Here is a 56,782-nt window from a genome sequence, read left to right as displayed (position 1 = left end):
TCCCTGGTCTCCAGATTTTATGAGAAGGTCCCCTTTCAGTTTGTCTTTGATGAGCTGCTCCACGATGCTGAGACCAAGGCTGCCCATCTTTACTTTACTGGATTGAAATCCAATGCCGTCATCTGCCACGGTGACGACAGAGGCATATTCTCCCTTTTCAATGGTGATATAGATATTTCCTTCCGAACGTCCCACAAAGGCATACTCCACACAGTTCTGAACCAGTTCGTTCACCACCAGGGCGATGGAGGTGGCCTTTTCAGAGTTGATGGAGACGCTGTCTCCTCTCACTTCCACATTAAGATGAAAATGCATGGAGTTTGAAAAGAGCATGGCTCCTTTCACGATATTCGTGAGAATGTCCTTGATGTCCACATCGTCCACGCCGTTCTGAGCCAGAAGCTCATGGGTCACAGCGATGGACAGCACTCTGCTGATGCTTTCATCAAAGGCTTTTTTGGCGTTCACATCGGTGATTCTTCTGGACTGGATCCGAAGAAGTGAAGCGATGGTCTGAAGGTTGTTTTTCACCCTGTGATGGATCTCCCGGATGGCCACAGATTTTAAAATCAGTTCCTTTTCCTTGTTTTTCACCTCGGTGATGTCCCGCACATGGACCACAAGCCCAACTTCCTGATTGTTCTGCTTCATGATGGAGTACTTGATGTTCAGCGCCAGGCTTCCAATCCTTACTTCATCAATCTCCAGATATTCCTTGTCTCTGATTTCCTTAAGGGTGCTGCTGTCCAGCACCACATTGTCAAAATGCATGCCCACAAGATTGTCCCGGTATCCAAGAGACTCGTACAGCTTCTGCGCCCCTGGATTTGTATAGATGATGTGGCCCTGCTGATCTGCAATGAGAATCGCATCCGCCACATAGTTTGTGATATGATTTGCATTGTTTCTCGAGGCATTCTGAACCATCAGCGCCTGAGCCAGCTGCTCAGCGGTTTCCTGGAGAATCTGCATGTTTCTCTTGTCCGCATAGTCTCTTGTAACGTCCCGCTCCATGATGAGAACCCCTACGACTTTCCCGTCATACCGGATGGCCACCACATTCTGCTTCACAGCAATGTCTTCCTGGGTGATGGCTTTCAGTTCAAAAGTTGGAATGCCGATATCAAGGGTTCGTAAGGCGGCGGGCTCATTTTTCCGGTAGGCCAGCTGTCCCACTACAGTGTCCTGATACATGGAATGCTTCGCATTGGCTTCCGCCACCACGATGGCTGCATCCGGGTTTCTGGTCATGCAGTCGATGAAGATATCTGCATCCACCATCTCTGCGATGAGAGGAAGAAATCCTTCCAGAGCCTCCAGATAGGTGATTTCAGCATCACTGAGCTGTGTATGGGTTTTGCAGAGATTTCTCAGCATGATCGGCCCCTTTCCTACACATGAGAACGAAGAATCATTTCAGAAATCCTGGCCATACTGCATCTTTTTTCCATACTGATGTTCCGAAGATACGCATAAGCTTCTTCTTCCGTAAACCCATTCTTGGCCATCAGCATGCCTTTGGCCCGGTCAATGGATTTTCTCTCCTCCAGCTTCTTTTCCACTTCTTCTGCTTTGCTTCTGTAGTGATGAAGCTCTTCATGTCTTCTTAGTGCAATTTTCACTGCAGGGATCAGCGTCTTTTCTTCTATGGGCTTCACCAGATATCCCATGACCCCCAGATCATTGGCTTTATTGACAAATTCTCCGTCATTATAGGCTGTGAGCATCAGGATGCATCCAGCAAGGCGTTCGCCCATGATGCTTTCTGTGGCCTGCAGACCATCCATGATGGGCATTTTCACATCCATGATCACAAGATCAGGTTTCTGCTTTCTGCAGATTTCAATGGCATCATACCCATCCGCAGCCTGTCCTACAATCTGGTAGCCCGCTTCCGTGAGGATTTCTGCCAGGTCCATTCTGGTGATGGATTCATCTTCTGCAATGACGATTCTCGGTCTCAACTGGATTCCTCCTTCTATGACAAATAATGCTTCAGCTCTTCCAAGCCTTCTCCTGTATGGGCGCTGACGATGAATATCCGTTGGGCGCCTGCTTTTAACAGGGAAGCTTCTGCATAAGCTGTATCAGAATTCAGGTCTTTTTTCGTGACAATGCCTATGACCTCCCTATTGAAGGCCAAGGCGAAATTTGGAGGAAAGAGCGTATGATTCTCTCCCGCACCCATGACCATGGCCACCACATCCGTATCATAGGACGTGATGAGCAGTGCTCTGTAAAGTCTTCTATTTTCCGCAAATTCACCGGGGGTATCCACTATGGTCCCTACGGTTTCGATGGATTGTGTTTTCCTTGCATCTGAGTATCCTTTTTGAAGAACATCGGCTAAGGTGGTTTTTCCACTGTCTGTTCTTCCGATGAGCATCATCCTTTTCAAAATCCGTCCTCCTAAGTTCTTGTGATGGGAGATGGCGTAAATCCCATCACCGTCTCCAGAATGTCCACGATGGCAGAAATGGCTGCCTCCACACTGGACACATCTCCTGTGATAAGAAGAGCGCCACTGAAACGGTCAATGAATCCGACCTCAATGCCGGCGGCTTTGGATGCCACATCTGCAGCGATGATCGACGCTTCTGAAGGGGTGATGGTAAGAATACCGATAGCTCCTGAGGAGTCCTCCACAAGCCCCATCTTCCGGTAGATTTCTTTTCTGGGGTTTGCGATGATGTGTGCTATGGTAATCTGCTTACCCGGTACAAACTCTTGAATGATCCTTGTTTTGTTTTCCACCACAAAGCTACTCCTTCCATAAAAAATGGCTCAGAAAATACATTACGTAATCTCCTGAAGCCCCATTGCTTACCTATGAATCCACGCCGTTGTGGTTTTTTTGTAATCGTTTGCTCATAAAAATCATATCACTATTGTGCTCGTTCATCAATAGGATTTTATTTATTGTGATGCTTTAAACAAAATTTTATGAATTTGTTAGTGTATCAAAGGAATTGGAAAAGAATCTTGTTCAGTTTGATAAATTATCGTGAACTCTACTGTAATTCTTCTTGAAAAGCGCTGCTGAACGAGAGCACCGTTTCCTCATTTCACTTTCATTCCCATTGACTTTCATCTCTTCTGGAGTACGATGGTGTTGAGAAAACATCATAGGAGACTGTCATGAAGTTTTGATAAGGAAGGGATAGAAAATGAAAATCGCACTGGTCATACACTCCAAAACCGGAAATACCCTGTCTGTGGCAGACAAGCTCAAAGAAACGCTCACGAAGCTTAACCATGAAGTTACAATACTTCCCCTTTCCCCACTGAATCCCGATGTTTCAAAAGTGTCAGAGGTAAAGCTCGCATCCATGCCGGAAGTGAAAGGATTCGATGTACTGATCCTTGGCGCTCCAGTTTGGGGGTTTAAACTCTCTCCTGTGATGCAGTACTACATCGCAAACACCGTCATTCCACCTTCCATGGCAGTGTATGTTTTTGTCACCCAGTATTTTCCCATTGCCTTTCTTGGCGGCAACAGCGCCATCAGAGGGTATGAAAAGCATCTCTCGCTAAAGAAACAGAAGGTAAAGAAGGCGTATGTCATTGGCTGGTCTAATCAGAGAAAAAGAGAACAGTCCATTAGATTTTTCCTAAAGGATCTTCCTGCCTTGCTTCCCTAATAGAACAGACAGAAAAAGCCTGAACGCTCCGTTTCCTTTTTGAAACAGATGCGTTCAGGCTTCTTCGTTTTTTTTGCATTGGCGATTGACAGATACTTCTTCAGATACTGCGCTTTCACTGCGTGAACTGTCCGCCTTGCATGCTTCAGCTTGATTTAAAGAAATACTTTTTATAAGATTTTACTCTTTACAGCACCTTCTCAAAGTAGAGAGCGCCAGGCAGCGGATTGTAAATATATGCGGATATTTCTTCAAATCCAACGCTTTTGTAAAGCCTAAGGGCTGGCTTCATGACTGCCAGAGTGTCCAGTCTGATTTTCTCATATCCTCTTCTTCTGGCTTCATTCAGGATTCTTTCCATGAGTATTCTGGAAAGGCCTCGTCCCCGGTACTCTTCTATGACAAAGAGTCTCTTCAGTTCACAGATCTTCTCTTCCAGCGGCTTCAGCGCGCAGCATCCTGCGGCTTTCCCGCCGATCTTAAGAAGCAGAAGGACACCTTCCGGTTCACCATATTTTCCAGGAAGATGGTCCAGCTCTTCCTGAAACCCTTGAAAACACAGGCTGACTCCTGTGGATTTCTCGTACCGAAGAAACAGCTCCTTCACGTCTTCCAGATCCTTACTGGATTCAGGCACCAGCAGTTCCATGAAGCTTTCTTTTTCCATCGCTGATTCGGCTGTTGATTCTCCCATAAAGCCATTCCACCTCACTTTTTTCTATAGTATACCGCATTTGGATGAAACTTCCACAAAAACAGTCTTTCATCAAAAAAATAACGGCCTCTCAAAAGAAGCCGTTATCGGATCTGTTATTTTACAGACAGATTGATGGTGATTCTATTCTCATAAGAAGCTCTGATGGCTGCAATGAGGTCTCCATGTCCATCGTTCAGGCTCATGGTCGCTCCGCTGGTCACATCTTCAAGCATCGCCTTATCTTCTGCTGTAAGGGCATCATACTTTGCTTTGTCTTCTGGCTTGTCGGAACCATCTTTCAGTGGTCTTCCATTGAGGTCTGAAGTATACTTCTCAAACCATGCTTCAATTTCATCCACGGTCTTGCCAATGAAGAGCTCTTCATAAGCGTCCATCTGCTGTTCCCAGGTGCTCATACCCATTTTGTAGTCTGATCCTCTTTCACGCTTGGTCTTCCAGCTTTCGATTTCACTGAAGAAGTTCTCTTCGGTGTCTTCGGTCTTTCCGTCCACCTTCGCGTCATGATTCTCATCATAGTTGTAGCCACCCTGTCCTGGCCATCCACTGAAGTGTGGCATGCCATCGCCGTCATAGTTTGGTGTTGCTACTTCCATCTGATCCACATGCAGAGATACAATCTTTCCGTCCTGATCAAACAGAGTGCTGGCGAATACCTGGTTGAAGCTGTATACCTGCACATCCTGATCGTCTTTTCCTGGACCTACTCTAGGCATGAAGGATACACCGAATCCTCTGGATTCTGCTTCTGTGATTTCAAGACCTTCACGGTTTTCATAAGCCAGCTTGATGGCTTCTACGATATTTCCATGTCCATCGTTGAGGCTCATGGTCGCTCCGCTGGTGACATCTGCAAGCATCGCTTTCTCGTCAGCAGTGAGTGCATCATACTTAGCTTTATCTTCTGGCTTGTCAGAACCATCCTTCAGTGGTCTGCCGTTGAGGTCAGAAGTGTACTTTGTGAACCATTCTTCTACTTCTTCCACGGTTTTTCCAACGAAAAGCTTCTGATAGCTGTCCATCTGCTCTTCCCATGTGCTCATGCCCATTTTGTATTCTGAGCCTCTTTGTCTCTTGGTCATCCACTCAGAAACTTCCTTCAGGAACAGGTCTTCTGTATTGTCGGTAACGCCATCCACTTTTGCATCGTGATTGTCGTCAATGTTGTATCCGGTCTGTCCTGGCCATCCGCTGATGTGTGGCATTCCTGCTCCATCATAGTTTGGAGAGGCGATTTCCACCTGGTCCACCAGAAGATGAAGGATCTTGCCGTCTCCGTCAAAGAGTGCCCCTGCCAGCACCTGATTGATGCTCCAGACCTGCACATCCTTGTCATCTGCTCCAGGTCCTTTTCTTGGCATATTGGCTACGCCAAATCCAAAGAATACATCAGAAGCTTCCACATTTCCTTCTTCTTCCTCTTCTTCTGCCATAGGCCATGGATTTGCTGTAGGATCCAGGGCATTTTTCATGGCATAGATGAGCCCATTACTAGTCCATGTGGCACCAGCAATGACATCCACATCCCAAGAGTTGGCTTCTACAAACTTCGCTGGAAGCTGTTCCAGAGCCGGTGTTCCGATTCCCTGTGTCTCACTTGCACCTTCGGCCACCACTTCTTTGATGGTGTCTCCTTCCATGGTCACCGTGACTTTTACTTCTCCGCCATACCCTTCTCCTGTACCTGTGAGTGTTTTGGTCTCTCCACCTGGTGTTTCCTCAGGTGTTCCTGCTTCTTTTCCCTTGCAGGCAAATAGTCCTAAAGACATGGTCGCTGCAAGCAGCAGTACTAGAATTTTTTTCATGTTTTCCCCTCCTGTAATCTGTCTTCCCTACCCGGTAGGATTGTTTGTTAATTCACTAACATGATAACCGAAAAATAAACCGATTTCAACAAGACAAGGAAACATTATTCAACAGATAGAATAGGTATAGTTAATTTATCAAATTCATAGTTGATTCTGGTAGAATTTATGACAATTTACGAAAAAAAGAAGAGCCCTTCGCCGGAAGAGCCCTCTAAATTACAACCATCAGGTTCTCATAATCACCAATTTTCCCCGAAATCCTCTGGATCCATAATAGGAATCTGCTCCATTATGATAGGTGAACACCGCATCGTATCTCCGGTCACAAAAGAGAGCTCCTCCAAGATTACGGATTTTTTCCGGAGTTTTCACCCAGCTGGACGTTTTTAGATCCACCTTCTCGATCTCCTGAAGTTTTCTATACTCTTCTTCTGTGAGCAGCTTGATCCCCATCTCCTTCGAAAGACCCATGGCGCTGTTTTGAGGTTTGTTCGCTTTTCTCTTTTCCAAAGCTTCCGTATCATAGCAGAGACTTCTTCTCCCCGCTGGACTTTCTTTGGCAAAATCCACAAAGACCACTTCACCAGCTCTGTCATCAAAGGCCATCACATCCGGTTCCCCACCTGTTGCTTCCATCAGAGAAAGCGACTCTATATTAATTTCTCTCCATAGAAGTGCATCCATCACCTCTTCCCACTTCATGTTTCGATGACGGTACATATTGCTTTCAAATCTCTTTTTAAGAATTTCCATCAGTTTTTCTTTTTCATCACTCGTCAGTCTTATTCTTTCAGCCATGTTGATATCCTCCTTCATGATCTATGAAGTCCAGTGGTTCCCCATAACAGATCATCTGATTTTTCCCGGATTCTTTCGCCTGATACAGTGCTTCATCCGCTGCATGAAACATGTCCTCCGTACTTTGAAACTGAAGGGACAAGCTGGAAAAACCAACACTCACCGTTATGTGCGTTTTCTTTTCTCCGGCCTCTATTTCTTCCTTTTCAATGAGATTCAGGAGTTTCAAGCCAAAGCTTTGCGCTTCCTCCGCCGTCTTCTCCAGAATCACCACAAATTCTTCTCCACCGTATCTGGCGGCAAAGCCACCTTTTTCTTCAGAGAATCTCCTGATTGTTTCTGCTGCTTTTTTCAGGCACCTGTCGCCAGTCAGATGTCCATGGGTATCATTGAACTCTTTGAAATTGTCGATATCCAGAATGAGGAGAGCCAAAGGCTTCTTTTCAGCAATACTTTTCTCGAAAATCCGATGAAAGACTTCCCCAAAATACCGTCGGTTGGGTATGCCCGTGAGTGGATCCAGCAATGACTGTAGAAGGAGCTCTCCATTGACTTCCTCCAGTTTCTTCTTCGCTTCTTCCAGGTCTCTGGTTCTATTTTCAACGTCTTCTTTCAGCTGCACGGAAAGGTTCCTGAATTTGCTCACGCTGTATACCGCACCCGCCAGAAGAACAATCATCACCCAGACCATTCCTGTGAGAAGAAGGTTCATATAGTGGTCTTCTGTGACATATCGGATTTTCTTCCCCTGCCAATTGTAAAGAATCTTCTCCATGGACCCGTCCAGATCCATCTGTCTCAATCCATCGTTTATTTTTTCAAGAAGGGCTGTATTCTCTTTCCGCACTGCAATGTGGGAGGTCTCCTCTCTAACAGTGCTGCTTAATATAGAGATTCCGCCAGCTCGGCTTCTCGCCAGTTCATAGGCGCCAATCCATCGGTCCAAAATGATGGCATCCAGTTCTCTTTTTTCAAGGGACAAGAAACCAGACGCCAGATCCTTCATGGCTTTCACCTCCACATTCTCCATCTCTTCAAGAACTGATGAAATATACCCCATAGCTTGTATACCAACGGTTTTACCAGTCAGATCTTCTAGTCCCCGGATCCGTCGGTCTCCATATCGGACAAAGAGAGCAAATTCAGATATGAGAAGCGGAGAGGAAAATCCGTACACTTTTTCCCGATCTTCGGTGCGGTTTATCTGAAGAAGCGCATCTCCGTATCCCGATAAAAAGAGGGTCTGGGCTTCATCCCACTTCATCAGCTCCACCTTGATGGGCATTCCCATTTTCTTGGAGAGCTCTTTGGTGATGTCTGCCACCACCCCCTTACTGGTGCCATCCTCTTCAAAGAGAATCGGCGCCAAGGAATCATTGCCAAGAAAAATAAGGGGCTCTACGGTGGTCTCAAGCTGCGCTTTTCTGTCTTTATAGGAGACGCCTAGAAAAACAGAAATCATCATAAGGAAAACTAGAAAAGCCAAAACCAGTAGTTCTGGAGAGTTCTTTCTGGACATGTTCCACCTCTACATCAACCTACAAAAATAAAAGTAATCACCCAAATACAATAAACAGTAGCTATCGATATTATATTCTACCATTTTTCATCCGCATATGTATGAAAGCTTTGTGAATACCGGATGAGAACCCGAAATTTAATAAACATTGTAAAAAAGCATCCAGCGCATGCCCGATGCTTGCGCTTTCCCTAGGAATCTTTCTATTTAAAATGGTTCTTCAGAACTTTTTCCTACGATGATCTTATAGCCGCTATAAAGAAGATAACAGGATACCAGAAGAGATCCTAAAAAATCCGTCCAGTCTGTTCCTTTATTTCCAGGATAGAAGAGCACCAGAGCCAGAGATCCTGTGATGGCAAGATCCACCAGAAACTTCGCCTGATAGAGTTTTCTCTGGATGAAGAAAATGGCATGAGCCTCTTTCTGATAAAGAACTCCATACCGCAAAGTAAAGATTCCATTGGCAAGGACACCTAAAAGAGCAATGACTAAGCCAGGCACCACATTCCCCTTTTCCTGTCCGAAGGACCAGATAGAAAGAAAAAGAATCACAGGTCCGGACAAGCACATGGATCCGCCCACAAACAGATCTGCAATTTTCTGCAGCTGATCTTTTTCCCTGTCCATGAGGTTCTTTCTAGCCATATAGCGGAAAACCGCATAAGATACCACAAGAGCCAAAAATTCCAGAGTTCTCCTTATAAAGTCAGCCATCTGTGTGGAGGATCTTCCATACAAAAGTGCTGCAGCCAGAATGATCGGTCCTGGCGCACTGAGAATCACCGATAGGAGAAGCGTTCCTTCTCCCTGCTTACTCTTTTTCATCTCATCCTCCCAGAAATACCGTCAACGGAATCATTGTAACAGCCGCTGCAAGGGGGCAAGTCACCGTATCCATGCCATCCATAGAATAGAGCTCCACCACCGCAGTGACCCCTGCAGTGACGAAGGCTAGAGGCCCATAGCCAATGGCAAGATCCGGCTGGTGGCGAAGAAAAACAGTGAAAACAGCTACGAAAGAGAAGACAAACATGGCCAAAAAGCCTTCCAGTGTCTTCTCCCCGCTGAGCCCTCTTCCTCTCAAACGGATTCTTCCGAACTTTTTCCCAAAAAGAGCCGCGGCTGCATCTCCAACGCCCCAAGCCAGCACTGAAGCGAGGACAAGATACTTCCTTTCGAGGATTCCCCAGCAAAGAAGAAGGATAAAAGAAAACATGAAAAACACCAGAAGCAGACTTCTTTTGATTTCACCGTGTCCCCTCTCTGTGAGAAGATCAGAGTATCCAGGAACCCTCTCCAGCACCTGAAGCACTGGATACAGCAAGAGGGCAAAGAACGCCGACGCAAGAGCTGCCACCGAAGGATGTTGAAAAGCTTCAGTAAAGACAAATACCGATCCTAGAAGAATAAAATGAAGAATCTTTCTGAATACTTCCTTAGGCAGTCTGATGATATTCCGTAGTAAAAGCGCTGCGGACGCAGCACAGAGAAAATAAAGAATCAGTACGCCAAATCCAATAAAAAGTTCTTTCATGTAAGATCCTCCTTTCCAAACTATTTCACTCTTTGGAGTGTTATGCGGACTATTTCACTGTTCGTACCAATTCTCATGGGCGGTCCCCAGGTGCCTGCACCAGATGTGACGATATATGCTGGAGCCTCCTCATTTCTCTTGTAAAAACCGTAATCCACGTCAAAGAGAAGCTTTGTGCCTAGCTGGAAAGGGAAGATCTGTCCTTTGTGGGTATGACCTGACAGCACAAGATCCACCTCCTTGCCATACTGCTCCACATGGGAGGGTGTATGGTCCAGCACAATAACCGGCAGACCTTCCGGCAGGGCAGAAAGGACCTCTTTTGTTTCCTGTCTCTCATCCCCGCCAAATCCGCCGATGGGCGAAGGATCCAGTCTTCCCAGGATGACAAAGGAATCCGCAACCACCTGATGCTGTTCCAGGAGCACAGTGATCCCGCTTTCTTCTAAAAACTGAAGCATCTGAGGAAAGGTTTTTCCGCCATCATGGTTCCCCAAAGAGGCATAGATGCCGTAAGTGGGCGCTACTCCCTGAAACAGTTTTATTGCTTTTTGAGGATCTCTCAAAAGCATAAAGTCATCATCAAAAATATCTCCAGAGAGGAGCACCAGGTCCGGCTCTTCTGCTTGGACCTTTTTTATGATTTCCGGCAGCCTTTTCTCGCTGCCCACCGCTCCCAGATGCAGATCGCTCAGAAGAACAATTTTCATCTTTTCTGGAAGACTTTGCGCATAGGAGTCCACTTCATAGGACACCGTCTTGATGTTCCCGGCATGAACCGTGCCATAAACAACAAGCGCCAGTGAAAGGACAGTGATCATCACAGAAGAGGTGCTGAGCAGCTTCATTCCATCGAAATCCCCTTTGATTTTCAGGAGTTTTCCAATTAGAAACACACCGTCTCTCACAAGAAACAGCATCAGAGCATAGGCATAAAACCCCATGAAATAAGCACCCATTGTGCTGAAAATCCGCTTCACCCCATAGGAAACAGGCATCATGCCGAAGACCAAGGAAAATGCCAGTACCGCCATGACCATATACAGAACCCATCTGGACTTTTCCGGCAGCACCCCAGAAAAACCTTCCTGAATCCTTCTGCTAATATAAATTATTGAAATGACATACAGCACCACGAACAGCACTGCACCGATAAAAATACCAACCTTCATACTTTTCACTTCTCTTCCAGGCTCTTCGCGCCTCACTAGATCAATATCTATTATTTTATCATACAGCGCGGTATAAATATCTGTTCCATAGGGTCTTTGTGTGAATCCAGTTTAGATTCACTGTGTGTACCATGAATCCGATGGAATCCCTTATGTTCTCTACTTCATAGAATTTGTATGCTGATATTGAGGAGCGTTCCGTCTTCTGCTAGCGCCTTTGCAAAAGTAACCCTTTCCATTTGTAAAACTGGGAAAGAGAGGACAGAAACCAGTTATACAGCCCTTTTCACTTGAAAAAACAAAAAGATCCAGTATAATATATTGTATAAGATAAAATAACACGCAATGTAATTTGCGGGAATAAATGACAGGAGAACATTAAAATGAACAACGATTTTCTTGCCTCAGTGGCAAAAAGAAGAAGCTATTATGGAATCAAGGATGAGAGTCCCATCTCAGACGAAAGACTGAAAGCCCTCATAGAGGAAGCAGTGAAACATACCCCCTCTGCGATGAACTCTCAAAGCACAAGAGTGGTGGTCCTGACAAAGAATCAGCATGACAAGCTATGGGACCTGACAAAAGATGCGCTGCGGAAAATTGTTCCTTCAGAACAGTTCCAAGCAACCAGCGATAAAATCGATTCTTTCAAGAATGGGTACGGAACCGTCCTCTTTTATGAGGATATGGAGGTCATCACATCCCTGCAGAAACAGTTTGAGCTCTATAAGGACAACTTCCCAGTCTGGTCTCATCAGGCCAGCGGCATCAGCCAGTTCATCGTCTGGAACACACTGGAGACCGAAGGCTTCGGCGCTTCTCTGCAGCACTATACAGAGCTCATAGAAGAAGATGTGAAGAGAGAGTGGCAGATTCCTTCCAGCTGGAAGCTCATCGCCCAGATGCCTTTTGGCACCCCTATGTCAGAACCTTCCGCCAAAGCGTTCCTGCCCCTGGAAGACCGAGTGAAATTTTTCTAACACCAGTACTGAAAACTCTGAGGATAGAACCTCAGAGTTTTTTTATGTTCTCCTAATGATCAGAAAGCCAAAGTGTCCACAAGAAGTCTCCTGAATTTCTCCTGATGGATCTTCAAAAGGACTCTGCAGTTTGTCTCCTTTTTCACCCAAGGTCTTTCATCTTTATAGCTCATGCCTTGTGAATCCCCTTCTCTGGTGTCAATGTGCACCGTTAGATCCTCATAGGTGAAGATCTCTGGATGAGACAGAGCAAGCACTGCGCAAGGGTCATGAAGTGGATGCGCAGTCCCTGGGTAGGTCTTTAACATTTCGGCTGCTGGAACTCCCAGAACGCCAGAGTGATTTCTGATTTCTTCCAGATTTTCCTCCGTAATGGTTGCATCCACCGTCATATGCAGGCCTGAGAGGATCAAAGGGACACCACTTTGAAAGACGATGGAAGCAGCTTCAGGATCCACATAAAAATTGAATTCACTTAAAGGCGTGACATTGCCTCCTTCAAGGCTTCCCCCCATGATGCTGATGACGCGGATCTTTTCTTTCACTTCCGGATATATTTTTAGAAGCAGCGCAATGTTGGTCAGAGGTCCTATGGCAACAATGGCTGTTTTTCTCTCCTCTTCCAGGAGAAGCTTCCGCATGGTGTCTACTGCATTTTGCTGCACTCGGTCTCCCGACAATGAAACGCCAAAAAGACTGGAAGCGCCACCCAGCCCATCGCTCCCATGGACTTCTTCTGCCGAGAACTTTCCTTTCACAAGAGGCTCAGAAGCGCCACTGGCAAGTACAGCGTTTAACTTTAGAACTTTGGCAAAAAGCTCAATATTTTTTGTGGTGGTTTCAATATCCAGGTTTCCAGAGACCGACGTTATGCCCTTCAGCTCAAAACCTTCCGATGCTCTAGCCACCATGAGCGCCATGGCATCATCGATGCCCGGATCACAGTCTATGAGAAGCGGGATTCTTTCTCCTTTTTTTCTGGTTGATGTATACTCAAGATTTTCTGTTCTCAACTGTTTTTTCCATCCTTTGTTATTTTCTTGAAGATTCCTCTTCACTTTCTTGGAAACTTCCTTTTGCCAGATCCCATACTGTGACCATACCGAGGAGTTTTTCTTCAGGTCTGCCGTTTTCTGTCAGGAAAACCACTTCCAGTCTCTTTTCTCCTTTAGAAGTATTCACCAGTCTTTCTTCAAGATCCGCCACAGACTCTTTTCTGGAGGCGAATTGGAAAGTTTCTTTCTCATGGGCTTCTACTGTAAGATAGGATGCCAGATCCTTCAGCCTGAATTCTTTCCGGATATCTACAAATCCCTCCTGTCTCACATACTGAAAGATGGTCTCATCACTGAATACACCAATCATCCTCCCTTCCTCCATCACGGGAACATAGGAGAATCCTTCTCTGGTCATGTTTGTCATCACTTCTCGAACAGGCGCTTCCATGGAAGCCGTATAAAGATTTTTAAAACGTACGGCTATAGTATCCAAGGCTTTAGGAGGATCCATGACTTCTCGAAGGATCCTTTCAAAAAGCTCCACCTGTTTCAGATGAGGCTCAGCAATGATTTCCATATTGTCCCTGCCAAAATCATGGACAATGGCATTTCTCAGCTCCCCAAAGGAATGGAGGATCAGCTTGTGTTTTCTGAACGTGCTGTCTCTTTTGGACAGCTCAATGATTCTCTGATAGTAGGAATTGTATCTGCTGTCCCGGTTCAGTTTCAAGTCCATGAAATGGTCCAGCTCATTATAAGCTCTGATAAAACGGTAGGCGTTGTTGGTTTCTTCTCTCATGCTTTTCTCCTTCTTTCTCTATTACTCTCATTCTACACAAGGCTTGGAGGGAAGTCCATGGACCTTTTACTCCCATGTTTCATTTGACTGCAAAAAAGGAAGCACTGACCGCTTCCCTTCTCACTACTCGGTTATTCTATGATTCTTGCCACAGGATAGAGCCACTTGGCCACATACTCTTCAATGGACCCTCTGTTACAGTGCTCTGAGATCAGAGGGTCTATGGGCATTTTTGCAAGCACATCCAGATGATGCTTTCCAAGGCGATGGACTGGAATACTGTCAACGGCACATCACCCGTTCCTGGGTGCATATCTACAAACATGTAGTCAATATCTCTCCAGAGCACCGGATCTGTCTCCTTCTCCAAAAGAGGTTGTTGGACATGACATCAATGCCTGTTTTTGTGGTTACAGAAAGTACCCAATTTCTGTAACAGGTGCCTTTTCCTTTAAACCAAATGCTTTGAGTATGGAGGGACCCGTGATGTCCGCATCCTGAATTGCGGACTGATAGCCCATTCTGTTCTTGGTGACGGCCAAGAGTGAGGTCACAAGGATTTTTCTACCCCACCCTTGCCACTGACAATGCCGATGACTTTTTTCACACTGCTCATGGCATGAAGTGCTTCTCTAAAGTCCTGTGGGTCTGCTTTCCACTCCCCACAATCCTCAGAACAGCTGCCACAGTTTAAGTTGCAGGTTTTGCTCATAATTTTACCTTCTCTCAATAATAGATGCTTTGAATCCTCTATGAGTATACCTTTTTCCTATGCGAATTAATTGACATATATCAAAAATTGAATTTAATCCTCATCCTAAAATAGTCCAAAACATGTGGCAGCGACCCGAAAACTCCTGAGACATAATCTTATACATTCAAAGATCCCTTGCATTATTGTGGAATGCAAGGGATCTTTGGTGCCTGTTCTGTAATGGGCTTGTCTTCTGTAACTTTGATGCCGAAAAGATCAGTCCAGATTTTCTAACTGCTTCTCCATCTGTTCCAGGATATTATACACCATCGGTGCAACTGCCTCATAGGCATCCTCTTTCTCCGGCAGATCTTTTCCCTCTGCCAAAGTAAACTCCAGGAGAGCATCTTCATTGTCTTTTTCATGAAAAGCTGGGGAAGAAAATCCAGAATCCACAGAAAAGTAAGTCCGGTACTTTTTCATCACTTCCCGGTTCTGACCAGATATCCACAGCTCCAGGCTTCCTTTTCCATGGACAAAAACCAGGGCCAGCTTCAGCTTCTTCTGAAGGAGCATGTCGGTGGCAATGGAAAAATAGGTCATGTCCATGAGCCCTTCATAGAGACCGCCTATCCTGAAGCTCTTATCCCCTTTTAGGAAATCCTGGCGTAAGGATCTCATGTAGAGAATAATCTCTTTGTAGATTTCTTGCACATTGTACGCCTTCAAGACTTCTTTATAGCTTTCTACTCCTTTTGAAAAATCTGACACGGGCCTCTCCTCCATCCTTTTCGAGTGGCTTAATATAGCTCAGATTGATGCGTGATTGCTTTCCAAAAATTTACACTTCCTGAAAGTCTTGACGAACAGCTTTATATCTATATCATCTTCACCATCTCAAACTGGTTTACAGTATTTTCAGCGCCACAGGCTTTTAGAAATTGATCCATGCTTCCTGCCCCTTCTTCTACATTAAGTAGTATCCCATGTGAAGCTTCCGTCTGAAGAAGAAGATCCTGAAGGATGCTGCCCCCGATGCCCTGTCCCCGATGGCTCTTATTCACAGCCAGCTGCGGAATATCACCTGTTAGCTTATCAATGAGCCCGTATCCCACCACCTTCTCCTCCTCCATCACCACGGAGAAGCAGAAGGTCTCTTTCACAGCTTCTATGGACGCGATGGAGTTTTGCCAGGATGGGATAAAATCCCAGAACGCTTTCATCTCTTCAAGGTTTTCTAAGGACAGGCGCTGCACTTCCTGGGTCTTCTGGCACGTTGCCTTGTCCTTTGGAATACGATAGCAAAGAAAACTTCTTGTCACCTGAAACCCCTGCTTCAGATACAGATCATAAGCGGAGGTGTTCTCCTGAAGCACTTCCAGCAGGTACTGCTCCATACCGCTGTTTTTCAAGACAGGTTCCAGCTCCTTCAGGATCCTCGTGGTGATCCCTTGCCTTCGATGGCTTTTCACAACACCGGTACCCATATCATACACGGTCTTCCTCCCTTGAAAACTTCGATGTCCGTTTAAAATAAATCCCACAAGCCTGCCATCAGAAAAAGCACCCAAGGAGAGTTCTGGTGAAAATCCTCTTCTATTCATCATATGATGGAACTTTGAGAAAGGTAGGTCAATTTTTACCTGATAGTCGGAAAAGGCATCCACAAAAGCTTCGTGTATCTCCATCAGCGTCACATGTTTCAATGATCTAAACTCCACAACATCATCTCCCTTTAAGATTCAGATAGTTACAGTATAGCAAACCCTTACCGTACTGAAAGATAAAAAGTAGAGCTTTTTGAATTTCAATACAGTTTTTATCGAATGGGACGCGGTTCCTTCCTTTCATTTTAAGTATAACTACTTTTCTTTCATTATCGAATGTTTCAACCACCCTAGTTCCAATAAAAGAGAAGCGCAAAATATCTATCTTTGATTTTGCGCTTCTTCCTTATGCTTCTTTATAAACTACTTCAAACTCCTCAAAAACCACGGGCAGGTCTTCTGTAAACTCATACCCCAGTTCCTTACCTTCTTCTGTGAAAAACCTTTGGTGGCCCCTCTGCCAGGACGCCAGAGTATCATCCTCTCCCTCCAGCTTGCAGATGTCATAGGTCATTTCACGAAATGGAAGAATCCGTACTTTACTTGTCCGGATCACGCATTTGGGCTCCCCCGCCCAGTTTGTGACAATGCTGAAATCTCCCACTTCCGGAAGCCTCAGATTTTCCTTCTCATAAGCGTAGAGACTGCTGGCCGTGGCTTTTTTCTGATCACAGAGAACCAAACGAAGAAGCTCCTCTGCCCATTTCTCTGTGAGCTCAAAATGAAAACAATCAAAGTATGTATTATCTTGGGGCAAACGCTTTTCAACTAAGAATCGATGCCAAAAATCCTGAATCATCATTTATGATCACTCTCCTTGCTTCTTACTCAAGTTTTCAATTCTCTCCAGTCTTCAAAAAGAAGAGCATCGAGGTAACCAGAGATTGCTAAATCACATATCATTTCGTCTACGGTCTCCTTCAAAGACTCTTCACAAGTAATACAAATATCAGATCCTTCTGTCAAACATGGCCGAAACCACGGACTCTCAGGCCAGCTGCAGCAGCATGCTCATTGGCACCAAAGCTTCAGAAACGTCAGCTCTCCTCTAAAAACTACTATTTCTGTCTTCTTCAGATCTTCACAATCCAGATTTCATGAGAAACGCCTTCAGCCCAGTAATTCTCAAAAGTATACCGAGGTGGACCAAATTTCCTCTTCCAGATTCTCTGGGCTCTTTGATATCCGCTGTCGAGGCAAAACTCCCTGATGTCTCGACTTCTCATTTCTCTTTTTAGCTCTTCCAAGAGCGTTGAGGCTATACCCTGACCTTGATGATCCGGATGGACAAAAGCGGTGCCCATTTCCGGCACTTCTTTCAGTTCCTCCTTTGTCAGCTCTTTAAGGAGGGTGCTCTGCACCCCAAACTCCATGGTGCCTACAATTTTGTTACCAGAAACTGCCACTAAAAAATAGCGGTCCTTACCATCACTTTCAAAATAGGAGGCCAGATACGCCTTTTTTGTGGCCAGCTCCTCTTGAAGGTCATACATCGTCTCATCTATCTGTTCTCTTATATAGGTATCCACGAGAACACCTCTCATAAACTCCTCTATTTGGAAAATCTCTTCTTTCTTTGGTCTTCTTACAGTCACATCTGCTCTCTTCATATTTTATCCTTTCCCTCGGCGTTTCATTACCAGAAACCAATGCATTTTTCTTTCATGTTAAAATGGCACGATGATCTGATGCTTCTTATATGAGTCTGTTTTTACGAAACGGCGCCTGCATGAACCTCCAGGCAGATTTTCTTCCAGTGAGCCAGGTGATTCTTGCGTTATTTTTTCTGTTGGTGAGGATCCTGGGTATGAAAAACTCTGCGACGGTTTCCGGTTTGTCCGCAAGGATGTTGAAAATCCTTTTGAACTCTTTATTCTGTAAAAGCTCTGCAGTGCCCCCATCTGGCATCTTTGTAATGAAATCCGTGAGCATCATACCTGGTGAGAGTCTGCCTGCGATCACTCCCGTACCTTCCAGCTCTTTCGCGAGGCCTTTCATGAAATACGTCAGAGCAGATTTTGTGGTGCCATACAGAATGGTCTTCACCTGGATCATCTTGTTGGAACCCAGGCCTTCCATACTGTAAATGGCCCCATGGCCCTGCAACAGCATTCCCTTGGCTGCAACCTGACTGCCATAGACCATCCCCAGAAGGTTGGTGAGAATCACACTGTCTGTATATTCTTTTCCAGTCTCCCAGGAAAACACATGGGGCGTATTCCGTCCCGCGTTGTTGATCCAGATCTCCACGCTGCCCCATTTCTTCTTGGATTCCTCAAAGAGATTCTCTACACTGTCTTTTTTTGTCACATCGCAGCATACATAGTGGCAGCTCTTTTCAAACTCTTTCAGCTGCTCTTTTACAGAAGGTGCAAGTTCTTCACCACGGCCTGAAAGAGTCACTTGGCACCCCTTCTTCAAAAACGCTATGGCCATGGCCAATCCAATCCCACGGGTACTCCCTGTGATGACAATATTTTGCATCGCTTTCCACTCCAGTTCTTAGATTCGATTGCTATATTAAATATGATTTTAACTGGTACTTTCGACTATGGTGTCCATCCACTACCCCAAGGGACTGACATAAGGATTTCCCTCTGTACGACTTCTGAACTCCTCTTGCGCTTCCCGAAGAATCTCCGGTTTTTCCATGAGATCCACCGCCATCCCTGCCATGATCTTTGCTGCATAGAGCATGCCCTTTTGCCCCAGGGAGCTTCCAGAAGCAGAGGCGGACTGCCAAGTATGGGCATTGACGCCCAGGGGCCAGGCTGCTGTAAAGATTGCACTGAACGGCATGAGCCAGCTGACATCTCCAATATCAGAAGAACCTGAAATGGGGTAGCTCTTGGCTGCCTCTATGGATAAGGTCTCTTTATGGATGTAGCTTCCTTCAGTCTCCATGCCCAGGACTTCCCGGTCCTTTTTCAGCTGCTCTTCTGGCAGCGATATGGAGAGAGCTTTCGCAAGATTTTTTTCTTCTTCGGTATAGGGACTCATCTCCATTTCATGGAAGTTCTGATGGGCCAGCTGAAAAAGTACTTGGTTTGGAAGAATCTCATAGCAGCCTCCCACCTTCTCATACGATAGGGTCGTATCTGTCATAAGAGCAGCACCCTTCTGGCAATTCAGGACGCGGTCTGTAATCTCATTCACATCCCTTCTGTGAGGCGCTCTCACATAATACCAGGAGGAAGCTTCTTTTGGTACGATATTGGGGGCTTCTCCTCCGTTTGTGATGACATAGTGGATCCTTGCAGAGCTTATAACGTGCTCTCTCATGACGTTGACGCCCATGTTGGCAAGCTCCACCGCATCCAGGGCACTTCTGCCCTGCTCCGGTGCCTGTCCTGCATGGGAGGAGATTCCTGTAAAATGAAATTTCAGATTGTTCATGGCAAGAAAACCTTGATACACCGGAAGATTCGCATTCCATGGATGGTACGAAAAAGCAGCGTCACAGCCATCAAATGCATGATACTTCGCCATGAGCACTTTGCCATCCAGAAGCTCTTCCTGGGGACATCCATAAAATCTCACTGTCCCTTCCTTGCCTGTGTCCTCCAGATATTTTTTTACGGCAAGGGCACTGGCGTAGGCGCTGGTTCCAATGAGGTTATGACCGCAGGCGTGTCCTGGTTCAGAAGCGCCCACTGCTTCTTTCACCATGCTTCCCCCTTTCTGAGAGAGCCCTGGCAGAGCATCATACTCCCCAAGAAACCCTACCACCGGGTGTCCTTTTCCATATTCTGCATAAAATGCATACTTCAGTTCTTCTTCTGGAAACTCATGGATACGGAATCCCTGTTCTTTCAGAAGCATTTTAAACTTTTCAGAGGATTGTTTCTCCTTGCCAGAAATCTCTGGATAATTATAGAGGTCCTGCGAAATAGAAAACAGCTCTTCCGCCTTCTCGTCCAAGTACTGAGACAGTTCATTTTTCTTCATTGGTATTCCACCCCTTCTCTTTTCTTTATCTTTAGTCTTTAAACCGCACTTTCCAAACCTCTTTGTTATGTGCTATTGCATCACTTTAGTGCAGATCTCTTATCTATTTTCCTTCCCAGTAGGCTTCCGCTTCTTTCTCCATCTTCATGAGCCTTGTATAATAATCCGGGAACTCATTAAGATGTGCCAAGGCTATTTTTGCGGTGGTAAGGGGGTCGTCATTGGTCACATTGGTGAGATCATCTGCTCTGCCATGTTCCAGCTCCACATCCATGCCTACACGGAACTCCTCCACGTCAAACCTTTTCCAATCGATGCCGAGCCTTTCTCCATACTCCCTTGCTTCTTCTACCGTGAATTTCTTTTTTGCTGACATTTTTCATCCGCTCCTTTTTTGATTTAATATTTATTTACTGAATCAGTGAATCAGTCCCACAATACAGTCTAGGTCAGAGAACAAGTTGTAAAAATAAAAAGAATAAGATCTTTTATTCGTACGAATACTTGATGGTTCCCCAAACAGGATATGCTAGGACTTCAAACACCCTTCAAGGTTTATACTATTATTATCGCACCATTTCATCAGATATCAACATGGCAAAAGAACGAAAGAGATTCCCACGAAAAACATTCTCCTCCAATCTATGGGCAGTAAAGAACAGAATAAAAGCTAAAGATTCTGTTCCTGTTACATAAATAGCATGTAATTCAATAACACAAAATTCATTTTTTGAGGTATACTGTTGGTATAGAAGAACTCAGGAGGAATTATGCAAATGAAAATCGGATCCCACGTCTCAATCAAGGATGGCCTTATCGGTGCCGCAAAGGAATCACAGAGCTATGGTGCCTCTTCCTTTATGATATATACAGGCGCACCTCAGAACACCAGAAGGTCTCCCATTGAATCCATGAAAATCATGGAAGGCTATGCCTATATGAAAGAGCACAATCTGTCGGACTTCGTGGTCCATGCCCCCTATATCATCAATCTGGCATCCTATAAGCCCGAAATCTTCAATCTGGCCACGGATTTCCTGAAGATTGAGCTGGATAGGACCACGGCTTTAGGCTCCAAGTATATGGTGCTTCATCCAGGTGCGTTCACAGATATGGATGTGGACTATGGTATCCATAAGATTGCCGAAGGGCTTAATATGGTACTGGACAAAGATACAGAGCCCTTCATCTGCCTGGAGACCATGGCCGGAAAAGGAACGGAAATCGGAAGAAATTTTGAAGAGCTTGCAAAAATCATCGAGCTGGTGGAACATAAAGATAAACTGGGGGTGTGCTTTGATACCTGCCATACCCATGACAGCGGCTATGATATTATAAATGATTTTGATGGTGTCATAAAAGAGTTTGACGAGATCATTGGTCTGGACCGCTTGAAGGTTTTCCATATCAATGGATCCTTAAACAAAAGAGGTGCCAGAAAGGACCGTCATGCAAACATTGGCGCTTTGGAGGACAACCCCAAAGGAAAAGACCAGATTGGTGCAGAAGCACTGAAGTACATCGTCCATCATGAAGTGGCAAAAGGGAAACCTGTGATCCTTGAAACTCCGTGGCTGGATAAAAAAACAAATCTTTACAAAGAAGAGATTGCCTTCTTACGGGGGGATGGCGTGATTCTCTAGCTTAGATAAACATTGTAAGAATAAAAATCCTTGGAACTGCCGGCGATAGGCTCGGTGTTTCCAAGGATTTTTTCTTTTACTTTACACTTCCTCAATGAAGTCCATGATTCTGCTTTTTCTGATGCCAAATATAGAATAGTGGATCCGGATACTTCTTACGTTGTTTAAAAACATCTGATCCTCTTTCCGACTCATTCGAACAATAAGATTCATATATTTCTCTTTCATTTTGAAGTTCTTCACCTCTTGTAACGGATGGGCAGGGATCAGATTCTCTTCTGAGATAGACCCGATATGTCTGTCTTCATCGATGAACAGATCAAAAGTGAGCTCTTCCTGCCCCTTGAAGAAATGATCTTCTCCTAGAAAATCCACCTCAAGAATCGTGGGCTTCCAAAGTCCAGTCCAAGTTATCCCTGTTCCTAACAATATCGTCTCAGAAAAATCATGGCTCTCTACATCCATGCTGCTTCTTGAAGTGATGAGAAACTCTCCTGGAAGGGTCGATACATAAAACAGTGAAGCTGCGGCAATGGCACAAAGTAGTAGTATGGCTGCTCTTTTTTTGATGGTCTCAGTCATGATGGACCTGCCTTTCTCTGTTAAGATTCTATTTTTTATCAAATTTAATGTATCCGAGATTCTCTCTGATATTTGATATAGAACTACAAAAACCTGTCACCTCTGATGGACTTTGCCCTTCACATGGAAGACTGCCGATCTATGGCTATATACTTATTATGATAGAGAATGATGATATAGTTAACAAGACCTTTATTCAAACCAGAAGATATTCCTTTTCTCTTTTCTTTTTTCTTATCCATTCGAAAAGTTGTGGCAGTCTCATGATAAAGAACACAACTTGGTGGAATACCTCTTACGTTCTATCTCCGTCTTCTCCCTTTAAGCATCTGTCTGTCTTCTCTTCTGGATATTCAATTTCTATGGTGATGTGCTCTATGCCTTTCTTGTATAGAAGTGACCTCACAGACTCTTTGAGTTTCATGATATCCTTATTTTCCATCATTTCAGGCACCACCACATGGGTACTGAGCAGCATCTTTTCTCCTTCCAAGGACCACAGGTGCGTATGATGTACGGAGACAGCTTCCGTATTTTCTTTAAGCTCGTTCTCAATCTCCACGATGGAATACATCTGTGGTACACCTTGAAGCAAAATATGAAGAATCTGTTTGATATTCTTACCAACATTGAACAGCACATAGAGGGTGATAAAAACAGAGAGCAGTGGATCGATGACAGGCACATCAAAAAACAGCAGGATGATGCTGCCCACAAGGATCACCGCCCACCCCAGGACATCTTCCAGGAGATGCCATGAGACTGCTTTCTCATTGAGTGATGTCCCGCTTCTCATCTTAAGCACCGCTGCGCCATTAATGAGGATCCCCAGTATGGCAAAAACCAGCATACCTTCCGGATGCACCTCTTGGGGATTGAGGATCCTTGGGATGGATCGCACAAGAACCAGCACCGAGCCACCAACCAGGATCAGGCTGTTCAGCAAGGCGGAAAGAAGAGAAAAACGGGCATAGCCAAAGGAATACTTTTCATCCGGTTTCTTGTCGGCGTACCGTTCCAGATACCAGGCACTTCCCAAGGAAATAGCATCCCCCAGATCATGGACCGCATCAGATAAAATGGCCATGCTGTTGGTCCACAGGCCTCCTATGATTTCTATGACCGTAAAGGACAGATTTAGGAGAAACGCTGCCTTTATGTTCTTCTGTTTATTGTGATGATGATGGTGATCCTGTGCCATGGGGAACCTCCTTATGGGCTAGTGTTTCGAATCGTTCTATTTATATTCTTCTTACATGATGATCCATCGTATCAGTTGAATGTGCTTATCTTATCAAAGAGTTCATCCAAGTGCTCCGTCAAATCCTTGTAGCCATGGTAGTTCACATAGACTACCTTTTTTCCAAGTCTTCCAAAGAACATCTGGGTCTCTTTCACTCTGATGGTCACCGCCTGATCAAATCTGGTCTCCAAAAGTTCTTCAAACGTAAAAGATTCATACCGGTGAAAGTCCAGTGCATCTATGATCAGATCTCTGAGCAGCCTTTCCCCGAGAAAACTCAGTCTCAGCTTATAGAACTCAGTTCTTATATCTGGAGAGTATACACCAGACTGGTCCTTCCACATCTTCTCTTTTATGATGCCACTTTCACTGATTTCATAGACACTGGCTGCCAGTTCTCCAGCATCATAGGAAATGAGATTGCTTCTTCTATACTGGTCGTCGATCTCAAAGTTATTATGATCTTCTATATCAGAAAGCCTTAGGGCAGGCATGTCTTCACCATAAGCAGCGAGCTTTTTTTCCCATCCGGTAAAAAGAATACTGACATTCATGATAATTAAGAGAATGGAGAGGACCACAATCATCGTATGAAAGATGTAGGGGGTATATGTTAGCTGATAGTGTTCTTCTTGCACCATCTCTCTGCCTGTCTGGAGATTTCTCAGTAGAAACCTCAATTTTTTGCGGTTCTCAAAGATTTCCCTTCCCATGACAAACGTCACCAGAACCATGAGAAGCGTATAGGTGCCACTTCCATATTTCACGGCATTGAGCACAGGGGTATCTGATAAGAAGAAATAGTGAAGGAGCTGAAAGATCGTGATCGGAATCAGCAGCAGGCTTATCATAAAGGCTGCTCTCATTTTCTGATTCAGCCGCTGAAAAGCATAGCTTTGCGTCACAGGATCTGTGTGCAGTTCTTCAAAGTCTTCTTTACTGGTTTCATACAGATGAAATGCAGAAGCAATGGTGCATACATACTTCCATCCGCACGCCTCATAATATTCAAGCTTTTCTTCGCTTGGTCTTCCTTCTTTTTTCATGAGAGGTTCCAACCGGTAGGTCCTCTCCTCTGGTTCTCCTTTTTCAAAGTAAGCAAAGGTGCCTATCTTTTTAATGAAATAGCCCATTTTCGACATGTCTTTCAAATAACTCTGGGTCTTTGCAATGTCATATATATTTACCGGCATAAATTTTCTAATCAGTTTCATTTTAGAGCCTCACTCTCTCCATCCAGGACACATAATTTTAGTCTGGCCAGCTCCGTCTTATAGAGCTCTATGCCTTTTTCTGTAATTTGATAGGTTCTTTTCCGTCCCTCCACAGCAGTTTCTTTGATTATTTTCTCTTCCTCAAAACGTGCCAGGATGGTGTATAGCGTTCCTGGACCTAAGCTCACCCGTCCCTTAGTTTTGTTGTAAGCAAACTCCACCAGATCCGTTCCGCACATCTCATTTCTCAAAAAACCCATGAGCACATAAAACATGCTTTCCGTAAGACCTTCCAGGGCTTTTTTCGCCATTTACCTTCACCTCTTTTCAATATCCATCATCGATATCATCTAACGACATTGTAATATCGATGCATGATATTGTCAAGACTTTGCAAATCGAAGTTTCAGTCTGTCTTTCTTCAGTTATACATCATTAACACTACCTTGGTCATCTTTCAATAGTCTTGTAAGTAACTAGTATCTAATGTTCAGTGAATCTGATGTTTTTATCACTTTACCGATATCTACAGTCCTCTAGTCCCTACAAAAATCTTCTGTCTTAGGAGGGGCAACGGCATGCCCTTAGCTTGGGGTCATACTCGTCTGCTAGAAACAGACTGGCGTTTAATCACCCAAGAATTCCATTGCTTTAGCTGTGGGATTGTCAAGCATTTACTTTCCTTTCACATACTCATGAGGACGCTCCACATAATCTTTAACCTTATACCCACCAATGCTTTCATAGTTTCCAGCGACAGTAGCGGAAACATCATCCTCATTAAGGCTACCTCCTAATATTGCATCGACAAAGATTCGTTCAAGGTATTCGTGTTTTGAATACATTCCTTGAGATGCCCATACCAAGGCATTTCTCACATAAGCCGAATGGGTTGTAAAGAGCTCATGATTGACTTCAAAGCCAAGGTGTTTTGACAGTAGTACAGCAAATACAATACAAGTTCGAGTATTTCCCTCTCTAAAGGGGTGTATCTGCCAGATTGTAGCTATAATTCTCTCTAAGCGAAATACGATATCATTATCATTGCTGTCTGTTCTTTTCAGTTTCTTTACTTCCTTCATTACAACATCAAGCTCTTTTTTGATCTGTTTGGGGAAAGTATATCTAACCGTATCTCCTCCCAGCACATCTTCATATTTAGCAAGTTGAATTGTACGGAACTCACCAGCCCAATCGTATATTTGTCCAAAAACATTTAAGTGAATATCTTGCAAAGTTTTTGTATCAAAAACCCTATAGGATTGGTTATAGATGGCAAGCATAGATATGTTCGTTATATCTGCCTCAGCTCTACTTAATAAATCAGGGTCTTTGATATTAGCAAGATTTTTTAATATATCTGCATCATCATATAAATAAGGATCCCTCATCTTACACCTCCGGCATAAAGCCGTACATATTTAATGTGGTTTGAAATATAGATATAAAAGATTCATCTCCAATCTTCCACTTATCAATATTCTGTTGCGTAATTTTGCTAGCATATACACCCTCTATGGCATTTAGTGCATTGGCAAATAATGCACTACGTTCTTTTTGTACATTACTTAGCGCATCCATACCATAAGATAATTTGAGCACAATAAGGTGCCTGGCGATACTTTTATCAATGAGTTTGGCTGCTTGTTCCAGTTCTTTTAAGCGTACTTCAATTTTAGGAAGTTCGGATTTATATTTCTTGCAACGTTCTACTTGTTCTTTTATCGTATCAACTTCATTTTCTTTTAGATACTTGCTTGTTATTTTTCCATCTACTCTATTTTGTAAATAGCAATATTGTTTTCCTTTAATCGTTTTCGTGGAAATATATCCCTCAGGAAGGGACGGAAGTCTTTGCTCTATTTCATTCTTCTCGCGCAGAAGCTCTTTGTACTCTTTTATAATCATAGCTGACATCCATCATCACCTCACTATTTAGTACTATGATTATACCTTGAATTAACCTAATTATCAATATTTCGCTCACTTGTAGGTTAACTTTTGTGTGATATTTTGACGGTATGACGGGGATAATATTACTGTCTTTAATTTGAATACAATCATTAACACCATAAATCAGAATATCATTTTTTATATTTTGACAGAAAAAAACAGTCAGAGGATCATTATAAAGTCCGCTGAACCCCTTTTCCTGCAGGTTCTCCAAGAGTGTGCTTCTCTTGATGACCCCTTTTTCCCTCTCTTTCTGAATTTTGAACATAAAAAAAACGACAAGTCTGTAGGTTGTGTTTTTGCTCTCGTGAAATGACATAAATATGACGGAGTTGTTTGTTCGTTAATAGACGGATATACTGTCCTTAAGAATACTTAAGGAGAAATAGAAAGAGACCCTTCCACCTCATGTTTGCCCAGAGTGTTTGGAAGGGTCCCTTACTAACTTAATAGCATGGTAATTATAACAAACTTTGAATTGGAATGGAATAGTGAAAAGAGTGTTTTTGGTTAGGAGTATGGAGAAAAGTGTATGCCCAATCTGTATGGGAGAACTTGAAATAATAAGGTCTAGAAGGCGGTACGTGATAGAAGCTACTGGAAGTAGACAAACCCTTGTTATTCGAAGAATGAGATGTCTTAACAACGTTTGCGGGAAGATCCACCACGAATTATCTGATATCCTAGTTCCTTATAAAATACATGCAGCTGAGATCTTGGAGAAAATCATCGAGAAGGATACTCAAGAGGTTCCCCTAGAAGAATCCACCATCCACAGAATTAGAAGCTGGTTCTATCACAGAGCGGACGCTCTGGTGGGTGGTTTGATTGGTGTATATACCGTGCTCAATAAGGGTTCTGGGGTTGATCTGTCCACTCTTCCCAGATCCATACTCTCAAGGATACATTTCTTTGTGGATAAGTCTTCAGGTTGGCTGAAGAGGCTTGTCCGAATATTGGTAAATAATAATCTGTGGATACATACCCAGTTCGTGTAGGTGTCCAGAAAGATCTCTCATAAAATCATGTCATAACCAATAAAAAATGGAGGTATGACATGAAAGACAAATACTATTTTTTTAAATACTTCCTTCGTTTGCTGTATTATGTTCTTTGTGCATAGTATCCTTCCTTTCTCAAAATAAAACGAATATGTAGAATTTATTTTAATCCGTATCCAATTGTCCTAAGCCAATTTGTGACCTCTTCCGATGTAACAGTACCGTTTGCAGCAATACCAGGTAGAAGTATGGACTTTGGGCACTCTTTAGCTATATCATTTTCAATTTGACCAAATCCACCACCTCCATGGGTACAAAAAGGAATTACTGTTTTACCTGCAAAATTATGTCGTTTAAGAAAACTCATAATTGGTGGTGCTAATGTTTTAAACCAGTTGGGTGACCCTATAAATATTGTTTGAAAATCGTCTATTGGTTCATTCCCAGATATTAGTTTTGGGCAAAATCCTCGAGAAATCTGATTTCTTACTTCTTTAGCAGCAGTATTATAGTCAAAGGAATAATTCTTATCAGGAATTAATTCTCTTATAGTCCCATCAGTTTGAATTGCTATTTCTAATGCTAAATTCGCAGTATTTTGAAAAAGCGAATAATAAACAATTAGTGTATTATTCATTTATGTTACTTCCTTTCGGTAAATTTGAATTTGTAGCCTCGTAATATATGCTCGTAATAGACAGTGCGATTCACTTTTTTGTTTTTATATGTAATATGAGAGATAATATCAAGCATATTGCAGTTGGAGGTAAAAACAATACGCTTTGAATTAGAGCATCAAGATCAGCCCCCGCAGAAGTATAGGGGTTATACTCTTGAATATTGTAAATATAAAATATTCCTCCGAAATAACACATTAATAGTACAATCCCAATTCCAAATAAAATTCTTGGCATAATATTTTTTTTAATTTTAGACCTCATTTAGTAACCTCTTGCACAAAATATAGATAATTCTTGATTAAAATCTGATCGATAAATTCCTATTTATCGATTCTACTATAAATAATACTTTGATCGCAATATAAGAATTATATGAACTACTTAAGATAATGATTATATCAGTTTTATTCAATAGGTAAGTTGTGTTGCTTTAAGAAAGATAGTTTATCCCAGTAGCCTCTCTGAAATACAATCTTATCATTTACCATTTGAAAAAAACCACAACCTCTCAAACCTAATGGGTCACGCCATTCCAAAATTGCCCATTGTCCATCTTCAAAAATATTTTCAACAATACAAACCATTTTTGCTTGAGAAAACTCTTGTTCAAACATTCTCTTTATAGCCTCTTTCCCAATAGCTGGCTCATTAGCAACCTGATGGTTTACTGCGCTATCATCATATAAATTTACAATAGTTTCCGTATCTGCATTGTTAAATGCATCAATCCATTGACATAGTATTTCTTTTGGCTTCATGTAAATTACATCCTTTTATGTAATAATCTTTGCTTCACATAAATCTGCTTATATACATTATACAAATGCTATATTAACTTATCAAGCATATTACTTCATATCTCCAACCCTGCTTTTCTCGTTTTATTCTTCAATTAAGGTTTTTACCCTATGTCATCTATAAATCACCCAAAAACAAGGGTCAAAAAATGGTGTTTTTTTGTTCTTTTTTTGCTCCAAAATCGTCCTCAAACCACTATATATTGTGGTCAAACCCTATTATTTTCCCTCCGAACCACAATACGTCATCAGAATTATACTCTCAACGTGCAACGACCCGTTCGGATTGATGTTTTTTACAGTTCCTTACTCTTCCTAGTGTATTCTGGTATTTTCTAGTTTTAGTGGTAGTCGGGAATAAGTCTACGACTATATTTGAGGTATAGGTAAGCGGGAACAAGTCAACCTAGTCAATTACCATATCTATTTAATATCTTTTTTCTTTACTGGAACCCAGATTTCGCTTCGATACTTTGGATTTCCAGTGTCTGGACTCTCGTTCCACAAAATTTCAGGACCTTCAACTGCCTCATACCCTGAAGACGGAAACCACTCTGAGTATATCCTTCCCCATACATTTTGAAGTGTTTCCGGGAAAGGTCCAATGGATTCGAAAACTCCCCAGGTACTGGCTTCTATTTTTAATACATCAAGTTCTGCTGTTTCATCACTTGAAGTTGCTACACCGATGTAATGATCTAGTTCTCCTCTTTCTTCCATTCTTCCTTCCGAGAAATTAGTGGAAGCACTAATAATACCAGTTGGTTCTACATTTGAAATTGCTTTTAATTGTTTAATAACCTCCGGGGTTAAAAGTTCAGTCATTTTTGCAATCTCTGGATTAACACCTTTAAAAATAACTGGAACTCTCTTCTTAAATCCTACTAACTTAAATGCCTCTTTTTCAACAATACGATAGTTCATTTCGCATCCTCCTTGTATTGATAATTGAAAGGTCATTCGAGGATAAGCTTTTAATTGTGTATTCTCACTCCTTGCCTCAGAAGGGAGAATACCATGCAGGGAATGAAAAGCACGGGAAAATGAATCAGCCGAATTATAGCCATATTCTACGGCTACATCAATTATTCTCAAATCCTTATCTTTCAAATCAAGTGCTGCCAGCGTTAATCTTCTTCTCCGAATATATTCTGATAAGCTTATACCTGATAAAAAAGAAAACATCCGCTTAAAATGATACTCTGAACAGTAAGCAATTTTAGAGACTTCACTATAATCAATATCCTCAGTTAAGTGCTCTTCGATGTACACCATTGCATTATTCATACTACTTAACGAATCCATCAAACAACCTCCTTTCATCGTCAATATTATCAAAGGATGTGCTTACCAATCCGACAATCTGTGCACAGTATAGTCGGCTATTATTTAAAATATTCTCTTATAAGACTTAAGAAACGAAATCTAATTCATGCTTAACTTTTCAATTGCATGTTTTCCATTAGTTGGGAAGACCACATGCTTTCCTTTGTTACTTAAATTTTTGCTTATTTAAATTAGAATCTCTTGGTTACTTGTATTCACTCGGAACAGGAATATTAAATCTCTCACACAATAGTTTTACATCATGCACATCATTTTCATCATACTCATAGCCCAAGTGAAATAATATTTGATTTTCAGCATCAATACATCTTACCGTTTTATCGCCTATTTTCCCAATGCCGCTAAACACTTCTGGAGGATATGCTTCCCCTTCAAAAACAATGTATCCTTGTTCGTTGAATTTAAATATATGAAGATCAATTATCCTGCCTTTACTATCCTTCCAAACCGTGTGGGATTTGGTGGTATATGCTTCGGTAACCTCAGCAAAACCTTTTTCTTTTAATATTTCAATAAACTTTCTTCCATTACTTTCTTCCACAAATAAATCAATATCGTTGTGTACTCTTGTTTCTTCTTCTAATAATGCATCTACTCCCCAACCGCCATCTATCCAAATGTTAATTTTATTTTCCTCAGCATATGTTATTATCTCAATGGCATCTGTTTTATTTACCATGCAACCCCTCCGTTCAAATTAAAATTTATAAGCGATTAATCTCGAAGCTATTATGCTAAAGATGAAGTTTGCCTTTTTTTGCTCGCCATAATTAGAACTAAATCGAGGCTCCAGCAACCCCCCAGATTTTAGTCCCCTTTTGTGCCGTGATAGAAATGCCCCGTGTCTAATGATTTTTCATTAATTGCTCTAGCCCTTCTTCGGATGTTAACATTTCAAGATTATTAAATATTTCCTCTTCGCCCCAGTTCCACCATTGGAGCTTTAGCAAGAATTCGACCTTTTCATCACTAAATCGTTTTTTGATAAATTTAGCTGGATTCCCACCATATATTGTGTATGGTTCAACACTTTTTACTACTGTTGAGTTAGCAGCAATAATCGCACCATCACCAATTTTAATACCCGGCATAATGGTAACATTCTGTCCAATCCATACATCATTTCCAATCACTGTATCACCCTTGAATGGTAACTGCTCTATTGTTGGAGTTACCTTCTCCCAACCACAGCCAAAAATATTAAAGGGATAGGTTGTAATTCCATCAATTCTATGATTTGCACCATTCATAATAAACTTAACACCCTCTGCAATTGCACAGAACTTGCCTATTATCAGTTTATCCCCTAGAAATTCGTAGTGATGCTCTATACTATCATAAAATTTCTCTGGAGACTTTTTATTATCGCTATAATAGGTATATTCGCCAATTTCTACATTGAAGCGTTTTGGGAGATTTTTTATATAACAAACTGTTTTTAAGTTTTCATTTGGATATAGTTTTTTCTTATCTGGTCCAGCCATAAGATATACACTCCCTTTCATTTTTAATATGTTTCTAAGCTATTCATATTTATACACCACATCCATATTACATCCATCCTATCTCCTCAACCCTACGAACTTATCTAATCTGTCAACTCAACCCTACCTAAATTTGTGTCCTTTCTTGCTAAAAAATTACCCTCGATATGTTCCCTTATACGCATATAGAGGGTTTGAGTCGAGTGGACAGATTTACTTTCATTTTATGAAATCCAGTATTCTCAAGACTTTCACGACTTCACTTTCTCGTTATCAACACAACACACTCCACATGGCTCGACCGTATGTTTTTAATTACAACAACCGCACATTTTCAACCTATCGGTTCGGTAGATACAGTCCACCGTTTTTACCTGTTCGGTAGATGCAGTCGACCAATAATGCCCGTTTGGTAGAGCGTTCAATGATAAATTTGAATTTCACACATACTTCTCTTCCTCAAATATTCTTTAATACAAAATATAACATTATTAAATCTACCTTCTAACGGCAGTTTGATACCACAGCAAAGCATCCTTTTCTAGTTGCTTTACAAATGCATCCTTACCAGCGCAGTAGCCTTCAATATCCTCCGGGAATCGATAAGCCAGCTCCATCTTTAATTCACCATACTCTAAAGCGATGTCAGGATGTGTACGCAGAAAGTCCCTTACCGCTATATGCCTATTAATATCTTTGTGATTGCTTTGCTCAAAAATATGAATCTGGTGTGTTCTATTATCGCCACCCTTGCGGAAATATCTCCGTCTTTCAATACCAAATTCACCCATACACTCATATCCAATGGCTACAAATTCTTCGTTATGCTTATCAACCAAACTAATATTTGTCACTACAGGCATTATATCAATGATTGGCTTAGCGGATAACCCTTTAACTGCTGTACTACCAATATGGTAAATCTCCATCAATATATCCTTCAATATGTTCCTTATCATCTGTGATTCATTTTCATACTCTACTTCCCAAAAGGGGTCATACGGAACTACTCGTATAAACAATATTAAACCTCCAATCTCGTTCTCAACGAATAATATTTACGACATTTTTACGAGGGGCAGCCTGTTTCGGCTCCTCTGCAGCATAACCCATAACGACAGATCCGTAAACAATATGATTTACGGGAACATCAAGATCTGATAAAAGCTCACGGATTAAAGGCATGTGTGTGAGTCCTGGCAGCTGATTTAGCCAGCAGGAACCAATACCGAGTGAGTGTGCTGCCAGCATCATATTCCCGATGGCTAATGCTGAATCCGGCATAGAGTTTCCGTTGTCCTTTAAGTTAGAAACAATAATAAAGGTGGGGGCATGATACAGGAAATTTGAACTCTCGTCTTTCGCTTTTTCAACAAGGCTCACAACATAAGGATGCGTTTCTGCTACAACAGGTATAGATATAAGGGTTAGGCGAATAGCCTCATTCACTTTTGCAAGTACACTGGTTTTTTGAATGGCTGTAAACTTCCAGGTCTGTGTTCCCATCCCGTTAGGCGCATAGCTTCCCGCTGTTAGAATGGTATTTAAATCCTCCTCCGATATCTGAGTCTCTCTAAAAGTTCGTATGCTTCTTCTTGTTAATATGTTTTCTATTATACTATTCATTGGTAGTCTCCTTCTTTAATAAAATTATTCTCGTATTTATCGCTATCTCTATTTTTTACAAGCTGCATATAGAAATCGTCCATAACCTATTTCGGCTACATTTTTCATCAATTCTCCATTTAACCATAATGCAGTATCAGCAAAGCTTCTACCCTCAAGTGGCCATTTTGCATACTGCTGTGATTGATATTCTGCATCCGACATATTGATTAATTTTTCAACCCATTTATCATGAAGAGTTTTTATTTCTTCTTTTGCTTTTTCAACACTTCCAGGCCAAGTAATGTCTTCCTTTTTCAAGGTACCATCTCCAAAATTGTAATCTAACGTAGTGCGCCACCAATATATAATATGCCACATAATCCATGCAATACTGGACGGTCCAATCTCGTAACTTTCGATTTCAGGCCAATCTATACTCCATCCATCGTCTTGCCTTCGTATCTGCAGACCCATGGGACTGAATGTCCAAAGTGCCTCTGTCTCCTTTAGATTCTCTGTGTGATAAAGATAAAGTTGCCAGCACATGTCTATTTGAAATAGTATATTCTCTTTTATTTCGATATCTCTCATTGATTTTAATACTCCTTATTAAAATTATTTTAGTATACATTAATTCTTGCCAAAGAAAAAAAGTCTTTATACTTTTTAACAATGGAGCCGCCAGCCAGTATAGACTACATTGACCGGCGACTACCTTAAATTTAATGTTTCAGATTTATTTTCTTCTTATTTTCTTATCACTAATTTCATAAACCACATCAGCCACATTGTCGAGTAGCCGTTTGTCATGGGTGATAAACACTATAGTTCCAGTATACTCCTTCATTAATATTTCCAAAGCCTCTAAGCTTGGTATGTCAAGGAAGTTACTCGGTTCATCCATTAGCAGGATGTTATATCTACCCATAAGCATTTTAGCCAGCAACAATTTAATAATTTCTCCGCCGCTTAAAGCAGATAAGCTTTTTCCAATATCGTTTTGTTTATGCCCCATTGATGCTAGAACTGAACGAATTTCTGAAACATTGTAATCACAATCCTCCTGCATAAACTCTAGGACTTTCTGATTACCGTTGTACTTGTAACAATTTTGTGCAAAGTAACCTATTTTTGCCTTAGGTGAAATAGAAATTCCATCTTCATGTTTTAGGATCATTTGGATTAAAGTTGTTTTTCCTGTTCCGTTACCACCAGTTAGTGCCACTTTTGCTCCTAGTGGAATTTGAAAAGATGCATTTTCAAATAGTACCTTATCCCCAAATATTTTAGTAATTTCCGTACCGACGATAGGATATGGATTGTAGAGTGCCAATGCATCACTTTGCCTAAAACGAATCCTGCTAATATTTTCTGGAGCTTCTATATTTCCTAAGGCCGCAATCCTATGGTCTAGGGATTTAGCGGCATTATGCAACTTTTTTTCCTTACTTCCTATTGATTTTTGATGAGCTAAACGCCCTCCGCCTTCAGTACTTTTTTTCTTTGAAGCACATTTTGCCTTTTGTTCTATTTTACGAGCCTGTTTTCGCTTTTCCTCCGCAGCCCTTTCCAAACGGCTACGTTCCGCAACAAATTGTTCGTATTCTGCAGCCTGGCTCTTGCGTTCTTCCTCTTTCTGGCGAAGAAAATCAGAATAGTTTCCCCAATACTCCGTGATTTTTCCATCTTTCAGTTCCCATATTTTATCTACTACCTCATCAAGAAAATATCGGTCATGGCTAATAACTAACAGTGCACCTGTAAAATATTTTAGCTGTCCAATTAGAAAATCAATTCCTTCACGGTCTAAATGACTGGTAGGTTCATCGGCTAAAATACCATGTACTTGTGCTGATAAAGCCTGTGCTATTTTAAGTCTTGTTTCTTCACCACCGCTCATGGTCTGTATATCTAATTGCTCAACACCCAGCTTGCCTACAAGTGCAAAATCTTTTTCCTCCCGCAAACTTACTTCATCCAACTGAGGGATATAGGAAAGTTCACCCAGACGATTAATTTTACATCCTTCTGGAGTTAATTCCCCTAAAAGCACCTTGAGTAAAGTGCTTTTCCCTGCACCATTTGCTCCTACTAAACCAATACGGTCATAATCATATACTTCTAATTCATCTATATCCAAAACATCTCGCCCTGTGAATTCCACACGAATGTCTTTTACTTTTAATATCAATTCCATCTTATTTCCTCCTGTCTATAATCGCATGCTTTCATTTGCTTGTACGCAGGGAAAACCCTGCGATTTTAGCAGGAAGAATTACATGAAAATAAGATACATAAATATCCCTCCAATATTATTTTATTTTAAATCTAATTTTCTAACCTCTGTTATCATTGGGCAAACTATAGCAATGCCAATAATTAAAATACCTGATAGTAAAAACCAATGGTTTACACCAATTCTATCAGCAAAGAATCCAGAAAGAATTAATCCAATTGGCATAGCAAATGACATAATACTTCCGGTCAAAGAAAATACACGTCCTAAATATTCAGGCTTAATCTTCTCCTGAAAAAGAGCTGTTTGCACACCGCTATAAAATGGCACCGAAAGCCCCATTACTGCACAACAAGCTACAAATATAACAAACCCACTTGGAGGAAGTAAACCTGAAACGGCTAAACTGGCTCCCATTATAAAGAATGAACCTGTTATTAGTAATACACGCTTTTCAAAGTTCCCCAACCTTCCTAATAGTAGACCGCCTACTAGCATTCCAGATGCAAAAGCGATTTCGGTAATGGAAATATGCACAGGTGTTCCATTAAAGCATTCCATGCTAATTAAAGGAAATAGTGCATTAATTGGCATATACACAAACGTATATAGCGTTCCTAAGAGTAATAAGGCAAATAAGCCTTTGTTTTGTCTCAATGCGACAATTCCTTCTTTCATTTCTCTTAAGAAATTTAGTTCCAAACTTTGCACTTGATCGCCCAGCTTAGGAATACTTACAATTGCTACCGTAATAGATGCAATCACAGCGCCCAATACATCGATAGCAATAATTGCATTTAATTTCCAAACGGAGTATAACAATGCTGCAGCCGCCGGACTAATAATATAGCTTATCGACTGCACAGACTGACTATAACCTGCACATTTCGTAAGCTGTTCTTCTGGTACTAAAAGCGGCGTAACCGCATTGAGAGCCGGAGAATGAAAAGCCGTTCCAATGCTACGGATAAACAATACTACCATAACCATCCATACAGATAACTCCGTATACAATGCAACAATAGCGAGCACTGCTCCAGCTGCTGCTATAATTAAATCAGCACCAATCATTATCTTCTTCCTATCATGACGATCCACTAATACACCAATGGCTGGTCCAAAGACCGCATAGGGTAAAAACCCTACTAGTGAAGCCATAGACAAGACCATCGCAGATCCTGTTTTTTCTGTAAGGTAAAAAATTATCGCCATTTGCAGGATGGCACTAGTGATTAAAGATACCGCCTGCCCTGCCCATATAGTATAAAACTTAAGTTTCCAATTTATATATTTTTCCATTTCTATTATCTCCTGCATATTATTTTGCTTAAATTTCTATTTTAAATAGTATTCTAGGCAATAAAAAATGCAGGCCAAAATCCACAATGTGGCTTTTGGTCTGCATACATACAATCTGGAAACATTCATATTAAAGACATCGTTAAATAAAGGTATAGTTAAATAACCTATATCCTCACCTTAACTAATGAATGCTCAATATCGTATAAATAAGCACAACAAAAAAGCCTATCATTGGGATAGATACTGCCTTTTTTATTGCCAACTTATCTTAAACGTATTGATGCTGTCATAGTTTTGGTTCCTTCTACATCTTTATTTATATCAACCTAAGAATAACACACCAAAACGATGTGTTCAATACAAAAATAATCAATTGCATCTCATACTTCCATTTCGAAACCTGATTTGAAGGCTATGACGAAGTGGTATATTGGTAATTTTTACTTCTAAACCCAATATATCTTTTTTATATACTGACCCAAAAACTGTTCCACTTTCCTGATTTATCATCTCTTTAATATTGTGTTTCATCAGATAAAACAGATGGTTACTATTCTGTTCACCTTTCAGTCTCATTGCGCAAACCCCTCTACCGAGGCTTATTTTTGTCTGGGAAATATTTAAATCACCAACAGGGAGCTCTAACGCTCATAATTACATCGTTTGTGTTTGCATTTTTTTATTTTCTGTGCAATAAGTATCAAAGTATGGATATTTATCTCCAATTGTTCTGTTACCTTGCAGAAACCGTAAGCCTTCTCCTGTTTGGTTGTAAAGTTCTGATTTTGGAGATTGGCCCATTTCAATATCATTAATTTCTTCTAATTTCCTTCTCTCCACTCGCTAAAACTCATACCTAATACTCCCAAGATTCTTTCTGATTTCATCTTCAAGGTGTCGTGATTTAGCAAAGAGTTCAGCCAGCTCAGCTATCATATTCTCCATCTTTTCATCGAATGGAATTCCATTATCTTCTACATCTTCTATTCCTACATATCTTCCTGGGGTTAGGACATATTCATGCTCTCTGATTTCTTCAATTTTGGCCGACTTACAGAAACCCTTGACATTCGGTCAATAGAAATTGTAAATGTTTTCTAATTTTTTGACAATAATCCTATCCACTCACTATATTTTTGTCAGCAATCCTATCAACTAACAAGCCCAAAAGTCAATCTATCCACTCAATCTTACGCTTTTCTATTCTTGGATAATTTCCCACAAATAAAAAACCGTGATTATCCTTCCGGCTTAAAACCAGACCTCAAACCACGGAAAGCCTTTATTTACTTATCTTATTACACCCTTACTTATCTACCCTTGACATCAATACCACCGTCTCAACGTGTTTATCACGAGTAAACATATCCACTTAGTTAATTCATCTTAAGCCTCTGCTACACAGGTGCATTTTCTAGAAAAATCTTAATAACTCTCTACGATTGTTATATGGTTCAATTATTTGACATAACCCCTACCCCCATAATATCAATTATTCTATTTCCCAACACACCTATAACCCCATAAAAAACAACTTCCATTTGAAAATATAGCTAATCCAAAAATAATGGAACCCTAGAAACAGCTATGATAGTTCATTCCAGGGTTCTTTTGTGTTATTTTCTTTCCAGCAGTACAACAGTCTCCACGTGAGGCGTGTTTGGAAAAAGGTCTACAATCTTTGTTTTCTGTATCTCATACCCATGTGCCGTCAAATAATCTATATCGATCACCAGTGTCTTAGGATTACAGGACACATAAATAATTTCCTTGGCATTAAAGTCCTTCACATATTCCAGCGCCTTAGGATGTACCCCGCTTCGTGGCGGATCGAGGATGATGAGGTCTGGTGCACCCGTGAGGTTCGCAATGACATCCTTCACATCTCCAGCGATAAACGCCACATGGCTGAGTCCATTGATGGCTGCATTCTCATTGGCTGCGACCACCGCCTCTTCAATGATTTCTACCCCTCTGACTTTTTTTGCTTTATCAGATACAATCTGCCCGATGGTGCCTGTACCGCAATAAAGGTCAAAAATCTCTTCCTTCTCTCCTCCAATGAGGCTCTTCACCTCTCCATAGAGCACTTCCGCCCCTTTGGTGTTTGTCTGGAAGAAAGAAAACGGAGAAATCTTAAAGGTCAGATCAAAAAGCTTCTCGTAGATAAAATCCCGGCCATGAAGAATGTTCAGCTTATCCACATTCACCGCATCTGCCAGATTGTCGTTCTCCGTATGCAAAATGGAAACCAGCGTTTCCTCTAGCGGCAGCTGAAGAAGTCCTTCCTTATATTCTGTCAGATCAAAAGAGACCTGCGTGGTGGTCACAAGGTTCACCATGAGCTCTCCCGTATGGACCCCACGTCTCAGAATGAAATTCCGAAGATAACCCGTCTGTCTCATAACGCGATAATAGGGCAGATTCTTGCCTCTAAAGTAGTTTATGGTGTACTCATGGATCTTTCTGAAATCTTCCGTCACCAGAAGGCACTCCACTGTATTCACCACGGAGTTTTTCATCCCCTTCAGATGCATCCCCAGGTTCAGCTCCCCATCTTTTACTTCATCTCCAAAGGTATACTCCATCTTGTTTCTGTACTCATAGGCATCCTCATGGCCAGTAATGCCCATATACTCTCCTAAAGGCAGATCATGCTGGGTAAAAAGCTTCTTCACTTCCTCTTCTTTAAAGGTTCTCTGAAGAGTAAGGGGCACCTGTTGGCTGGCGCATCCACCGCACCTGCCAAAATGGATACAAGGCGCTTTCACAGCATATTCTGCAGGCGAAACCACTTCCATGAATCTTCCCTTTGCCCTGTCGGATCTCACCTGATGAGCCCTTGCAAGGACCGTTTCCCCTGGATAAGCGCCCTTCACCTGCACTTTTTTCCCCGCCACAAGGCCGATGCCTGTTCCTGGAAAACTATGGTCTGTAATCTTTACTTCTATAACTTCATTTCTTTTCAAATTCATCTCAACTCCCTCACCTATCATAGCAGATTCTGTTTCCCACTGAAACCATTCTGATCGGATTCTTCCTCTGGATGACTTCAAAATAATCTGTATAGATTCTCTAATCTCCCAGGAAGAATCCATACGCAAGAATACCCCCCCTGTGCTATAATTATTTTCGGATGCAAAGGAGTTTCAGAAAAACATGCCGCAATGACCAGCATCCAGCTATTTAATTTTGAAAAAGAGGAACAATATATGGATTATCGTCTACTGTTTTTATGTGCCGCAGGATTTCTGGGAGCCCTGGTGGACTCCATCGCTGGAGGTGGAGGCCTTGTCACCATTCCTGCCTATCTTCTGGCGGGTGTGCCTCCCCACTTCACCCTGGGGACCAATAAATTTGCCGCCACCATGGGATCTTTCATTTCCACGGCAGGCTACGCCAAATCCAGCAAAGTGAATTTCCGGCTCATGCGCATTGCCGTCCCCATGACGGCGCTAGGGGCCATCTTAGGGGTACGGGCTGTGCTTAAAATCCCTCAGGATTTTCTTTACCCTTTTGTCAGCGTGGCCATATTAGTGGTGGGACTCTATACCTTCTTCAAGAAGGATCTGGGAAAGGTGAACAGCTTCACCACCATCACCAAGAAGAAGATCTTTTTTGTCTCAGTGGTGGGATTCGCCTTAGGATTCTATGACGGATTCTTTGGACCTGGTACAGGCTCCTTCCTGATTTTTATTTTCATTCGGTTTTTAAAGTTTGATTTCACCAATGCTTCAGGCAATGCAAAGCTCATCAACTTCACCTCAAACTTCACTTCCCTGGTGACCTTTGCCTTTGCCGGAAAGATTGATTATCTTTTAGGCGTGCCCATCGCCTTCTTTATGATCCTTGGGTCTCTTGTAGGCACAAAGCTTGCCATAAAGAATGGTCCAAAGTTTATCAAACCCATCTTCCTCATCATGTCCTTTGTGGTCTTTGGAAAACTCCTTTATGAGATGTTCCTGTAAACAAAAAGACAGCCTGCTTTATGGAGCGTTGAAACTCCGAAAAGCAGGCTGTTTTAGACTTCAGATGTAGATTTCTCAAGGATCACTTCTTCTTTTTTCTAAGCTTTTTCATCTCCCTGGACCTGAGGCTCCAGAGCAGTCTCGATTCCATAATGCTGCCTTCTTCAATGCGCAGCAGAAAAGATGCTGCCTGGCCCTTCCGGAAAGGATGAAGTTCTTTAGTGAAATACTCCGCCCATTCTGAAAGATACGGTTCATGACCCACAATGAAAATGGTCTCCTCCTCTTTCAGCGCCTCCAGATAATGCAAAAGCTCTTCCAGATCTCCTTCTCCTAGAAAGTCATAATACCCAATCTCTTTCTCTACTTTCAGTGCATCTTTCAGAATCTTCGCCGTTTCTCTAGCCCGTACCAAAGGGCTGGACATGATTCTCAATCCATTTTTCTTCTTTAGAAGAGCTTTAAGATTCGGGAGCCTTTTCTCCAGCCTTCTTTTCCCTTTTTCTGTGAGCCTACGGTTAAAATCAAATCCATCCTTTGAAAAATCTTCTGCGATGCCGTGCCGTAATAGCACCAGTTCAATCTCCATCTTCACTCCTCCTATAAAAAAAGAAGCGGAATGTCTTCTTTCCTGAAGTCATTCCGCCTGCTGCATCCCTCTTATTTCTTTACGCTCTCCCAGTCCTTCAGAAACTTCTCAATGCCCTGGTCTGTGAGTGGGTGCTTCAGTGAATCCATGAGCACCTTATAGGGCACCGTAGCAATGTCCGCCCCAGCCATGGCTGCCTGGGTCAGATGGTTTCTGCTTCTTACAGATGCCACAATAACCTCTGTATGCAGTCCATAGGTCTTGAAAATATACATGATTTCCTCAATGAGATCCATGCCTTCTATGCCGATGTCATCCAGTCTGCCCACAAAGGGTGACACATAAGATGCACCTGCTTTAGCTGCAGCCAGCGCCTGAGTCGCTGAGAAAATAAGGGTCACATTGACGTGAACTCCCTTTGCTGCCAGTGCTGCTGTGGCTTTTAAGCCTTCTGGGGTCATGGGCACTTTAATGACAATGTTCGGATGGATCTTCACAAGCTCTTCCGCTTCTTTCAGCATACCCTCCGCATCCAGGGAAATAACCTCTGCACTGATGGGGCCATCGACGATTTTGGTGATTTCCTCGATGACTTCCTCGAAGACTCTCCCTTCCTTGGCTATGAGAGACGGATTGGTGGTAACCCCATCCACAATGCCCAGTTCTGCAGCTTTTCTGATTTCTTCCACGTTGGCGGTATCAATAAAATACTTCATTTCTTTCCTCCTGAATTTTCTAAATAATGGGATTTCAATTGCTTCCCCTCTATTTTAACACAAAAAATCCACCGCGAATGCACTTGTGTAAGCGTTTCACGCAATTTCACCAACTTTTCTGTTACAGGCTATCATAAAGGGTTGCAAGCCTCTTCACTTCTTCCTGATTCACAGGATGTTCCGCGCTTCCACCTCTTACTCCAGTACCCACGTGGATGTCATAGGATTTCCTGTCATTTCCATTCTCCAGATAGAAATCAATCTCCTTCCGGATGGGCAGAAGATTTCCCTCCTGGATACCGCTGCCCACAATGACGATAAGATCCTCAGACTCTTTGATCATCTCTTTCAGAAGGGGCAGATGGTCTTGAGCTCTACCTGGCCCACCAGAGGTCAGCACATGGGTCACGCGCCTGCAGGAGGTGAGAAGCTTTAATGAGGTAAGAAGATCTCTACTCTCATCAATGGCCCTATGAAAAGTAGCCAGAAGACTGGTGTCCTCCAGGACGTATTCTATAGCATCAAGATCTGGAAGTCCTTCTGATGTAAGCATGCCTAGGACCACCTGCTTTACGCCCAGCTTATGAAAGACTCTAGCATCCTCTTTCATGATGTCCAGATCATCCTTGCTGTAGACAAAAGACTTGGCATGGGGACGAAGCATGATGTTCACCGGAATCTTCACTTCTTCTACTACTTTTTTCACCAGTCCGTAGCTTGGTGTCAGGCCTCCTTCTTTTAGGGAGGCAATGAGCTCAATCCGGTCTCCTCCGCCTTTTTCAATGGCTACTGCATCTTCATAGGTTTCTGCAATACATTCCAGCATATTCATCGTTCCTTTCCTACTGTTCTCCCTTTCACTATAGGTAGAAAATGTGGTATGTGCAAGAAGCCATCGGTAAACATTCTATGACCAGCTTCCTTTCTATGGGTTTACCTTTGGCGCTTTTTCCAAAAATCAGAAGTAGGTTCGGTGGAAGAAGGAACCGGTTCTTGGAAGCCATATTCCAATCCTTGCAAAAATCAGCTATACTAAGTGTATCATGCACGAAAGGTAAGGTTTACATGAAACGAAAAGCAACCCTTGATGACATCGCAAAGCTGGCAGGTGTGTCCAAAAGTGCGGTCTCGATGATTCTCAACGAGAAAAAAGGTGTCACATTTCTGGAGGAGACCGTGAAAAAAGTACAGGATGCTGCAAAGATCCTGGGATATAATAAAAAAGACCCCAGCAAGAATGTAGTCCATCTTTTTAATAAAGATACCATCCTTGTATTTTGCCCTTCTGTATCCAATCCCTATTTCGCCACTTTGGCCCAGGCCATTGAGCAGGAGGCAAATACCTACGGACTGCATGTGATCATCCAGAATACCTTTAGGGACAAAGGAAGAGAGCTGGAGTATCTGAACCAGGTGAAGGGCAGTAACCTCTTTGGCATCATCTGCACCATGACCCCGTATAATACGGAGCTTCTGGAAGAGATCAATGAAACCATTCCTGTGGTCATTGTCAACGACAAGGTCCATGATATGGAGCTGGATACAGTAGAAGTAAACAATTACGCCGCAGGAGTGCTTCTGGCGGAGCATCTCATAGAACTGGGACATAAAAATATCGCCTACGTGTCCACCACCATAGATCCCATCTACACCTCACGTGTGAGAAGACTACAAGGCGTTCTGGAAACTTACAAAAAACTCTGTCCTAAAGGACGGGTGCTGGTGAAAAGCAAAAACATCACCCCTGCTGCAGAAATGTCCAATGTGGACTTTGAGCGGGAGGTGGGATATGACCTCACCATGGAGCTTCTGAAGCATAAAGACATCACCGCCATTGTAGCCATCAATGACATGGTGGCTTATGGCGTCATGGATGCCCTCCAGGAAAAAAAACAGAGAATCCCAGAGGATTACTCCATCTGCGGATTTGACAATCTTTTTCCATCGAAGTTCAGAAACATCTCTCTCACCACCATTGAGCATTTCATCATCAATAAAGGCCAGTTTGCCGTGGAAATGATCCGGAAAAGAAGAAACACACCTTCCTATCCCTTCACCTCCACAAAGATTCTTTTTAAACATGAGCTGGTGGTAAGAAACTCCACAGGCGTCCCCAGGGAATCAGAACCTAAGAAATAAAATGGAAAAAGCGTGCAGCTGTTAGTACTGCACGCTTTTATCTTAAAATCCAAGAAGGGCCAGGAAGCTCTTCTTTTTTTTCTTCTTTACCCGAACCTTCACACTTTCTGTCCAAGGTTTATAGGGAAGCACCTCTACAGCCTCTCCCCGGATCAGTTTTTCACTGTTTACCAAAAGTCTTTCATAAGCCTCAGGATTGAGGCTTCTCATTTCTTCATAGGCATGCTTGATTCTCATATCCCGGACCTTGTCCTTATGGCCGTCGGAACCGATGGCATGGATGAGGTTCACTTTGATGAGTTCTTTCGAGAACTTTGTAACCTTCTCCCCAAACTGACCCAGAAGGCTGCCTGCATTGAGCTGAAAAAGAACCCCCAGATCATGAAGATGGTAGATTAGCTCCGGATCTTCCCTCAGGGCTTTGTTTCTTTCCGGATGTGCCAGAATCACCTGATACCCTTCCTTCATCATTTTGTAGAAAAGCCCTTCCGCGTAAGTGGGCACATCTATGAGATTAAGCTCCACAAGAACGGTCTTGGAGCCACCATACCCGAAGGTTTTCCCGGTCTGGAGCTCTTCTAAGAGGTCTTCACGGATCATGAGCTCCACTGATTTCACCAGTTCAATCCGGTCTTCATACTTTTTCTTTAAAAACTGGAACTTCTCCTCATAGGATTCTTTGTTTTCCATGGCTTCTTCAAAAAGCCCTTTGATATGATGGGGGGTCAGCGCCAGAATCCGGACACCTTCCGAAATGGACTGTTCGATCATCTTCATGGACATCTCCAGGTTTTCGCTGCCATCGTCCACATCAAACAGCACATGGCTGTGAAAATCTACCATTCTAATCTCCTCTCATAAAGAAAGAAGCTGAATTTCAGCTTCTTTCTTTCGTTTATTTCTTGGAACGTCTTGGATTTTTTGCTGCTGCTGTCTTCTTGTCCTCATAGGAGTAGTAATAGTAGTATCCATTGTCCTCAGGCGGAATCTGACTGAGCACCACTCCAAGAATATTTCCTTTTACTTTTTCCAAAAGATCCTTTGCCTGAGAGATCTCATCCTTTTTGGTGACGCCATGCTGCGCAACCACCACGGTACCGTCACTTAAGGTGGTCAGTACCTGAGCATCCGTCACCGCTAGAAGTGGTGGCGAGTCTAAAATGATGGTGTCATACTGGTCTCTCATCTCATCAATAAATCTCTGGAACTTCCTGCTGCCTAAAAGCTCTGAAGGATTGGGCGGGATCACACCACTGGTGATGATGTCCAGTCCTTCTGTCACATCATGATGCACTACTTCATGAAGCATCTCCATGTTCATGATGACATTGACGATCCCTAAAGAGTTTGGCAGTTTAAACTTTTTATGTACGGTGGGACGGCGTAGATCCGTATCCACCAGAAGCACCTTTTTCCCGTTTTCCGCAAAAGTGATGGCCATGTTGCAGGCTACAGTGGATTTCCCTTCCGCTGGTCTTGAGGAGGTCACAGTGATGACCCTCACTTCCTGATCATAGGATGAAAACTGTATATTGGTTCTTAAGGTACGGTAAGCCTCTGCTGCAACAGACTTGCTGTCGGTGAGAGTCACTAAATTTGATTTCATGCGTTCCTCCAAGTTCTTATCTTACTTCTTTTGCATAGACTAAATTCATAGTACATTATACCATGATGTTCCAGAGAAAGGAAAAGTTTTTAGTATTTTCTGTATGGTTTTGAATAGGTTTCTTGTCCCTTTTCTACCCCTTCATATCAAGCAGAACACCTGGAAAACTTCATCTTTATCGTGGCACAGGCCCCGTGGATTCTCTTTTCATCAGTGAGCTATTAAGATATACCGTCTTTGGCTCCTTCTGCCCTTCGATCTGTTTGAGAAGCTCTTCCACCAGAAGTTCTCCAGACCGGTAGCTCTGCTGATGGATACTGGTGAGCTTTGGAGAGGTCACTCTGGCTAAGATGGAATCGTCATAACCCACCAGAGAAAGATCTTCCGGAATTCGAAGCCCGGCCTCATAAGCCCACTGAAGCACACCCAGGGCCATGAGATCATTGCCGGTGCAAACCGCCGTAACGCCTTCTGGCAAGCCATGAAGCTTGAAATAGCATTTAGCCGCTTCCAGGGAAAACTCTGTACTTCCCAAAAGATGCTCATCATAGGGAATGCTCCAGTCAGCAAGGCCTTCCTTGTATCCCTTCAATCTGTCCGCGTTAAAAGGAAGTATCGTTTCCCCAGAGAGATAGAAGATTCTTCTGTGTCCTAATGAGGCCAGGTGGTTCACTGCTTGCCGCATCCCGTTCTCATTGTCCGCCATCACCTGGACACTCCATCCAGGATAATGAGTATTATTGTTTAGCACCGCAAAGGGCACATTCATTTTCTGGATTTCTTCCATTTTAGTGTTTCTTTCCATGGAGGCAATGATGATGATTCCATCCACCTGCTTTTCCATGAGTTTTTCCAGATAATGGATCTCTTTTTCAATCTTATCGTCGGTATTGCAGAGAAACAGAGAATATCCATTTTTCATGGCCATATCCTCCGCTCCCCGGCAGATATCCGTATAGAAGGCATTCTTGATATCCGGCATCATGATGCCCAAGGTTTTGGTGTTTTTGGTTTTCATGCTCCGAGCCAGAGCATTCATCACGTAGCCCATCTCTTTACTGGTCTTTTTCACCAGTTCCCTGGTCAGATCCGAAACATCCTCATCCTTCTCATTAAGCACCTTGGATACGGTGGCCACAGAGACGCCACATCTCATGGCTATATTTTTCATGGTCACTGACATTTTTTACCCTTATTCCTTTCTGAAGTGAGATGACTCTACTCCATTTCTGAAAGAGCAACCGCCACAGCACCCATCACTCCTGTCTTTTCCTTGAAGGAGGAGAGCCTGATTTCGCAAGCCTCATAGATCAGAGGCAATGTATGCTTTTGAGTATGGTGCTGCACCCTCTTTAAAAAATCCTCACCAATGAAGGAAACCCCTCCCCCTAGAATCACCACTTCGGGATTCAGCAAGGTGAGAACCTGAGAAACCGTCATGCCAAGATACGCGTAGGCTTCCTCCAGAATTTTACAAGACAGTGCATCTCCCATTTTTGACGCTTCATAGATCTCACGAGTACCAAAGTGAGTTCCTTCTTTTATAGAAGACTTTTCACCACTCTTCAATGCCCGTTCCATGGCCCGACGGATGCCGGTGCCAGATACATAACTTTCCACATGGCCATACTGACCACACCCGCAAAGGATACTGCTGTCCTTCACAAGAGGCATATGGCCTACTTCAAAGGCTGCACCTTTTGCCCCTAAGAGAAGATTTCCCTCCACCATGGCAGCACCGCCCACACCTGTGGAGACAGTCATATAAACAAGGTTCTTCGTCTTCTTTCGCTCCCCCAGGTGATACTCTCCCAATAGAGCCGCATTGCCATCGTTCTCTACCTTCACAGGTACCTGATACACCCTCTCAATGGCATCAGAAAGAGGATAGTTCTCAAAGGGAAGATTCGCTGCAGTGAGGATGACGCCCTCTTTCTGGTCGATGAGTCCCGGTGCGCCTATGCCGATAGAAAGAAGTTCATCTCTTCTGATGGCTCCTTTTACGATAACCTCTTCAATGCTCTGAAGGATTCTCTCCAGCACTTTTTCTTCCCCTTCCTCTGCGAGGGTTGGAAGAACAGCCTCCTTCAAAATCACGCCGTCTTTCGTTGTCAGTGCTGTATGTATCTTTGTGCCTCCAAGATCAATGCCTATGAGATACGCCATATTTACTCATCCTTCCAATTCTTAATTTAAATTCCTGTAGTTCCAAAAATTCTCCTACTTTACATTGTATCACACAAAAAAAAAGCAGACACCTAAATCACAGGCATCTGTATCTATTTGAAATGTTATCGTATCGTATGATCCGCAGAACAATAAAGATCAATTCCGTTATTCGAAATACAGTTTCAGTTCATAGGGCTCATAGAGAAAAATATCTTCCTTATCGTGGATCCAGGTGCTTTCTGACAGACTCTCCATACTGTACCTGATTTTGTCCTTTGACAGAATTCTTGCTGATTTTCCTCGAATCTCCAGAGTCAGCTTTAAATCTTCCCCTTTATGGACAATTGGAATTTCCCGGGTCTCCATGCTGGAATCTCTAAGAGGAACCCGTAAAACCTCTTCTCCACGCTGGGTCAAAATTACAAAGGTTTTATCGTGTCTTCCTTTGGCTTCCTCCACCAGATAGTACGCAGAGAAGAGAAGCAGAAGAACCACCAGGGCAGGAATCATAAACCGGCATACGCCAGTACAATGTATGCTTTTGGGATGTTCTTTCTCCACGGGTGGCTTCTCCTCCTTTTCCTGGAATATTTCAGGATTTTCTTTTACTCTTCTTTCTTCTCCTCAAAGAAGCGGTCCAAATCATCCTCAGGCTTCTTCCTCAACTTCCTAAGCTTCGTTGGTACAAGAATGAGCAGTGCAAGAACCACAACGATACCCAGTCCGATATAAAACTCCATCTCATTACCGCCTTTCTTCTTTTGTTCCTATTTCTTAGGATACCATAGCAGTTTCCTGTAAAGATTTCATAAATGTTACAGTTTCCGTCCATATACAGAACACTTTTTCTCCTTGGAGCTCAACATCTTTTTCACTCTATTCCTGCATCATTTCCTCTTTCTTCATCTCCAGCAAAGCATGAAAAGAAAAGAGTTAACGTTTTTTTCAAAGGTTTCTCATATTTTCATGATAAGGTCTACCTATACAGTTTTTTGCAGATGAAAACAAAGAAGAGACGTAAAAGGAGATGATTTTATGAACACAACACTATATGAAGCCATCAATCAGGGAGAACTCATTGAATTCGAGTACGAAGGACTGGTTCGGATTGTAGAACCCTACATCTACGGTGTCGGGGAAAATGGAGAGATCCTTCTGAAAGCCTTCCAGACCGGAGGTTTCAACAAGAAAAACGACAACAGCTATACCTGGGATGTTTATCAGGTGGAGAAAATGGGCACAGTTCAGTTCGTCGGTAAAGATTTTTCCCATGAACGAGCCGGATATGAGAAGAATGACCCTCTATTTTCCACCATTTACTGCCAAAAATAAATGACAAAGGTTCCAAAATTTAAAAAGACCTTCCTCTTCATGGAGAAGCCCTAGGCCTGGCATTCCATAAAGGGGAAGGTCATTTTTTATACTTTTACAGGATACTCCCTAAAGGGTGACCCCGGTTTTAAAGATGGAGATTTCACGGAATCCCGCTTCTTCATTGTTCACAAGCTTTCCGCTGGCCACATCGATGATGTAGGAAATGAACTCCTTGGTCATGTCATCTGAATCCATTCCATCCAGCATCTGTCCGGCATTGAAATCAATCCAGTGGGGTTTCAGATCGTAAATTCTGGAGTTGGAGGAAATCTTCACTGTGGGGACAAAGCTGCCAAAGGGGGTTCCTCTTCCTGTGGTGAAGAGCACCATATGACATCCTGAGGCGCCGAGAGCTGTGGAAGCTACCAGGTCGTTTCCTGGTGCGCTGAGAAGGTTCAGTCCCTTCTTGGAAGAAAGCTCCCCATACTTCAGCACATCGGTCACCAGGGAGCTTCCGCCCTTCTGGGTGCAGCCCAGGGACTTGTCTTCCAGTGTGGTGATGCCTCCAGCTTTGTTTCCTGGAGAAGGATTTTCATAGATGGGCTGTCTGTTATCAATGAAGTACTGCTTGAAATCATTGACGAGATGCACAGTCTTCTCAAAGACCTCTTCATCTACCGCACGGTCCATGAGGATGGTTTCCGCGCCGAACATCTCAGGCACTTCTGTAAGTATTGTGGTGCCTCCTTTTCCTACAAGATAATCAGAGAATCTGCCAAGAAGCGGATTTGCGGTGATGCCGCTGAATCCATCGGAGCCTCCGCATTTGAGACCAATCTTCAGTTCAGACACAGGTACTTCTACCCTTCTGTCTTCCTTCATGGCCTCATAGATTCTTGTCAGGGCACGGATGCCTTCTTCAATTTCATTGCCCACCTGCTGGGTCACGATGAACTGAACCCGGTCCTCATCCACTTCTCCCACGGCAAGTCTGAAGTCTTCCATGGTGTTGTTCTCACAGCCAAGGCCAAGAACTAGAACACCTCCCGCATTGGGGTGCTTCACAAGATCCGCCAGAATGGTCTTGGTGTTCTCGTGGTCATCTCCCAGCTGGGAGCAGCCATAATTGTGACTGAATACCTCAATGGCATCCAGGCCTTCCGGCTGTACGCGCTCTCTGAACTTCTTAATGATGAGCTCCGCTACGCCATTGACACAGCCCACGGTGGGGACGATCCACAGCTCATTTCGTATTCCCACGAGACCGTTTTTCCTGCGGTAACCCAGGAAGGTTTCAGGTCCGTCGAAAACTCTGTAGTCTTCTCTTTTCGGGGTATAGCGGTACTCCATAAGATCATGGAGGCCTGTTTTCACATTATGCGTATGAACATGCGCCCCTTTTTTGATGTTTTCTTTGGCGATTCCAATGGAAAAACCATATTTCATGATGTCTTCGCCCGCTGATATGTCCCGCAGTGCAATCTTATGACCTACAGGAATGTCCGTGAGGGCGGTGACCTTCTCTTCCCCTGCCTGAAGCTCTTCTTTCTCTACAACCGGAAGAAGGGCCACAGCCACATTGTCTTTTTCTGTGATCAGATACAGTTTATTCATCTCTTCCATTTCTATCTCCTTCTATAGTGCTTTCAGCGTGCTGATGACACCATCTTGTGTGATCTTTTCAAGATGCTTGAGGGTGGCTTCGTATAGTCCTGGCACGTCCAGAAGATTTCTCTGCCAGAGATCTTCTTTTCCCAGAACGTCTTTCACAAGTTCTGGAAGTCCCATCTCTTTCCAGGCCTTTTCAAAATAAGCCAGTTTGTCCTCGTCATCCTTCACTGGATAGGTCTCCCCATTTTCACGGATCCCCACATAACCTTCTTCCTTTTTCTCCACCTGGTAGAATTTCAGAAGTGCAGCTAGGGAGAAGACCATTCTTTCTGGCAGTCTGCCGTTCTCTTTCTCAAAATCCAAAAGTGTAGGCAGGCATCTTGCCGTGAATTTGGATACGGAATTTAAGGAGATGTCCAGCAGTCTATGCTTGATGTAAGGATTGCCAAACCGCTCAAAAACCGCTTCTGCAAATTCCTTCAGCTCTTCCTTTGGAAGATCAATGGTGGGGATGATCTCATCAAAAATGAGGCTTCTCAGGAAACCGTTGAACACTTCATCCTCAATGAACTGACCCACATAATCATGGCCAGCAAGATATGCCGCCAGTACTGTGGAGGTATGTCCGCCGTTTAGGATCCGGACCTTTCTCTTCTTATAAGGACGCACATCATCGGTGAAAATGACATTGGCCCTGGTTTTATGGATGGGGAAAAGCGTCTCATACTTTTTAGGTGCTTCAATGACCCAGAGATTGAACACTTCAGAGGTCACCAGGAGGTTGTCCTCGTAGCCAAACTTCTCGTGGTATTCTTTTACTTCGTCTCTAGGATACCCTGTGACAATGCGGTCCACCAGAGTGTTTGCAAAATAGCAGGTCTCTTCCATCCACTGGATGAATTCTTCCGGAAGGTTCCATTCCTTTGCATACTGAAGCACAATACGTCTCAATTCAGGTCCATTGTTGTCAATGAGTTCCACCGGGAGGAATAGAAGTCCTCTTTCCTTGTCTCCATGAAAATGGTTGTACCGGTGATACAGAAACTTCAGCACTTTGGCTGGGAATGCTTTTGGCAGCTGGTCTTCTAATACATCCCCCGCCACATAAGAAATCCCCGCTTCTGTGGTGTTGGAGATGACGATTTTCAGGTCCTCGCTTTCTGCAAGCTTCATATACCCTTCATAGTCCTCGAAAGGATTGAGTCCTCTGGATACAGAAGTGATCACCTTTGTGCGCTCCACTTTCTCTCCATTTTCCAGGCCTCTCATGATGAGGGTATAAAGTCCCTCCTGTTCATTGATTTTGTCCACCATGCCGAAGCTGATAGGCTGTACAAGAACAATACTGCCCTCGATCAGCCCCTCTTCGTTGGCTTCTTCCACCATCCAGTCACAGAATGCCCGAAGAAAGTTTCCTTCCCCGTACTGAAGAATCATTTCTTTTCTGTTTCCGAATTTCTTTTCCACAACATCTTTGATATTTTTTAGCATTTCATTTCTCCTTTTTGATCTTTGGATTTCGTTGGTTTTCTCGATTTCAGGAGTCTTTAAAACATTTCACGTTTTCGGGTTTAACTTAACAGAAAGTTCTCAATTTTTCTCTTTAATTTCAAAAGAACCAGCGATTTCCTCTATGATTTTATTGTATAATAAAAGTACGTATTATTAAACCTTTAATATTAAATGTTTAGGAGGATTTTTTTATGAACTCACATCTGCTTCAGGATTTTCGGGAAGGTACACTGAAAGCGTCCTACGAAAATCTCACTCTTTTCCCTGCTTCTCACACCTCCCATGAGGGCACAAGGCTGCTTTTCGTGAGAGAGGAAGGCTCATCGTATCTTCTGGCTTATGGGTCTGGTCCTCTTTTGGATGCGCTTCAAGGCGATCTTGCAGAAGGCGTTAAAATCGCTCCAGCAAACCATGAGAACAGACTTGTTCTCAACCGGTTCTTCCCCTACACAGCACCTGTGGCCAATGTGGAGAAAAGAACTTCCATGGGGCTTGGAGACCGTCTGGGTCTTGCCACCTTCGGTCATATCCATGCGCTCAAAGGCACCAAGGTGTTTCCCATTTTTGCACAGCAGAGCATCCGGGAGCTGACCATGACAAACCGTACCTATGAGGATGTCATAGACGCAGCCGCCTATGCAGTGTTCGCAGAAGGCTATACTGACGGTTATGGTGCTGATGGAGATCACCTGAAAAGCAAGGCGGATATTCTGAAGGAACTGTCCATCGGAGCCACCATGATCACTCTGGACTCCTCCGAAAAGATCGACAACACCATCCTAGACCTCAATATGGAGGCCCTGGAAGAGAAGTATCAGCTTATTTCAGAAGAAACCCGAAGCTACTACGAAGACAAATATCTGAATAAAAACACAGACCTTCCCGGCCTGTCCTTGCCCATCGGCAAAGAGCAGCTCATGAGAGACGTGCTGACCTATGGAGACTCCATTTCCTTCATTCATGAAGTCTATGAAGAAATTATTCTACCCTATGAGGCTCCGCTGGATTTTGAAATCTCCATTGATGAGACCGCAACCCCAACAAACCCCATCTCGCACTACATCATCGCCAAAGAGCTGAACGACCGTGGCATTGTGATCAGTACCATGGCCCCCAGATTCATCGGGGAGTTCCAAAAGGGCATCGACTACATCGGTGACCTAAACGCCTTCAGAGAAGACATCAAAGCACATGTGGCCATTGCAGAGCATTTTGGCTATCGGATCAGTGTGCACTCCGGCAGTGACAAGTTCAGCATTTTCCCCTTCGTGGCAGAGGAAACCCATGGTAGATTCCATGTGAAAACTGCTGGCACCAACTGGCTGGAAGCTGTGGAAGTCATTGCGGAGAAGGAACCAAAGCTTTACAGAAGACTCCATGCCCATGCCCTGAACCGCTTTGAGGATGCCACCGCCCTTTATCATGTGACCACAGACCTTTCAAAGGTTCCTGCCCTTGATACTGTGGAAGACAAAGATCTTCCGGCGTATCTCAGAAATGACGATGCCCGGCAGCTTCTGCACATTACCTATGGCTATATATTGGAAGACAAAAATGATAAGGGTGACTATCTCCTGAAAAATGATTTTTTTGAAGCTCTGGAGCATCATCTCTCCCACTATTTCTTCCATCTGGAGGAGCATATTTCAAAGCATTTGGCGATGCTGAAACTTAAATAATTTCAAATAAGTAGTCATTTAAATCAGCCTCTGAAATTTTTCAGAGGCTTTACTTATTAAAATTCGATCAAAACCTTCAGCATTGATGAAGCATTATTACTAAAATCTTCAAACGCTTTACTCGCATCACTAAACTTATATATATTAGTAATAACTCTCTCTAAATCAATCTGACCTGAGTTTACAATATCTATTAACTCTACAAAATCTGAGGTTAAAGCGTTTCTTGAACCATAAACATTAAGTTCCTTCTTTTGAATTATAGTAAAATTAAAGTCAAGGTTTTTCTTGCCTACACCTATAAGAACAACTCTCCCACCAAAACTTGCAGCATCAATACAATTCTGGAAAGTTGATGGTAACCCAACTGCTTCAATTGTAACATCAAATCCATTTCCGTTTGTTGCTTCTAATACTTTTTTCTCAAAGCTTTCCGGGCTGTCGTTTAGAATCGTTCCATCTACCCCAAAACCAAGCGCATAGCTGAGTTTTTGCTCAGCCACATCTGCGATATAAACCTTCGCTCCCTTAGCTTTAGCAGCTACAGCTGCAAGAATTCCAATTGTACCCGCACCCACGATAAGTACTGTGTCTTTATCAGAAATATTTGCTCTTTTTACACCGTGATAACTAATACAAAATGGTTCGATAAGTGCAAGCGATTTTGGCGAAAGATTTTTCCCATCTACCAACCGTTCTATCGGCATTGTAATATATTCAGAAAATCCCCCTTCTCTTTGTACTCCCATGGTCTGATTGGTAGTACAAGCATTAACTAATCCTCTCTGACAAGAGTAGCACTTGCCACAATTAAAGTATGGATTCATCGTTACAAGCATCCCAGGCTTAAAGCCATAATCATTATTGTCCACTTCGATGATTTCCGCAGATAATTCATGCCCCGGTGTTCTTGGATATTCGAAATAGGCAAATGTACCTTTATATGATCCTAGATCACTACCACATATCCCCCCATAAAGGATTTTTAGGAGAGCTTCTCCTTTACCAGGCTTTGGTTTATTGATACTTTTAATTTCAACAGTTCCAGGTTCGTTTATAAAAATAGCTTCCATTATTTACATCCTCTCTTGTATTTTTCTTGTATACATGTTGTTCTAAATAAAAAGGGAAGAATACTCATCCCTTTTTATTTAATAAAGCAGATTTACTAGTGCAGTAGAGAAAAACGGGATATATGTAATAATAAATAACACTACTCCTAGCAGTATATAAAACGGAACAGCTTCTTTGATAAAATCTTTCGTCTTGCAACCAGTAATACCACATGTTACAAACATCAAAGTACCCATTGGTGGTGAAAGTGCTCCAATAGCATTGTTAAATATATACATCATTGCAAAATGAATCTCATTGATGCCAAAGGCTGCTGCAATAGGTGCAAGTAGCGGAACTAGAATAATCATAGATGCATTTCCTTCAATAAACATACCTACAATCAACAGGAAAATATTAACAACAAACAGAAAAATATATTTATTATTTATTGTTGCAATCAACCACTCTGCAAGTTGTTGCGGAATTCGTTCTTTTGTTAAAATCCATGAGAAAACAGATGCCGCTGCCACGATCAGCATAATTCCTGATGTAGATACAACAGTTTCTTTGATCGATTTCATCATAGCCTTCATATCCAGTTCTTTATAGAATATCCCGAGAATGATAGCTAAGAATACAGCTAAGGATCCGGCTTCAGTTGCAGTTACAATACCTGCTCGAATAGCTCCGATAATAACAATCGGAATCATCAATGGAATTATTGCTGGCTTTGCACCATTTATAAATTCATTTATCCCTAAACGGTGTTCCCGTATTCTTGGATAATTCCGTTTGTTGGAAATGACAGCTACAAGTCCCATTAACGCAATACAAAGAAGTCCACCTATCCCTATTCCTGAGACAAACAACTTTCCAATAGATACATTGGCAATACTTCCATAAAGAATCATAGCAATTCCAGGAGGAATAAGGGGTGTAATCATAGATGAAGTCGCAGTTACAACGGAAGAAAATGGTTTCGAAAAGCCTTTTTTCTCCATTTCAGGCACCAGCATCTTTGATTGCATAGCTGCATCAGCTAAGTTCGACCCTGAAAGGCCTCCCATAAGAGTAGACAAAAGCACATTAACATGTCCAAGACCACCCTTCATTCTTC

The 56,782-nt window shown here is 42.7% G+C and carries 64 protein-coding genes and 1 pseudogene (2 of these 65 running past the window's edge); 8 read left to right on the top strand and 57 right to left on the bottom strand.

Translation table 11 applies throughout. The features are described 5' to 3' along the window. The 4 genes in view from T487_RS0114445 to T487_RS0114430 are tightly spaced (at most 20 nt apart) and all read right to left on the bottom strand, a layout consistent with a single transcriptional unit that may run on beyond the window. A protein-coding gene (locus T487_RS0114445; RefSeq protein ID WP_031577841.1) for a sensor histidine kinase crosses the window boundary here: on the bottom strand, positions 1–1,377 show its 5' portion. Its footprint begins 33 nt before the window's first position; the window shows 1,377 of its 1,410 coding nt (coding positions 1–1,377); its start codon is at positions 1,375–1,377; its stop codon lies off the left edge, out of view. 14 nt (positions 1,378–1,391) lie between these two features. Then, the gene (locus tag T487_RS0114440; RefSeq protein WP_031577840.1) at positions 1,392–1,964 is read right to left on the bottom strand and encodes an ANTAR domain-containing response regulator; all 573 of its coding nucleotides are present in this window, start codon (positions 1,962–1,964) and stop codon (positions 1,392–1,394) included. A 14-nt stretch (positions 1,965–1,978) separates the two neighbouring features. Beyond that, a complete protein-coding gene (locus T487_RS0114435) occupies positions 1,979–2,389 on the bottom strand; it encodes a EutP/PduV family microcompartment system protein (protein WP_074542621.1) in 411 nt (136 codons plus the stop codon). A 20-nt stretch (positions 2,390–2,409) separates the two neighbouring features. Next, positions 2,410–2,754, bottom strand: coding sequence for a BMC domain-containing protein (locus tag T487_RS0114430; protein ID WP_031577838.1), 345 nt, complete (start codon positions 2,752–2,754; stop codon positions 2,410–2,412). A gap of 413 nt (positions 2,755–3,167) precedes the next feature. On the opposite strand from T487_RS0114430, the gene T487_RS0114425 reads away from it, so the two are divergent. Further along, positions 3,168–3,641 (top strand): flavodoxin family protein, encoded by a 474-nt coding sequence (locus tag T487_RS0114425; RefSeq protein WP_031577837.1) that lies wholly within the window; start codon positions 3,168–3,170, stop codon positions 3,639–3,641. Between the two features lie 187 nt (positions 3,642–3,828). Here the strand turns inward: T487_RS0114425 and T487_RS0114415 are convergent, their stop codons facing one another. From T487_RS0114415 to T487_RS0114375, 7 genes are all read right to left on the bottom strand, one after another. Continuing rightward, on the bottom strand, positions 3,829–4,335 hold the full coding sequence (locus tag T487_RS0114415; protein WP_242848071.1) for a GNAT family N-acetyltransferase: 507 nt from the start codon (positions 4,333–4,335) through the stop codon (positions 3,829–3,831). Positions 4,336–4,451: 116 nt separating this feature from the next. Then, positions 4,452–6,161 carry an FMN-binding protein gene (locus tag T487_RS16110; protein WP_051651754.1) on the bottom strand — a complete coding sequence of 570 codons (1,710 nt, stop codon included), beginning with the start codon at positions 6,159–6,161 and terminating at the stop codon, positions 4,452–4,454. A gap of 228 nt (positions 6,162–6,389) precedes the next feature. Next, a complete protein-coding gene (locus T487_RS0114395) occupies positions 6,390–6,962 on the bottom strand; it encodes a DUF4256 domain-containing protein (RefSeq protein ID WP_031577835.1) in 573 nt (190 codons plus the stop codon). Next, complete coding sequence (locus T487_RS16105) at positions 6,955–8,481, bottom strand: GGDEF domain-containing protein (protein ID WP_031577834.1); 1,527 nt, start codon at positions 8,479–8,481, stop codon at positions 6,955–6,957. The genes T487_RS0114395 and T487_RS16105 overlap by 8 nt, the downstream gene beginning before the upstream one ends. 207 nt (positions 8,482–8,688) lie before the next feature. Continuing rightward, complete coding sequence (locus tag T487_RS0114385) at positions 8,689–9,309, bottom strand: cation efflux transmembrane domain-containing protein (protein ID WP_031577833.1); 621 nt, start codon at positions 9,307–9,309, stop codon at positions 8,689–8,691. 1 nt (position 9,310) lies between these two features. Further along, positions 9,311–10,018 (bottom strand): diacylglycerol/polyprenol kinase family protein, encoded by a 708-nt coding sequence (locus T487_RS0114380; RefSeq protein WP_031577832.1) that lies wholly within the window; start codon positions 10,016–10,018, stop codon positions 9,311–9,313. Between the two features lie 20 nt (positions 10,019–10,038). Then, positions 10,039–11,190 (bottom strand): metallophosphoesterase, encoded by a 1,152-nt coding sequence (locus tag T487_RS0114375; protein ID WP_031577831.1) that lies wholly within the window; start codon positions 11,188–11,190, stop codon positions 10,039–10,041. A 383-nt stretch (positions 11,191–11,573) separates the two neighbouring features. Here T487_RS0114375 and T487_RS0114370 point away from each other — a divergent pair, with 383 nt between their 5' ends. Continuing rightward, positions 11,574–12,170 (top strand): nitroreductase family protein, encoded by a 597-nt coding sequence (locus T487_RS0114370; protein WP_031577830.1) that lies wholly within the window; start codon positions 11,574–11,576, stop codon positions 12,168–12,170. Between the two features lie 59 nt (positions 12,171–12,229). On the opposite strand, the gene T487_RS0114365 is transcribed toward T487_RS0114370, so the two are convergent. The 12 genes from T487_RS0114365 to T487_RS0114315 form a co-directional block, all read right to left on the bottom strand. Further along, on the bottom strand, positions 12,230–13,183 hold the full coding sequence (locus tag T487_RS0114365; RefSeq protein WP_143004596.1) for a nucleoside hydrolase: 954 nt from the start codon (positions 13,181–13,183) through the stop codon (positions 12,230–12,232). A gap of 19 nt (positions 13,184–13,202) precedes the next feature. Further along, on the bottom strand, positions 13,203–13,967 hold the full coding sequence (locus T487_RS0114360) for a CBS domain-containing protein (RefSeq protein WP_031577828.1): 765 nt from the start codon (positions 13,965–13,967) through the stop codon (positions 13,203–13,205). 220 nt (positions 13,968–14,187) lie between these two features. Next, a complete protein-coding gene (locus T487_RS16835) occupies positions 14,188–14,280 on the bottom strand; it encodes a hypothetical protein (protein ID WP_479725070.1) in 93 nt (30 codons plus the stop codon). Between the two features lie 97 nt (positions 14,281–14,377). Continuing rightward, positions 14,378–14,521: a hypothetical protein gene (locus T487_RS16830; RefSeq protein ID WP_479725069.1), complete on the bottom strand. Its 144-nt coding sequence runs from the start codon at positions 14,519–14,521 to the stop codon at positions 14,378–14,380. Then, entirely contained in the window at positions 14,518–14,679 is a 162-nt protein-coding gene (locus tag T487_RS16825; protein ID WP_479725068.1) for a hypothetical protein, read from the bottom strand. The genes T487_RS16830 and T487_RS16825 overlap by 4 nt, the downstream gene beginning before the upstream one ends. 258 nt (positions 14,680–14,937) lie before the next feature. After that, positions 14,938–15,432 (bottom strand): DUF7000 family protein, encoded by a 495-nt coding sequence (locus T487_RS0114345; RefSeq protein WP_031577827.1) that lies wholly within the window; start codon positions 15,430–15,432, stop codon positions 14,938–14,940. Between the two features lie 107 nt (positions 15,433–15,539). Further along, positions 15,540–16,382 (bottom strand): GNAT family N-acetyltransferase, encoded by an 843-nt coding sequence (locus T487_RS0114340; RefSeq protein ID WP_031577826.1) that lies wholly within the window; start codon positions 16,380–16,382, stop codon positions 15,540–15,542. A 232-nt stretch (positions 16,383–16,614) separates the two neighbouring features. Beyond that, the gene (locus tag T487_RS0114335) at positions 16,615–17,070 is read right to left on the bottom strand and encodes an ASCH domain-containing protein (RefSeq protein ID WP_031577825.1); all 456 of its coding nucleotides are present in this window, start codon (positions 17,068–17,070) and stop codon (positions 16,615–16,617) included. 271 nt (positions 17,071–17,341) lie between these two features. Then, positions 17,342–17,878, bottom strand: coding sequence for a GNAT family N-acetyltransferase (locus T487_RS0114330; protein WP_031577824.1), 537 nt, complete (start codon positions 17,876–17,878; stop codon positions 17,342–17,344). A gap of 85 nt (positions 17,879–17,963) precedes the next feature. Beyond that, positions 17,964–18,752: an SDR family NAD(P)-dependent oxidoreductase gene (locus T487_RS0114325; RefSeq protein WP_031577823.1), complete on the bottom strand. Its 789-nt coding sequence runs from the start codon at positions 18,750–18,752 to the stop codon at positions 17,964–17,966. 81 nt (positions 18,753–18,833) lie between these two features. Then, entirely contained in the window at positions 18,834–20,216 is a 1,383-nt protein-coding gene (locus T487_RS0114320) for an amidohydrolase (protein WP_031577822.1), read from the bottom strand. 103 nt (positions 20,217–20,319) lie between these two features. After that, positions 20,320–20,592 (bottom strand): DUF5661 family protein, encoded by a 273-nt coding sequence (locus tag T487_RS0114315; RefSeq protein ID WP_031577821.1) that lies wholly within the window; start codon positions 20,590–20,592, stop codon positions 20,320–20,322. 394 nt (positions 20,593–20,986) lie between these two features. On the opposite strand from T487_RS0114315, the gene T487_RS0114310 reads away from it, so the two are divergent. Beyond that, positions 20,987–21,859, top strand: coding sequence for a deoxyribonuclease IV (locus tag T487_RS0114310; RefSeq protein ID WP_242848070.1), 873 nt, complete (start codon positions 20,987–20,989; stop codon positions 21,857–21,859). 81 nt (positions 21,860–21,940) lie between these two features. Here the strand turns inward: T487_RS0114310 and T487_RS0114305 are convergent, their stop codons facing one another. The 7 genes from T487_RS0114305 to T487_RS16580 form a co-directional block, all read right to left on the bottom strand. Next, positions 21,941–22,483: a hypothetical protein gene (locus T487_RS0114305; RefSeq protein WP_031577819.1), complete on the bottom strand. Its 543-nt coding sequence runs from the start codon at positions 22,481–22,483 to the stop codon at positions 21,941–21,943. 253 nt (positions 22,484–22,736) lie between these two features. Then, positions 22,737–23,642, bottom strand: coding sequence for a cation diffusion facilitator family transporter (locus T487_RS0114295; RefSeq protein WP_031577818.1), 906 nt, complete (start codon positions 23,640–23,642; stop codon positions 22,737–22,739). A 71-nt stretch (positions 23,643–23,713) separates the two neighbouring features. After that, on the bottom strand, positions 23,714–24,898 hold the full coding sequence (locus tag T487_RS0114290; protein ID WP_031577817.1) for a DUF2812 domain-containing protein: 1,185 nt from the start codon (positions 24,896–24,898) through the stop codon (positions 23,714–23,716). Beyond that, a complete protein-coding gene (locus T487_RS0114285; protein ID WP_031577816.1) occupies positions 24,895–25,209 on the bottom strand; it encodes a PadR family transcriptional regulator in 315 nt (104 codons plus the stop codon). The genes T487_RS0114290 and T487_RS0114285 overlap by 4 nt, the downstream gene beginning before the upstream one ends. 363 nt (positions 25,210–25,572) lie before the next feature. Then, complete coding sequence (locus tag T487_RS0114280; RefSeq protein ID WP_051651752.1) at positions 25,573–26,289, bottom strand: Fic/DOC family protein; 717 nt, start codon at positions 26,287–26,289, stop codon at positions 25,573–25,575. 1 nt (position 26,290) lies between these two features. After that, the gene (locus T487_RS0114275) at positions 26,291–26,815 is read right to left on the bottom strand and encodes a DUF6788 family protein (RefSeq protein WP_031577814.1); all 525 of its coding nucleotides are present in this window, start codon (positions 26,813–26,815) and stop codon (positions 26,291–26,293) included. Continuing rightward, complete coding sequence (locus T487_RS16580) at positions 26,763–27,119, bottom strand: hypothetical protein (protein ID WP_162178267.1); 357 nt, start codon at positions 27,117–27,119, stop codon at positions 26,763–26,765. The genes T487_RS0114275 and T487_RS16580 overlap by 53 nt, the downstream gene beginning before the upstream one ends. Positions 27,120–27,369: 250 nt before the next feature. Here T487_RS16580 and T487_RS0114265 point away from each other — a divergent pair, with 250 nt between their 5' ends. Next, positions 27,370–27,849, top strand: coding sequence for a DUF6431 domain-containing protein (locus T487_RS0114265; RefSeq protein ID WP_036909580.1), 480 nt, complete (start codon positions 27,370–27,372; stop codon positions 27,847–27,849). Positions 27,850–28,012: 163 nt separating this feature from the next. On the opposite strand, the gene T487_RS0114260 is transcribed toward T487_RS0114265, so the two are convergent. The 14 genes and pseudogenes from T487_RS0114260 to rlmD form a co-directional block, all read right to left on the bottom strand. Next, on the bottom strand, positions 28,013–28,489 hold the full coding sequence (locus T487_RS0114260) for a flavodoxin (RefSeq protein ID WP_031577811.1): 477 nt from the start codon (positions 28,487–28,489) through the stop codon (positions 28,013–28,015). A 70-nt stretch (positions 28,490–28,559) separates the two neighbouring features. Beyond that, on the bottom strand, positions 28,560–28,793 hold the full coding sequence (locus tag T487_RS0114255; protein WP_051651751.1) for a hypothetical protein: 234 nt from the start codon (positions 28,791–28,793) through the stop codon (positions 28,560–28,562). 143 nt (positions 28,794–28,936) lie between these two features. Next, a complete protein-coding gene (locus T487_RS0114250; protein WP_031577809.1) occupies positions 28,937–29,290 on the bottom strand; it encodes a nuclear transport factor 2 family protein in 354 nt (117 codons plus the stop codon). A 462-nt stretch (positions 29,291–29,752) separates the two neighbouring features. Continuing rightward, positions 29,753–30,634 (bottom strand): AraC family transcriptional regulator, encoded by an 882-nt coding sequence (locus T487_RS0114245; RefSeq protein ID WP_031577808.1) that lies wholly within the window; start codon positions 30,632–30,634, stop codon positions 29,753–29,755. Between the two features lie 226 nt (positions 30,635–30,860). Continuing rightward, positions 30,861–31,355: a nucleotidyltransferase domain-containing protein gene (locus T487_RS0114240; RefSeq protein ID WP_031577807.1), complete on the bottom strand. Its 495-nt coding sequence runs from the start codon at positions 31,353–31,355 to the stop codon at positions 30,861–30,863. A gap of 166 nt (positions 31,356–31,521) precedes the next feature. Further along, positions 31,522–32,160 (bottom strand): Vat family streptogramin A O-acetyltransferase, encoded by a 639-nt coding sequence (locus tag T487_RS0114235; protein WP_031577806.1) that lies wholly within the window; start codon positions 32,158–32,160, stop codon positions 31,522–31,524. A 497-nt stretch (positions 32,161–32,657) separates the two neighbouring features. Continuing rightward, positions 32,658–33,182, bottom strand: a complete 525-nt coding sequence (locus T487_RS0114230) for a GrpB family protein (protein WP_031577805.1) — start codon at positions 33,180–33,182, stop codon at positions 32,658–32,660. Between the two features lie 22 nt (positions 33,183–33,204). Next, a complete protein-coding gene (locus T487_RS0114225) occupies positions 33,205–33,786 on the bottom strand; it encodes a nitroreductase family protein (RefSeq protein WP_031577804.1) in 582 nt (193 codons plus the stop codon). Between the two features lie 48 nt (positions 33,787–33,834). Further along, positions 33,835–34,359, bottom strand: coding sequence for a DinB family protein (locus tag T487_RS0114220; RefSeq protein ID WP_031577803.1), 525 nt, complete (start codon positions 34,357–34,359; stop codon positions 33,835–33,837). A 145-nt stretch (positions 34,360–34,504) separates the two neighbouring features. Then, positions 34,505–35,965 carry an Msr family ABC-F type ribosomal protection protein gene (locus tag T487_RS0114215; RefSeq protein ID WP_031577802.1) on the bottom strand — a complete coding sequence of 487 codons (1,461 nt, stop codon included), beginning with the start codon at positions 35,963–35,965 and terminating at the stop codon, positions 34,505–34,507. A 120-nt stretch (positions 35,966–36,085) separates the two neighbouring features. After that, entirely contained in the window at positions 36,086–37,303 is a 1,218-nt protein-coding gene (gene mef(A), locus T487_RS0114210; protein ID WP_031577801.1) for a macrolide efflux MFS transporter Mef(A), read from the bottom strand. A 657-nt stretch (positions 37,304–37,960) separates the two neighbouring features. Further along, a complete protein-coding gene (locus T487_RS16095) occupies positions 37,961–38,146 on the bottom strand; it encodes a restriction endonuclease subunit S domain-containing protein (RefSeq protein ID WP_051651749.1) in 186 nt (61 codons plus the stop codon). 3 nt (positions 38,147–38,149) lie between these two features. Further along, a pseudogene (locus T487_RS16320) lies at positions 38,150–38,377 on the bottom strand (N-6 DNA methylase); the annotation flags it as partial. 545 nt (positions 38,378–38,922) lie between these two features. Next, positions 38,923–40,281 carry a 23S rRNA (uracil(1939)-C(5))-methyltransferase RlmD gene (rlmD, locus tag T487_RS0114200; RefSeq protein WP_143004595.1) on the bottom strand — a complete coding sequence of 453 codons (1,359 nt, stop codon included), beginning with the start codon at positions 40,279–40,281 and terminating at the stop codon, positions 38,923–38,925. A gap of 237 nt (positions 40,282–40,518) precedes the next feature. Here rlmD and T487_RS0114195 point away from each other — a divergent pair, with 237 nt between their 5' ends. Beyond that, entirely contained in the window at positions 40,519–41,274 is a 756-nt protein-coding gene (locus tag T487_RS0114195; RefSeq protein ID WP_031577799.1) for a sulfite exporter TauE/SafE family protein, read from the top strand. 82 nt (positions 41,275–41,356) lie between these two features. Here the strand turns inward: T487_RS0114195 and T487_RS0114190 are convergent, their stop codons facing one another. From T487_RS0114190 to T487_RS0114180, 3 genes are all read right to left on the bottom strand, one after another. Beyond that, on the bottom strand, positions 41,357–41,863 hold the full coding sequence (locus T487_RS0114190; RefSeq protein WP_051651748.1) for a SixA phosphatase family protein: 507 nt from the start codon (positions 41,861–41,863) through the stop codon (positions 41,357–41,359). 71 nt (positions 41,864–41,934) lie between these two features. After that, positions 41,935–42,579: a fructose-6-phosphate aldolase gene (fsa, locus tag T487_RS0114185; protein WP_031577797.1), complete on the bottom strand. Its 645-nt coding sequence runs from the start codon at positions 42,577–42,579 to the stop codon at positions 41,935–41,937. A 121-nt stretch (positions 42,580–42,700) separates the two neighbouring features. After that, positions 42,701–43,411, bottom strand: a complete 711-nt coding sequence (locus T487_RS0114180) for a copper homeostasis protein CutC (protein ID WP_051651747.1) — start codon at positions 43,409–43,411, stop codon at positions 42,701–42,703. A 233-nt stretch (positions 43,412–43,644) separates the two neighbouring features. Here T487_RS0114180 and T487_RS0114175 point away from each other — a divergent pair, with 233 nt between their 5' ends. Further along, on the top strand, positions 43,645–44,718 hold the full coding sequence (locus T487_RS0114175; RefSeq protein ID WP_031577795.1) for a LacI family DNA-binding transcriptional regulator: 1,074 nt from the start codon (positions 43,645–43,647) through the stop codon (positions 44,716–44,718). 42 nt (positions 44,719–44,760) lie between these two features. On the opposite strand, the gene T487_RS0114170 is transcribed toward T487_RS0114175, so the two are convergent. From T487_RS0114170 to T487_RS16760, 6 genes are all read right to left on the bottom strand, one after another. Further along, complete coding sequence (locus tag T487_RS0114170) at positions 44,761–45,561, bottom strand: tyrosine-protein phosphatase (protein ID WP_031577794.1); 801 nt, start codon at positions 45,559–45,561, stop codon at positions 44,761–44,763. A gap of 52 nt (positions 45,562–45,613) precedes the next feature. Beyond that, positions 45,614–46,324, bottom strand: coding sequence for a CpsD/CapB family tyrosine-protein kinase (locus T487_RS0114165; protein ID WP_031577793.1), 711 nt, complete (start codon positions 46,322–46,324; stop codon positions 45,614–45,616). A gap of 175 nt (positions 46,325–46,499) precedes the next feature. Continuing rightward, a complete protein-coding gene (locus tag T487_RS0114160; protein WP_162178266.1) occupies positions 46,500–47,495 on the bottom strand; it encodes a LacI family DNA-binding transcriptional regulator in 996 nt (331 codons plus the stop codon). A 47-nt stretch (positions 47,496–47,542) separates the two neighbouring features. Continuing rightward, positions 47,543–48,490 (bottom strand): ROK family protein, encoded by a 948-nt coding sequence (locus tag T487_RS0114155; protein ID WP_031577791.1) that lies wholly within the window; start codon positions 48,488–48,490, stop codon positions 47,543–47,545. Between the two features lie 168 nt (positions 48,491–48,658). Beyond that, the gene (locus T487_RS0114150; RefSeq protein WP_031577790.1) at positions 48,659–49,054 is read right to left on the bottom strand and encodes a hypothetical protein; all 396 of its coding nucleotides are present in this window, start codon (positions 49,052–49,054) and stop codon (positions 48,659–48,661) included. A 44-nt stretch (positions 49,055–49,098) separates the two neighbouring features. Next, positions 49,099–49,233: a hypothetical protein gene (locus T487_RS16760; RefSeq protein WP_278245043.1), complete on the bottom strand. Its 135-nt coding sequence runs from the start codon at positions 49,231–49,233 to the stop codon at positions 49,099–49,101. A 295-nt stretch (positions 49,234–49,528) separates the two neighbouring features. Here T487_RS16760 and T487_RS15605 point away from each other — a divergent pair, with 295 nt between their 5' ends. Next, entirely contained in the window at positions 49,529–49,825 is a 297-nt protein-coding gene (locus T487_RS15605; protein ID WP_036909577.1) for a hypothetical protein, read from the top strand. A 108-nt stretch (positions 49,826–49,933) separates the two neighbouring features. Here T487_RS15605 and T487_RS0114135 read toward each other — a convergent pair whose 3' ends face one another. Then, positions 49,934–51,421 carry a UxaA family hydrolase gene (locus T487_RS0114135; protein ID WP_031577789.1) on the bottom strand — a complete coding sequence of 496 codons (1,488 nt, stop codon included), beginning with the start codon at positions 51,419–51,421 and terminating at the stop codon, positions 49,934–49,936. Between the two features lie 21 nt (positions 51,422–51,442). Beyond that, on the bottom strand, positions 51,443–52,909 hold the full coding sequence (locus tag T487_RS0114130; RefSeq protein ID WP_031577788.1) for a tagaturonate reductase: 1,467 nt from the start codon (positions 52,907–52,909) through the stop codon (positions 51,443–51,445). Between the two features lie 212 nt (positions 52,910–53,121). Between T487_RS0114130 and T487_RS0114125 the strand changes: the two genes are divergently transcribed. Then, the gene (locus tag T487_RS0114125; protein ID WP_031577787.1) at positions 53,122–54,609 is read left to right on the top strand and encodes a tagaturonate epimerase family protein; all 1,488 of its coding nucleotides are present in this window, start codon (positions 53,122–53,124) and stop codon (positions 54,607–54,609) included. Between the two features lie 56 nt (positions 54,610–54,665). Here the strand turns inward: T487_RS0114125 and T487_RS0114120 are convergent, their stop codons facing one another. Both T487_RS0114120 and T487_RS0114115 read right to left on the bottom strand, forming a co-directional pair. Next, the gene (locus T487_RS0114120; protein ID WP_031577786.1) at positions 54,666–55,682 is read right to left on the bottom strand and encodes a zinc-binding alcohol dehydrogenase family protein; all 1,017 of its coding nucleotides are present in this window, start codon (positions 55,680–55,682) and stop codon (positions 54,666–54,668) included. Between the two features lie 78 nt (positions 55,683–55,760). Next, positions 55,761–56,782, bottom strand: the 3' portion of a protein-coding gene (locus T487_RS0114115) for a TRAP transporter large permease (RefSeq protein WP_031577785.1). The gene runs 262 nt beyond the window's last position; 1,022 of the gene's 1,284 nt are visible here — the last part of the coding sequence; the start codon falls outside the window, past its right edge; the stop codon is at positions 55,761–55,763.

Source organism: Proteiniclasticum ruminis DSM 24773 (assembly GCF_000701905.1).
Classification (GTDB): Bacteria; Bacillota; Clostridia; order Clostridiales; family Clostridiaceae; genus Proteiniclasticum; species Proteiniclasticum ruminis.
Note: the sequence above shows the minus strand (reverse complement) of the source record. Positions and strands in the feature narration are given on the sequence as shown.

Excerpts from the sequence above, each read along its gene's own strand:
- T487_RS0114255 (WP_051651751.1), bottom strand. The coding sequence starts at position 28,793 with ATGAGGTCTAAAATTAAAAAAAATATTATGCCAAGAATTTTATTTGGA.
- T487_RS0114435 (WP_074542621.1), bottom strand. The coding sequence starts at position 2,389 with ATGATGCTCATCGGAAGAACAGACAGTGGAAAAACCACCTTAGCCGAT.
- T487_RS16825 (WP_479725068.1), bottom strand. The coding sequence starts at position 14,679 with ATGAGCAAAACCTGCAACTTAAACTGTGGCAGCTGTTCTGAGGATTGT.
- T487_RS0114280 (WP_051651752.1), bottom strand. The coding sequence starts at position 26,289 with ATGAGGGATCCTTATTTATATGATGATGCAGATATATTAAAAAATCTT.
- T487_RS0114225 (WP_031577804.1), bottom strand. The coding sequence starts at position 33,786 with ATGAATAGTATAATAGAAAACATATTAACAAGAAGAAGCATACGAACT.
- rlmD (WP_143004595.1), bottom strand. The coding sequence starts at position 40,281 with ATGAATTTGAAAAGAAATGAAGTTATAGAAGTAAAGATTACAGACCAT.
- T487_RS0114290 (WP_031577817.1), bottom strand. The coding sequence starts at position 24,898 with ATGAAACTGATTAGAAAATTTATGCCGGTAAATATATATGACATTGCA.
- T487_RS0114170 (WP_031577794.1), bottom strand. The coding sequence starts at position 45,561 with ATGGTAGATTTTCACAGCCATGTGCTGTTTGATGTGGACGATGGCAGC.
- T487_RS0114220 (WP_031577803.1), bottom strand. The coding sequence starts at position 34,359 with ATGAGAGATATCGAAATAAAAGAGAATATACTATTTCAAATAGACATG.
- T487_RS0114265 (WP_036909580.1), top strand. The coding sequence starts at position 27,370 with ATGGAGAAAAGTGTATGCCCAATCTGTATGGGAGAACTTGAAATAATA.
- T487_RS0114250 (WP_031577809.1), bottom strand. The coding sequence starts at position 29,290 with ATGAAGCCAAAAGAAATACTATGTCAATGGATTGATGCATTTAACAAT.
- T487_RS0114180 (WP_051651747.1), bottom strand. The coding sequence starts at position 43,411 with ATGAATATGCTGGAATGTATTGCAGAAACCTATGAAGATGCAGTAGCC.
- T487_RS0114295 (WP_031577818.1), bottom strand. The coding sequence starts at position 23,642 with ATGGCACAGGATCACCATCATCATCACAATAAACAGAAGAACATAAAG.
- T487_RS0114195 (WP_031577799.1), top strand. The coding sequence starts at position 40,519 with ATGGATTATCGTCTACTGTTTTTATGTGCCGCAGGATTTCTGGGAGCC.
- T487_RS0114275 (WP_031577814.1), bottom strand. The coding sequence starts at position 26,815 with ATGTCAGCTATGATTATAAAAGAGTACAAAGAGCTTCTGCGCGAGAAG.
- T487_RS16835 (WP_479725070.1), bottom strand. The coding sequence starts at position 14,280 with ATGCACCCAGGAACGGGTGATGTGCCGTTGACAGTATTCCAGTCCATC.
- T487_RS16105 (WP_031577834.1), bottom strand. The coding sequence starts at position 8,481 with ATGTCCAGAAAGAACTCTCCAGAACTACTGGTTTTGGCTTTTCTAGTT.
- T487_RS0114330 (WP_031577824.1), bottom strand. The coding sequence starts at position 17,878 with ATGAAGAGAGCAGATGTGACTGTAAGAAGACCAAAGAAAGAAGAGATT.
- T487_RS0114360 (WP_031577828.1), bottom strand. The coding sequence starts at position 13,967 with ATGAGAGAAGAAACCAACAACGCCTACCGTTTTATCAGAGCTTATAAT.
- T487_RS0114160 (WP_162178266.1), bottom strand. The coding sequence starts at position 47,495 with ATGAAAAATATAGCCATGAGATGTGGCGTCTCTGTGGCCACCGTATCC.
- T487_RS0114415 (WP_242848071.1), bottom strand. The coding sequence starts at position 4,335 with ATGGGAGAATCAACAGCCGAATCAGCGATGGAAAAAGAAAGCTTCATG.
- T487_RS16110 (WP_051651754.1), bottom strand. The coding sequence starts at position 6,161 with ATGAAAAAAATTCTAGTACTGCTGCTTGCAGCGACCATGTCTTTAGGA.
- T487_RS16580 (WP_162178267.1), bottom strand. The coding sequence starts at position 27,119 with ATGTTCAAAATTCAGAAAGAGAGGGAAAAAGGGGTCATCAAGAGAAGC.
- T487_RS0114165 (WP_031577793.1), bottom strand. The coding sequence starts at position 46,324 with ATGAAATCAAATTTAGTGACTCTCACCGACAGCAAGTCTGTTGCAGCA.
- T487_RS0114245 (WP_031577808.1), bottom strand. The coding sequence starts at position 30,634 with ATGGATTCGTTAAGTAGTATGAATAATGCAATGGTGTACATCGAAGAG.
- T487_RS0114260 (WP_031577811.1), bottom strand. The coding sequence starts at position 28,489 with ATGAATAATACACTAATTGTTTATTATTCGCTTTTTCAAAATACTGCG.
- T487_RS0114310 (WP_242848070.1), top strand. The coding sequence starts at position 20,987 with ATGCAAATGAAAATCGGATCCCACGTCTCAATCAAGGATGGCCTTATC.
- T487_RS0114285 (WP_031577816.1), bottom strand. The coding sequence starts at position 25,209 with ATGGCGAAAAAAGCCCTGGAAGGTCTTACGGAAAGCATGTTTTATGTG.
- T487_RS0114240 (WP_031577807.1), bottom strand. The coding sequence starts at position 31,355 with ATGGTAAATAAAACAGATGCCATTGAGATAATAACATATGCTGAGGAA.
- T487_RS0114395 (WP_031577835.1), bottom strand. The coding sequence starts at position 6,962 with ATGGCTGAAAGAATAAGACTGACGAGTGATGAAAAAGAAAAACTGATG.
- T487_RS0114375 (WP_031577831.1), bottom strand. The coding sequence starts at position 11,190 with ATGAAGGTTGGTATTTTTATCGGTGCAGTGCTGTTCGTGGTGCTGTAT.
- T487_RS0114385 (WP_031577833.1), bottom strand. The coding sequence starts at position 9,309 with ATGAAAAAGAGTAAGCAGGGAGAAGGAACGCTTCTCCTATCGGTGATT.
- T487_RS0114325 (WP_031577823.1), bottom strand. The coding sequence starts at position 18,752 with ATGCAAAATATTGTCATCACAGGGAGTACCCGTGGGATTGGATTGGCC.
- T487_RS0114120 (WP_031577786.1), bottom strand. The coding sequence starts at position 55,682 with ATGGAAGCTATTTTTATAAACGAACCTGGAACTGTTGAAATTAAAAGT.
- T487_RS15605 (WP_036909577.1), top strand. The coding sequence starts at position 49,529 with ATGAACACAACACTATATGAAGCCATCAATCAGGGAGAACTCATTGAA.
- T487_RS0114315 (WP_031577821.1), bottom strand. The coding sequence starts at position 20,592 with ATGTCAGCAAAAAAGAAATTCACGGTAGAAGAAGCAAGGGAGTATGGA.
- T487_RS0114335 (WP_031577825.1), bottom strand. The coding sequence starts at position 17,070 with ATGATGATTCAGGATTTTTGGCATCGATTCTTAGTTGAAAAGCGTTTG.
- T487_RS0114130 (WP_031577788.1), bottom strand. The coding sequence starts at position 52,909 with ATGCTAAAAAATATCAAAGATGTTGTGGAAAAGAAATTCGGAAACAGA.
- T487_RS16760 (WP_278245043.1), bottom strand. The coding sequence starts at position 49,233 with ATGGAGTTTTATATCGGACTGGGTATCGTTGTGGTTCTTGCACTGCTC.
- T487_RS0114380 (WP_031577832.1), bottom strand. The coding sequence starts at position 10,018 with ATGAAAGAACTTTTTATTGGATTTGGCGTACTGATTCTTTATTTTCTC.
- T487_RS0114425 (WP_031577837.1), top strand. The coding sequence starts at position 3,168 with ATGAAAATCGCACTGGTCATACACTCCAAAACCGGAAATACCCTGTCT.
- T487_RS0114215 (WP_031577802.1), bottom strand. The coding sequence starts at position 35,965 with ATGGAATTGATATTAAAAGTAAAAGACATTCGTGTGGAATTCACAGGG.
- T487_RS0114235 (WP_031577806.1), bottom strand. The coding sequence starts at position 32,160 with ATGGCTGGACCAGATAAGAAAAAACTATATCCAAATGAAAACTTAAAA.
- fsa (WP_031577797.1), bottom strand. The coding sequence starts at position 42,579 with ATGAAGTATTTTATTGATACCGCCAACGTGGAAGAAATCAGAAAAGCT.
- T487_RS0114320 (WP_031577822.1), bottom strand. The coding sequence starts at position 20,216 with ATGAAGAAAAATGAACTGTCTCAGTACTTGGACGAGAAGGCGGAAGAG.
- T487_RS0114370 (WP_031577830.1), top strand. The coding sequence starts at position 11,574 with ATGAACAACGATTTTCTTGCCTCAGTGGCAAAAAGAAGAAGCTATTAT.
- T487_RS0114135 (WP_031577789.1), bottom strand. The coding sequence starts at position 51,421 with ATGAATAAACTGTATCTGATCACAGAAAAAGACAATGTGGCTGTGGCC.
- T487_RS0114155 (WP_031577791.1), bottom strand. The coding sequence starts at position 48,490 with ATGGCGTATCTCATAGGCATTGATCTTGGAGGCACAAAGATACATACA.
- T487_RS0114125 (WP_031577787.1), top strand. The coding sequence starts at position 53,122 with ATGAACTCACATCTGCTTCAGGATTTTCGGGAAGGTACACTGAAAGCG.
- T487_RS0114190 (WP_051651748.1), bottom strand. The coding sequence starts at position 41,863 with ATGGAGATTGAACTGGTGCTATTACGGCACGGCATCGCAGAAGATTTT.
- T487_RS0114175 (WP_031577795.1), top strand. The coding sequence starts at position 43,645 with ATGAAACGAAAAGCAACCCTTGATGACATCGCAAAGCTGGCAGGTGTG.